General features: G+C 38.7%; 40 protein-coding genes, 1 tRNA gene, 3 pseudogenes, 1 riboswitch and 1 other annotated feature (2 of these 46 cut by a window edge). Of the genes and pseudogenes, 12 read left to right on the forward strand and 32 right to left on the reverse strand.

Going from position 1 to position 57,671, the window contains the following annotated elements; all coding sequences use genetic code 11:
• The 4 genes from AC4MCD_RS09710 to hemE all read right to left on the reverse strand — a co-directional run.
• A protein-coding gene (locus AC4MCD_RS09710; RefSeq protein ID WP_491875987.1) for an Lnb N-terminal periplasmic domain-containing protein crosses the window boundary here: on the reverse strand, positions 1-226 show its 5' end (the start). The gene continues 1,661 nt to the left of window position 1, outside the view; only the first 226 of its 1,887 coding nucleotides appear in the window; the start codon lies at positions 224-226; the stop codon falls past the left edge of the window.
• Between the two features lie 73 nt (positions 227-299).
• Positions 300-770 carry a DUF3015 family protein gene (locus AC4MCD_RS09715; RefSeq protein WP_004782788.1) on the reverse strand — a complete coding sequence of 157 codons (471 nt, stop codon included), beginning with the start codon at positions 768-770 and terminating at the stop codon, positions 300-302.
• A gap of 143 nt (positions 771-913) precedes the next feature.
• Entirely contained in the window at positions 914-1,717 is an 804-nt protein-coding gene (locus AC4MCD_RS09720) for a DUF817 family protein (RefSeq protein WP_491875988.1), read from the reverse strand.
• Positions 1,718-1,727: 10 nt separating this feature from the next.
• Positions 1,728-2,798 (reverse strand): uroporphyrinogen decarboxylase, encoded by a 1,071-nt coding sequence (gene hemE, locus AC4MCD_RS09725; protein WP_419374416.1) that lies wholly within the window; start codon positions 2,796-2,798, stop codon positions 1,728-1,730.
• A gap of 206 nt (positions 2,799-3,004) precedes the next feature.
• On the opposite strand from hemE, the gene AC4MCD_RS09730 reads away from it, so the two are divergent.
• The 4 genes from AC4MCD_RS09730 to AC4MCD_RS09745 all read left to right on the forward strand — a co-directional run bounded on the left by AC4MCD_RS09730 (position 3,005) and on the right by AC4MCD_RS09745 (position 9,458).
• Positions 3,005-4,222: a L,D-transpeptidase family protein gene (locus AC4MCD_RS09730; RefSeq protein ID WP_180104617.1), complete on the forward strand. Its 1,218-nt coding sequence runs from the start codon at positions 3,005-3,007 to the stop codon at positions 4,220-4,222.
• Between the two features lie 163 nt (positions 4,223-4,385).
• Positions 4,386-5,084, forward strand: coding sequence for a pirin family protein (locus AC4MCD_RS09735; RefSeq protein WP_491875989.1), 699 nt, complete (start codon positions 4,386-4,388; stop codon positions 5,082-5,084).
• A gap of 304 nt (positions 5,085-5,388) precedes the next feature.
• Positions 5,389-6,369, forward strand: coding sequence for a methyltransferase (locus tag AC4MCD_RS09740; protein ID WP_491875990.1), 981 nt, complete (start codon positions 5,389-5,391; stop codon positions 6,367-6,369).
• Between the two features lie 251 nt (positions 6,370-6,620).
• The gene (locus AC4MCD_RS09745; protein WP_491875991.1) at positions 6,621-9,458 is read left to right on the forward strand and encodes an ImpA family metalloprotease; all 2,838 of its coding nucleotides are present in this window, start codon (positions 6,621-6,623) and stop codon (positions 9,456-9,458) included.
• A gap of 109 nt (positions 9,459-9,567) precedes the next feature.
• Here AC4MCD_RS09745 and AC4MCD_RS09750 read toward each other — a convergent pair whose 3' ends face one another.
• From AC4MCD_RS09750 to AC4MCD_RS09770, 5 genes are all read right to left on the reverse strand, one after another.
• Positions 9,568-10,053: a CinA family protein gene (locus tag AC4MCD_RS09750; protein ID WP_034706081.1), complete on the reverse strand. Its 486-nt coding sequence runs from the start codon at positions 10,051-10,053 to the stop codon at positions 9,568-9,570.
• A gap of 476 nt (positions 10,054-10,529) precedes the next feature.
• Positions 10,530-10,727 carry a hypothetical protein gene (locus tag AC4MCD_RS09755; protein WP_419363401.1) on the reverse strand — a complete coding sequence of 66 codons (198 nt, stop codon included), beginning with the start codon at positions 10,725-10,727 and terminating at the stop codon, positions 10,530-10,532.
• Positions 10,728-10,797: 70 nt separating this feature from the next.
• Entirely contained in the window at positions 10,798-11,025 is a 228-nt protein-coding gene (locus AC4MCD_RS09760; protein WP_004782813.1) for a hypothetical protein, read from the reverse strand.
• Positions 11,026-11,127: 102 nt separating this feature from the next.
• The gene (locus tag AC4MCD_RS09765) at positions 11,128-11,343 is read right to left on the reverse strand and encodes a cold-shock protein (RefSeq protein WP_004782814.1); all 216 of its coding nucleotides are present in this window, start codon (positions 11,341-11,343) and stop codon (positions 11,128-11,130) included.
• A 420-nt stretch (positions 11,344-11,763) separates the two neighbouring features.
• Positions 11,764-13,464: an NAD-dependent malic enzyme gene (locus AC4MCD_RS09770; RefSeq protein ID WP_419374412.1), complete on the reverse strand. Its 1,701-nt coding sequence runs from the start codon at positions 13,462-13,464 to the stop codon at positions 11,764-11,766.
• Positions 13,465-14,435: 971 nt separating this feature from the next.
• Here AC4MCD_RS09770 and AC4MCD_RS09775 point away from each other — a divergent pair.
• Positions 14,436-14,687, forward strand: coding sequence for a hypothetical protein (locus AC4MCD_RS09775; protein ID WP_144725255.1), 252 nt, complete (start codon positions 14,436-14,438; stop codon positions 14,685-14,687).
• Positions 14,688-14,746: 59 nt separating this feature from the next.
• Here the strand turns inward: AC4MCD_RS09775 and AC4MCD_RS09780 are convergent, their stop codons facing one another.
• The 8 genes from AC4MCD_RS09780 to AC4MCD_RS09815 form a co-directional block, all read right to left on the reverse strand.
• Entirely contained in the window at positions 14,747-17,155 is a 2,409-nt protein-coding gene (locus AC4MCD_RS09780; protein ID WP_491875992.1) for a hypothetical protein, read from the reverse strand.
• Positions 17,152-17,661, reverse strand: coding sequence for a plasmid mobilization relaxosome protein MobC (gene mobC, locus AC4MCD_RS09785; protein ID WP_491875993.1), 510 nt, complete (start codon positions 17,659-17,661; stop codon positions 17,152-17,154). The genes AC4MCD_RS09780 and mobC overlap by 4 nt, the downstream gene beginning before the upstream one ends.
• A gap of 643 nt (positions 17,662-18,304) precedes the next feature.
• Entirely contained in the window at positions 18,305-19,222 is a 918-nt protein-coding gene (locus AC4MCD_RS09790) for a LysR family transcriptional regulator (protein ID WP_491875994.1), read from the reverse strand.
• Between the two features lie 107 nt (positions 19,223-19,329).
• Complete coding sequence (locus AC4MCD_RS09795; protein ID WP_144725263.1) at positions 19,330-20,130, reverse strand: sulfite exporter TauE/SafE family protein; 801 nt, start codon at positions 20,128-20,130, stop codon at positions 19,330-19,332.
• A 41-nt stretch (positions 20,131-20,171) separates the two neighbouring features.
• A complete protein-coding gene (locus AC4MCD_RS09800; RefSeq protein WP_144725265.1) occupies positions 20,172-20,666 on the reverse strand; it encodes a flavin reductase family protein in 495 nt (164 codons plus the stop codon).
• Positions 20,667-20,763: 97 nt separating this feature from the next.
• Positions 20,764-21,792, reverse strand: coding sequence for a methionine synthase (locus AC4MCD_RS09805; protein WP_166137901.1), 1,029 nt, complete (start codon positions 21,790-21,792; stop codon positions 20,764-20,766).
• Positions 21,793-21,835: 43 nt separating this feature from the next.
• Positions 21,836-22,834, reverse strand: coding sequence for a putative oxygenase MesX (locus AC4MCD_RS09810; protein WP_166137904.1), 999 nt, complete (start codon positions 22,832-22,834; stop codon positions 21,836-21,838).
• 353 nt (positions 22,835-23,187) lie between these two features.
• The gene (locus tag AC4MCD_RS09815) at positions 23,188-24,489 is read right to left on the reverse strand and encodes an MFS transporter (protein WP_067728744.1); all 1,302 of its coding nucleotides are present in this window, start codon (positions 24,487-24,489) and stop codon (positions 23,188-23,190) included.
• 443 nt (positions 24,490-24,932) lie between these two features.
• Here AC4MCD_RS09815 and AC4MCD_RS09820 point away from each other — a divergent pair, with 443 nt between their 5' ends.
• A complete protein-coding gene (locus tag AC4MCD_RS09820) occupies positions 24,933-25,601 on the forward strand; it encodes an epoxyqueuosine reductase QueH (RefSeq protein ID WP_075175394.1) in 669 nt (222 codons plus the stop codon).
• Positions 25,602-26,003: 402 nt separating this feature from the next.
• The gene (locus AC4MCD_RS09825; RefSeq protein WP_075175392.1) at positions 26,004-27,545 is read left to right on the forward strand and encodes a PepSY-associated TM helix domain-containing protein; all 1,542 of its coding nucleotides are present in this window, start codon (positions 26,004-26,006) and stop codon (positions 27,543-27,545) included.
• A 276-nt stretch (positions 27,546-27,821) separates the two neighbouring features.
• Here the strand turns inward: AC4MCD_RS09825 and AC4MCD_RS09830 are convergent.
• The 6 genes and pseudogenes from AC4MCD_RS09830 to AC4MCD_RS09855 all read right to left on the reverse strand — a co-directional run bounded on the left by AC4MCD_RS09830 (position 27,822) and on the right by AC4MCD_RS09855 (position 37,848).
• Positions 27,822-29,208: pseudogene (locus AC4MCD_RS09830) on the reverse strand (methylenetetrahydrofolate reductase C-terminal domain-containing protein).
• A 109-nt stretch (positions 29,209-29,317) separates the two neighbouring features.
• Positions 29,318-29,611 carry a hypothetical protein gene (locus AC4MCD_RS09835; protein WP_075175391.1) on the reverse strand — a complete coding sequence of 98 codons (294 nt, stop codon included), beginning with the start codon at positions 29,609-29,611 and terminating at the stop codon, positions 29,318-29,320.
• A gap of 159 nt (positions 29,612-29,770) precedes the next feature.
• The gene (locus tag AC4MCD_RS09840; protein WP_347474186.1) at positions 29,771-30,904 is read right to left on the reverse strand and encodes a 5-methyltetrahydropteroyltriglutamate--homocysteine S-methyltransferase; all 1,134 of its coding nucleotides are present in this window, start codon (positions 30,902-30,904) and stop codon (positions 29,771-29,773) included.
• Between the two features lie 277 nt (positions 30,905-31,181).
• Positions 31,182-32,990 carry a TonB-dependent receptor domain-containing protein gene (locus AC4MCD_RS09845; protein ID WP_491875995.1) on the reverse strand — a complete coding sequence of 603 codons (1,809 nt, stop codon included), beginning with the start codon at positions 32,988-32,990 and terminating at the stop codon, positions 31,182-31,184.
• 127 nt (positions 32,991-33,117) lie between these two features.
• Positions 33,118-33,259: riboswitch (cobalamin riboswitch) on the reverse strand.
• 153 nt (positions 33,260-33,412) lie between these two features.
• Positions 33,413-34,551, reverse strand: a protein-coding gene (locus tag AC4MCD_RS09850; RefSeq protein WP_099337213.1) for an IS3 family transposase whose coding sequence is annotated in 2 segments (ribosomal slippage) — positions 33,413-34,293 and positions 34,293-34,551 — 1,140 coding nt in all. Because the reading frame shifts where the segments join, the coding sequence is not laid out codon by codon here.
• Between the two features lie 363 nt (positions 34,552-34,914).
• Positions 34,915-37,848, reverse strand: a complete 2,934-nt coding sequence (locus tag AC4MCD_RS09855; protein ID WP_491875996.1) for a S8 family serine peptidase — start codon at positions 37,846-37,848, stop codon at positions 34,915-34,917.
• A 478-nt stretch (positions 37,849-38,326) separates the two neighbouring features.
• On the opposite strand from AC4MCD_RS09855, the pseudogene AC4MCD_RS09860 reads away from it, so the two are divergent.
• Together AC4MCD_RS09860 and AC4MCD_RS09865 are read left to right on the forward strand one after the other, a co-directional pair.
• Positions 38,327-39,560 (forward strand): annotated as a pseudogene (locus AC4MCD_RS09860) (IS3 family transposase).
• Positions 38,600-38,717, forward strand: a sequence feature (AL1L pseudoknot). Its footprint overlaps the pseudogene before it by 118 nt.
• A 38-nt stretch (positions 39,561-39,598) precedes the next feature.
• A pseudogene (locus AC4MCD_RS09865) lies at positions 39,599-40,067 on the forward strand (Fic family protein); the annotation flags it as partial.
• A 121-nt stretch (positions 40,068-40,188) separates the two neighbouring features.
• Here the strand turns inward: AC4MCD_RS09865 and codA are convergent.
• The 3 genes from codA to codB are packed head-to-tail and all read right to left on the reverse strand — an operon-like array spanning position 40,189 to position 43,965.
• Positions 40,189-41,454, reverse strand: coding sequence for a cytosine deaminase (gene codA / locus AC4MCD_RS09870; RefSeq protein WP_280561059.1), 1,266 nt, complete (start codon positions 41,452-41,454; stop codon positions 40,189-40,191).
• Between the two features lie 20 nt (positions 41,455-41,474).
• A complete protein-coding gene (locus tag AC4MCD_RS09875; protein WP_491875997.1) occupies positions 41,475-42,686 on the reverse strand; it encodes a PucR family transcriptional regulator in 1,212 nt (403 codons plus the stop codon).
• Between the two features lie 4 nt (positions 42,687-42,690).
• Positions 42,691-43,965, reverse strand: coding sequence for a cytosine permease (codB, locus tag AC4MCD_RS09880; protein WP_491875998.1), 1,275 nt, complete (start codon positions 43,963-43,965; stop codon positions 42,691-42,693).
• Positions 43,966-44,696: 731 nt separating this feature from the next.
• Between codB and AC4MCD_RS09885 the strand changes: the two genes are divergently transcribed.
• Positions 44,697-45,844 (forward strand): IS3 family transposase gene (locus AC4MCD_RS09885; RefSeq protein ID WP_100358110.1). Its coding sequence is split into 2 segments (ribosomal slippage): positions 44,697-44,943 and positions 44,943-45,844, totalling 1,149 coding nucleotides; the frame shifts between segments, so codons are not numbered across the junction.
• A gap of 592 nt (positions 45,845-46,436) precedes the next feature.
• On the opposite strand, the gene hyoA is transcribed toward AC4MCD_RS09885, so the two are convergent.
• Positions 46,437-50,726: an NACHT domain-containing antiphage protein HyoA gene (hyoA, locus tag AC4MCD_RS09890; RefSeq protein WP_491875999.1), complete on the reverse strand. Its 4,290-nt coding sequence runs from the start codon at positions 50,724-50,726 to the stop codon at positions 46,437-46,439.
• A gap of 248 nt (positions 50,727-50,974) precedes the next feature.
• Between hyoA and AC4MCD_RS09895 the strand changes: the two genes are divergently transcribed.
• Positions 50,975-51,241, forward strand: a complete 267-nt coding sequence (locus tag AC4MCD_RS09895) for a helix-turn-helix transcriptional regulator (protein ID WP_004782829.1) — start codon at positions 50,975-50,977, stop codon at positions 51,239-51,241.
• 49 nt (positions 51,242-51,290) lie between these two features.
• Here AC4MCD_RS09895 and AC4MCD_RS09900 read toward each other — a convergent pair whose 3' ends face one another.
• The 4 genes from AC4MCD_RS09900 to AC4MCD_RS09915 form a co-directional block, all read right to left on the reverse strand.
• The gene (locus tag AC4MCD_RS09900; protein ID WP_491876856.1) at positions 51,291-52,523 is read right to left on the reverse strand and encodes a tyrosine-type recombinase/integrase; all 1,233 of its coding nucleotides are present in this window, start codon (positions 52,521-52,523) and stop codon (positions 51,291-51,293) included.
• A 168-nt stretch (positions 52,524-52,691) separates the two neighbouring features.
• Positions 52,692-52,782: transfer RNA gene (locus AC4MCD_RS09905), tRNA-Ser, on the reverse strand.
• A gap of 87 nt (positions 52,783-52,869) precedes the next feature.
• Positions 52,870-54,906 carry an oxidoreductase gene (locus AC4MCD_RS09910; RefSeq protein WP_419363396.1) on the reverse strand — a complete coding sequence of 679 codons (2,037 nt, stop codon included), beginning with the start codon at positions 54,904-54,906 and terminating at the stop codon, positions 52,870-52,872.
• Positions 54,907-55,053: 147 nt separating this feature from the next.
• Positions 55,054-55,407: a hypothetical protein gene (locus AC4MCD_RS09915; RefSeq protein ID WP_491876000.1), complete on the reverse strand. Its 354-nt coding sequence runs from the start codon at positions 55,405-55,407 to the stop codon at positions 55,054-55,056.
• A gap of 245 nt (positions 55,408-55,652) precedes the next feature.
• Between AC4MCD_RS09915 and argG the strand changes: the two genes are divergently transcribed.
• Positions 55,653-56,996 carry an argininosuccinate synthase gene (argG, locus tag AC4MCD_RS09920; RefSeq protein WP_180130400.1) on the forward strand — a complete coding sequence of 448 codons (1,344 nt, stop codon included), beginning with the start codon at positions 55,653-55,655 and terminating at the stop codon, positions 56,994-56,996.
• Between the two features lie 56 nt (positions 56,997-57,052).
• Here the strand turns inward: argG and AC4MCD_RS09925 are convergent, their stop codons facing one another.
• A protein-coding gene (locus AC4MCD_RS09925) for a GGDEF domain-containing protein (RefSeq protein WP_491876001.1) crosses the window boundary here: on the reverse strand, positions 57,053-57,671 show its 3' end. It continues 653 nt past the right edge of the window; only the last 619 of its 1,272 coding nucleotides appear in the window; the start codon falls outside the window, past its right edge — the gene reads right to left on this strand; the stop codon is at positions 57,053-57,055.

Here is a 57,671-nt window from a genome sequence, read left to right on the forward strand (position 1 = left end):
ATTCAAGTTGTAGGTCTGTCTTGCCCTGCTTTGCCAGGAAATAACCAGGATAGCTGACTTCACTTTTTCCTTCAGCATTGGCATACATTAAACGCTTCCAGGTCGAAGTCTGGTGCAATTTTTTTTGTGTGGCTTGTTCTAGATAAGCTTGAATATCTGGAGAAATTTCGGATGCAAAACTTAGGGGACTCCACAGCAAGGCTGAGAGCAAAACAGCATATTTCATTCAGTCAACGGTTCTTTTCAGTTTTTATTTATAAGAAAACCCTGCCAGGTCAGCAGGGTTTTTACAGCGATACTTAGATATAAGCTTTTAATACTTCATCTTTAGCCATGACTGTTTGCAGAGTACTTAACACTTGTAAAGTATTCTGGTTTTCCTCTGAATAGATTTCAGAGAAATTTTGCTTAGATACAGTGAAGAAACGCGCTTTGTCTTCTGCCTTGATATTTAGCAGTTCAGCCAGTACATTCAGGCTTTCACCTTCACCTACGGCCATATCACGTGCCAATGCCTCAGCATTTTCATTGGTAAAAGTCACGACTTGAGCCGTCACTGTACCGCCCTGGCTACATCCTAAAGTACCGAAAGTAATACCTAGCCACTGGTTAGTAAACAGCACGTTTGTTGTACCTGCAAGCAGCTTAGGAATAATGCCTGACTGGCCTGCCCATACCTGGCTACCAATACCACAACCTACATCTCTATCCGCCATCGCCATACCAGAACCCGTTGCCAATACCACAGCGAGCATAATCTTTTTTAACATACTTATTCTCCGGTTATTCTCATGCATCTTTTGTTATTACGCTAATGATGTAATCTTCATTACACATTCAGGAGAGTAGCGGGAAGTCTAATTTGGCGCAATGAAAAAACTGTCTGATTTACATAAAGATAAACTGAATAGTTTTACCGGATTTTTAGGTTCCAGTTACCTTGAGAATTACGCTGTCCTAGAATCTTTAATACCAGCACCAGACTGAGCAATAAAAGTAAATACCAGGAACCGAGCTTGCCCCAACCAACCATGTGCCATTTTTCTACTTGGCTTGGATATAGCCAGATCTGATAAAAGGTACTGATGTTCTCTGCCACCCAGATAATAAAAGCCAGTAATGCTAATACAGGTAACATTGGTAATTGAAAGGTATGCTGATTCAACTGAAAACGGATACGGGTGTTCCAGAAAATTATCACACTCCATATAAAGAGAATGATGCGGTAATCCGGAATAAAAAACTTGCTCATGAAGTTGATGTAGGACAAGACTGCCAAAGCCAGCATATGGCTAAATTGTGGCAATTTTTCAAATGAAACTTGGTATAAGCGTAAGGAACGTGCAAAAAAACTGCCGACAGCTGAATACATAAAACCAGCAAACAACGGCACGGTCAAAATCTTGAAGATCGCTGGTTGCGGATATTGCCAGGATGCAATCGCCGGATGGGTCAGGAAAATTTCCATGACCATCGCCATGATATGGAACAAGGCAATTACTTTGGCTTCGGCCCAGGATTCCAGTTTGGTATAGAGTAATACCACCTGAATCAGTAAAGCAAAAAATAATAGATAATCATAGCGGTAGAAACCGTAAAATAGTTCACTACCCATCGATGCGGTTTGTGCAAAAGCAAGCAGGAGCAGAATCCCAAATAAGGCAGCCGAAGCTGCCTTATAGGTAAATTCAAACCCTGATTTAAAAAAGTCGATCAAGGTTTACATCCTAAAGATATTTAGCGCTGTACTCATGTACGGTATCAATAAATACTTTAGGATTGGCTGGATCCACCCATTGGGTAATGCCATGACCTAAGTTGGCTACATAACCGGTTTTTTCACCGTTGGCATAGGCATCATCCAGCATCAGCTTGGTCGCTTTAGCAATCGCGTCCGGAGTACCATATAAAGTTGCTGGATCAAGATTACCTTGTAGCGCAGCACGACCTGCAACAGTCTGACGCGCAACATTGAGCGGTGTGGTCCAGTCCAAACCAAAAGCATCTGCACCGGTCGCAACCATTGGCTCTAGCCATTGACCGCCACCTTTGGTAAACAGAATCACTGGAATCTTGCGGCCATCTTTTTCACGTTGCAAACCTGCCACGATTTTTTGCATATAATTAAGTGAAAATTCAACATATTCACGATGTGCAAGTGCCCCACCCCAGCTATCAAAGATCTGTACTGCCTGAGCACCGGCATCGATCTGGGCATTCAGATATTCAGTCACAGCATCTGCTAAACGTTCTAATAAAGCATGCAGAACTTCTGGCTGTGCGTACATCATGTTTTTAGTGAAACGGAAGTCTTTGCTCGAACCCCCTTCAACCATATACGTCGCTAAGGTCCACGGGCTGCCAGAGAAGCCGATCAATGGTACTTGCCCACCCAAAGCCGAACGAATGGTCGACACCGCATTCATTACATAATCAAGGTCAGACTTGGCATTAAATTTGGGTAAATTAGCCACATCCTGTTCAGTCCGCACAGTTTTGTGGAATTTCGGACCTTCACCTGCTTCAAAATACAGGCCCAGACCTAAAGCATCCGGAACAGTCAGAATATCCGAAAATAAAATGGCCGCATCCAGCTCATAACGGCGTAAAGGCTGTAAAGTCACTTCACAGGCAAATTCAGTATTTTTGCAAAGAGAAAGGAAATCCCCTGCTTTGGCACGTGTTTCTCGATATTCTGGTAAATAACGGCCTGCCTGACGCATCATCCATACAGGGGTAGTATCTACAGGTTCACGTAACAATGCGCGCAGAAAACGATCATTTTTTAAGGTCGTCATTCACTTTCCTATCTATCTTTGATATTGCCCACATCATAACAAAATGACTGCATTTTGAATAACTTCTCATGACTTTAAAAACCGATCATGTTAAGTGATCAAATGTGAGGAATTACACAAAAGAACTACTGCATCTCCACATTTTTTCTGTAATACTTATAGTGTTTTTTCACATAGTTAACGAAATATTTTTAAGGTTGAGTTACATGTTCGTTCGCACAATGCTCGCTGTGAGTCTAGGTTGCATTTTCGCAGGTACTGTTTTCGCTGCGTCTACTGCTGAACAACCATTAAACCCCCAAGTTGTCACTGATGTTGCGGTTCAGGATCCAATTGATCCTTTAGCGACTGAAGCTTCGGCAGCACAAGCAGAAACTCGAATTAGTGCTCAAGAACAACAAGATCTGAAGAAAGCTTCTGAAGCATTAGATGTATTACAAGATACTGAAGACCAGACTGCCAATATCGGTGCTGCTCCAACCACGACTAAAGCACCGACAAATTCTGCTGCTGCGAAAGCATCTTGGACTTTAGACGGCCTTAATAATGCAAGCTGGTATGAAGATATTGGTAAAGGCCAATTTCCGGTATATGCACGTGCGCATGTCATGTTGAATAATGCCCATGCTTCTCCAGGTGCGATTGACGGTACTAGCGGTAAAAATACCTTGAAAGCGATCGCATCTTTCCAGCAAATGAATGGCATTAAACCAACAGGTACGTTGACTCAGGAAACTTGGGATGCCCTATTGGCTAAACAAGGATCTAAGCCTGCTTTTGTGGAATACACTATCACTGAAGAAGACCTGAAAGGTCCTTATGCCGAGTCTATTCCTTCTGACTATGCCTTACAGGCAAAAATGAAAGGTCTGTATTACACTCGCGTAACTGAAATGTTGGGTGAAAAATTCCATATGGATGAAGACTTTTTGAAAAAGTTAAATCCAAAAGCTACCTTCAAAAAAGCTGGGGAAAAGCTGATTGTTGCTAATATCCGTAATGAAGTTCCTGAAGATATTCATTTAATTGTGGCGCATAAAGGTGCTAAACAGCTTTATCTGTTCAATAGCCGGAACCAGATGATTGCTTCTTTCCCTGCAACGATTGGTAGTTCGAGTACTCCATCGCCAACAGGAACTTATAAAGTGACTGGCGTAGCGAAAAACCCATGGTATAGCTACTCACCATCTAACTTTGTTCAAGGCAATAACAAGAAACCACTTTCTTTACCACCTGGTCCAAACGGTCCTGTAGGTAATATCTGGATCGGTTTAAGCAAAAAATCATTTGGTATTCACGGCACACCAAATCCATCTGCAATCTCTAAAACTGCATCACACGGATGTATCCGTTTGACTAACTGGGATGCGAATGATTTAGGCCGTAAAGTGAAATCAGGTGTAACAGTCCGTTTCCTTGAATAATCTTTATTTAAATACCTAAGCCCGCTTACGAGTGGGCTTTTTTATATCTGCTTTCTTTTATATCGTTGCAAAAATGCAATGATCTGTCGCCTGTTTATGATTTTTTAAGAATTAAAACAACGGTATGATGATCTCAAGTTAAAAATTAAAGTGAGATAAATCCATGAAAGCTTTTCTGCATCCAAGTGAAAATCGTGGTCATGTAAAAATGGGCTGGCTGGAGTCTAAGCACAGCTTCTCATTTGGCAACTGGTACAATCCGAACTATATGGGCGTGAGTGCATTACGCGTTATTAATGATGATCTGATTGATGCACATCAGGGCTTTGGTACCCATCCGCATGACAATATGGAAATCCTGACCTGTGTATTGAAAGGCACGATTACTCATCAGGACAGTATGGGCAATCATGGCGGTATTGCAGCAGGTGAATGGCAACTGATGAGTGCTGGAACCGGTGTACGTCATAGTGAAATGAACCAAGGTGATGAACAGGTGCATCTTCTGCAAATCTGGATCATTCCGAATGAACGTGATGCTCAACCAAATTATCAGCAAATTCGTCTGGACGCAAAAGAACAACCGAATCAATGGCATTTAATCTGTGGACCGAATAACAATGCCCCCATGCACATTCGTCAAAATGCAGAAGTCAAAACCGCAGTGATCCATCAAGGCCAAAGTCTAGATATTAAGGCAACCCAGCATATCAATTATGTACATGTGATTTCTGGCTCAGTACAAATTGTAGAATATACCGTTGAAGCTGGTGGCGCGATTGCCTTTATAGATGACGCAGAGATTAAAGCAATTGAAGATGCACAAGTGATCTGGTTTGATTTACCAGAAACTGCTCATTAAAACTTCTATTTATATTCAGTCTATGCCGACTCATCATTTTGATCAGTCGGCATTTTATAGAAAACATATAAAAATAAAAGTGATTCATTCTTTATAAGGATTTGAACTTCAAAATACCACTATACAAATTAAACCAATTCACATCAGTTTTTTACCGAACAACAGTAAATTTTGGGCGAAGATTGAGCTGATCCATTTTGATTGAATCAATATAGCGAATGGCTGTTCTGGTCATTATCTTGTATAGATTAAACAGGTGTATGCACCTTTTCATTTATTCTGAATAAACCGAAGAGCACATCTAATGAACCAGATTTTAGAAATCCAAAGCAGCCAGCAACAAGCTCTGCACTTTTTATTAGACTTTTTAAAACAGCAGCAATATCAGTTTACGGCCATTACCCCACTTTCCCATCAACGGATTCTGGATCGTAAAAGAAGCGAGAAAAATAAACGGAAAACTCTACAGGATATTTTTGGCTGGAATCTGGAATTTACAATTACCGATCTTGATCCTGTTCTTTTTTCATTATTGTTAGAACATCAGCTTCTAGAAGTTAAGAATAATGCATATAAAAGTCTGATCAGAGTCGCTTCACTCGAAGACGAATTATTTATTCACTCAGCCTTTCCCACCACCCAACAGGACGCTGTTTTTTTTGGTCCTGATACTTACCGCTTTGCCTATCATTTAAAGCAGTATTTATCTTGCCAGGCCAATTCTTTTAAACGGGCGGCTGAAATATGCTGTGGCACTTCTGCTGCTGCAATTCATATGGCTAAACATTTTCCAGATCATGAGGAAATCTTTGTCGCAGATCTGAATCCGAAAGCCCTTCTCTATAGCCAGATTAATATCGACTTTTCAGGTTTTGATACGATTCATCCTGTACAAAGTAATTTATTTTCTGATCTTGAAGGCCAGTTCGATCTGATTTTTGCCAATCCTCCTTATTTAATTGATCCAGATCAACGGCAATACCGTCATGGTGGCAATAAACTGGATGGTAATGAATTGTCTTTTAAGATTATTAAACAGGGTTTACAGCGACTCAGTCCAGATGGACGTCTATTTTTATATACTGGCGTCACTATTTGTCAGGATGGCAATCGCTTCTTGCAGCATCTGGAAGCTTTGATGAAACAGCATCAAAATATTGACTGGTCTTATGAGGAAATTGATCCGGATATTTTTGGTGAAGAATTAGAGCAACCTGCTTATCAACATGTAGAAAGAATTGCGCTGGCCCTACTCAAGTTCGAAGTCAAAACTGATAGAACATGAATTTTCAGCTGGGATTGAGGCAATTTTTAAACTGCGGCCTAATTAAAACAAATAAAAATTAACTCAACCCGCACCACATTAAATATTATTCTTAATAACTATTTATCATTAAAAAACATATACTTAAATTAAATATTAGTTCTATTTTATTACCACTTACTTCTATAATTCTCATCTGATATTTACGACAACTTTAAAAATAATGTCGTCTTTTTGGTTATACCTTGGGGAAAATTGTGGAAAGAAATTATTTGAGGTTGAAAACAGCCTTACTGACCTTATCGTTATCGATGAGTCTGATTGCCTGTGGTGGAGGTGGTAGTGAAGAATCAACCTCAGCGCCTGGAGAAGTACCAGATAATAGTTCACCTGTAACACCTCTCCCACCTGCAACCAATCGGATTGATCAGGCATTGAGTACAGGTGACGCGATACCTTTAACTGAGCAGGATTCAACTGCACTACTAGACTGGGCCTTACAGCTCGCCAAGCAACAACAAACATGGCAAAAGGGTTTAATTACCTCACTTTATACCAGTTCAAATGGCAAAGTTTTGCAACCTCAACTGCAATTTACGCCAACTGCTTCAATTAATCTTTATCCTTATGATTTAAGTGCAGCTTTGCCAATCGCAGTTTCAGATCAAGCCTGCGGCTGGAATTTAAGTCAGCAGGCGAATAAAGGCTGTGGTCTGGGAGTCGCATCACAAATCGGTAAAGGCCGTGCGCTGGCTTTTGGCCAGAATATGCTTGGGGGGATCTCAGCGAATAGTCCTGACGTGGTAGATTTTGCACCCGTGCTCAACAATGGTTTTCGCTGGCTATTGACGGGGAAAACACAAGCACAGCCTAAACAAGAACTTAAACTTACCGTGAATGGCCTGGCACAAACCAACCTGAGCATGATAGAGAATTATTTTGTCCAGCACTTAGGGGTTAAAGTTACTTTTCTACAATGTAATGTACTGGATCAAACCAATACCTGCTGGAAAGATGCTGATCTGATGATTTTAGGCAGTAATATTGGCGCCAATAATTTTGAATCCAGCTTGATTCAGGAATATCTGGAGGCAGGTAAGCCAATATATTTCCAGGCAATGGGTTATAACGTCACTACACCGATGGAAAAAATCTTTTCGGCATTAAAGATTGAAACCAATAATAATTACTGGCGTGGCCAAGATACTTTACTCATGTCTTCAGGACGTTCCATCACAGATCAATGGAATAAAGTGAATGACATTGATAGTACGATCCAAATGCTGGAACATTTCAAGTCACCAAGTGCGGCACGTCTAGGTGATTTAAATGCCAATAATCCGTTGATTCAAACCATCAATAAAGCTTCTACCAATCTACAAAATTTAAATGCACAGGGAATCACTGCATTCAGCACAAAAAATAATAATCAGATTCTAAAAGCTTTGGTGTTATTGGCAGATCTCTGGCGTCCAGGCGTGAACTACAGCGGACTGTCGAAAAATAGTGATGCTCTGACTTTTATGCGTACTTATGCCAGCGACTCCTGGACGGACTATAAACGCAAAACCACATTGGTAAATCCAAATGGTGCCGGCGACTATATGCCAGCCTCTGCACAAAACATGGCTGTCAGTGCGCAAGCCGAAACCATTACCGTGACCATTCCGCAAGGCAGCGGAATTACCGCAATTGGTCGTGCCAGCATTCCGGGCAAACCTGTCAGTATTGAGATTGTTGATGCTCAAGGTGCACAGCTTTCAGTCCAGACCAGCTATTTACGTGCCTGGGGCAATCCCTTTGATGATAGCGGCTATAAACGTCCTCGCCGCCCCAATAGTTTCACCGTGAAATTAGACACCACTCAAAGCAATGACTTTATCAGTCCGTTCGGTGGACCATTGATGTTGAATTACAGCAATGCCAAAGCAGGCTCTGTGGTGACCTTAAAAATCAAAGGCGCAGCAAAATATGCGCATTATGATTTTACTCAAACGATCACTGAAGCGGATATTAGCGAGGCCACCAGCATTCTGCAAAGTAGAAACTTCGGCTGGAACACTTTTAAATTTGTTGGTGGTGAAATTCAGCAGACCAATGATTATGCTTTAAAAGCCATTGGTGATCGATCAGCACGTACCTATGTGGATCAGGTTAAGGGCGTAATCTTTGACAGTAACCACATTGCCAACGGTTATAACAACATGCCGCTGGATAGCAGTACGGCACAGCGTTGTAATGAATTAGGCTGGGATTGTACCGGCACAGTTCATCGTGCCCCGAATGTTCAGCATTTTGTGGGCTGGATTGCGACCTGTGGCTTCCTGTGCTCAGGAAATCCATCAGATGGGTCAACTGGCATTGATACCGGTTGGGGCTGGGTACATGAACTGGGACATAATACTGTTCAGGATGTCTTAACCATGGTATTCCCTTCTACTGAAACCGGAATAACTATTGGTTGCGTAGTGGAATGTAATAACAACATTCTGGCAGGCCTAAGCATGATGCGTAAATATCATCTATATGCTCAGGACAGTAATGGCAGCAACTTCCGCCACCCAACCTTATATGCCAATATCAAGGATACACGGAGTCTTGGTCTATCAGGTGAGGTACAACGTGCCGCCATGGAAAAACGCTTATGGCAAGATGGCTATCATGTATCGATGCAGGCCTTCCATATCCAGATGGCCATGAACTATACCCGTTTACATCAAGGTAAATCGCGACCTGATCTTCAGGGTGTATTTGAGTTCATACGGCTACTGAATACGGCGCAACGTTTATATAATCAGATGGATTTAAGTAAAGCATCTCAAGCAGATAAGAATAAACTGGGACTAGGCGCCTTTAATGCGAAAAACATGAGCCGCCCTGACCTGATTTATGTGCTCAGTTCAAAAATCATGGGCTATGACCTTAAAGATTTCTATGCACTTTATGGCTTACCTGTAACTGCAACCGCACATGCTTCAGTCGCTATGCTTAATCTGCCTACTCCACCTTTGTATTTCTATGCGCAACCGGATGGCGGCTCAAATCGCTTGGCAACAGGGCAATGGTTAACCCTTCCAACACATGGCCCTGTCCCTCACTATCCTTATTAATTGATCAATTAAATACAAAAAAATCCCAGCTTCAGCTGGGATTTTTTATAGCAAATCATTTTTCATGATCAGTGTATGAGCGACCATCAAGAGCTAAATAAATAGCGATTTACTTATTTTTCTTGTCCCGACTGCCCTCAAGGATTTCAATTAAGCTCAGATTGATATTTCTCGCCAGTTTTTTTAATTTCTCTCTCGGTTTTCCTCTGCAAAGAAAGCGGAAACTATAAAGCTCATCCTTATAAGAAATCACATAGAAAAAAGTTCCTACTGGCTTTTCTTTGGTTTCTGTCCCGCCTCTTTTTAATAGTCCTGTACAGGCAATATAAATATCAGAATAAAACATTTTCTTGGCTTTTCTGACCATTTCCTGCGTGACTTCCATAGATTCCGGCGTATATTTTTTAATAAATTCAGGTTTGATTTTTAAAATATTTTCTTTAACACCCATGTCATAACAGACCAGTCCGCCATATAGAATATCACCAGAATATTTATTTTGGGAAAATCGGTAAGCCAGGTAACCTGCTGATGCACTCTCTAGAAAAGTAATACTTAATTTTTTTTTGGCGAGTAATTTTATACATTTATTCATAGAGTAAACTCCTGACTTTATGATCATCTATTGAGTATTAAATATTCAAAAATAAAAGATTAAATACTTAGCTTCTGAATGTCCTAGCAAAACTAAAACTGAACTACCCTTGCTCACCACCTTAAACCCGCTGTATATCCTCAGTCATTTATATGACTTAAGTTCATACCGACGAAACTTATAATAACCTTGACTGGTTTTAACTCTGATTGGCTTTCTGATTTGATGTGTATTAGATTTTTTATAGGTTGATAATAGTTTTATGCCTAAAAGCATAAGTAGTAGAAGATATAAAATATATATCACTGAAATGATGGCTAAGTCGATTTAAGTGTGAACTAAAATATGCTTATTAATTCAGGGTTTATTTATAAGACGATGAATAGGTTTAATTAAGAAGTGAATAATTTCAAAGACAAAATCCTGGCAAGATACCAGGATTTTTTATATGCACTTTTGGTCATGTCATATGACCACTAAATAATTTTGAAAATTTTGCCGCTGATGGTGCTTTGAAAAAACATTTCAAAACTTGGGCGAATATTTTCACCTTCAACTGTAATATGTTTGACGTTAGAATCCGATTGTGTACGAACAAAATCAGGATCAACAGTAGCCTGAATCACGTATTGAACACCGAATTGATCTTTCACACTGATCTTTTGCTTAAGCATAAATAAACCTTTAATAATGATTATAAGAGAGATCGGCTAGAAAATGTTTAGCCAATATATAATTTAAATATTAAATAACTTTATGATTTAATTTAAATAATTGATTTAAAGATGTATAAAATGTACGACCGTCTAGATTCAGGTCAACTTCGATTCCTGATTGAAGCAGCACTCTTTTACCTACTTCAATTTCCTTAAAACCTTGACGTGTATTTTGCATTTTATTCAAGGGAATCAAAGAAACAATAATTTCTGTACCATTTTTAGATTTTGCAATTAATTCATTAATTTTTAACAACTTGTATCCTATTTTTATACTTCTTCCAATCTAGAAAAAGCTTTTTAACTTTTATTTAAAACAATAAAAAAGCACTGAGGCGTGCTTTTTTATTCTAAAGACTTATAGCGCAGTAATATTTACAGCATTTGGGCCTTTTTGACCTTGAACTACGCTGAATTCAACTTGCTGGCCTTCCATTAAGGTTTTAAAACCTGAACTGGCAATTTCACTGAAATGAGCAAAAACATCTGGACCAGATTCTTGTTGAATAAAACCGAAACCTTTAGTTTCGTTGAACCACTTTACAGTACCTTTAACAATATTTGAGTTTGACATAATAAAACCTATTAATTTTTAATAATTTTTAGTCATCTGAATGACCAGTTGTAACTTTGAAAATAATAAAGAATGGAACTTAAAATCTGGATAAAACGAAGGATTATGAATAAAACGACGATACTTAAGGAAGATTTTTTGCAACAAGACTTTTTTCTAGTTAAAGCCAGTATACAGGAAGATTTAAAATAATCAAGTTTTCTTATATATATATTTAATTACTTTATAAATATTATTTACAGAATTTTCATTAAATTTTGTTTAATTTCAACAACTTAATAAAATTAACCCATATTGCTTGAGTGAGTTAAACTTCTACATTTTAGATTACCTTCGCTTTCTCCAAACAAAAAAAGCAGAGAAATAACAATGTCATCGCTCTGCTTTACTTAATCCTAGGCTGCCCTTTCCCTAATAATATTAAAAGGTCACACGCTTATATTCGCGATATTCTGGTATCCAGAAATTCGCATCTATGGCTTTCTGCAGCACATCAGAACCAACTTTTGGAGCGACGCCATCCTCAACCGCAGCTTGCGCAACCCTTAAGGCAATAATCTTGGAAATATGCTGAATCTGATCCAGATCTGGCAACAAATTGGCGGTTGGGTCTTGAAGTTTTGGAGAGCATTCTGCTAAGGCATTACTTGATGCCATCAGCATATTATCCGTGACTCGTGTAGCGCCTGAAGCAATTACGCCTAGTCCAATTCCAGGGAAAATATAAGAGTTATTACATTGAGAAATAGTATAAATCTGTTCCTGATAATTAACGGGTGCAAATGGGCTACCTGTAGCAATCAGAGCTTTCCCATTGGTCCATTGAATAATATCGGCTGGAACAGCTTCTACACGAGAAGTAGGATTCGATAAAGGAAAGATGATCGGATGTTCACAATTTTCAGCCATTGTCGTGATCACTTCTTTACTAAATAATCCCGGCTGTCCAGATACCCCAATCAGTACTGTTGGTTTTGCATACTTGATGACATCCAATAGAGAAATAATCTCTTCGGCATTTCCCCATTCAGCAATATTTTCTGGTTCTTGAGCCAGTTTTCTCTGGAAATTTAATAGATTCGGCTGATTCTGGGTAATAAGACCAAAGCGGTCCACCATAAAGACCCGCTTACGCGCTTCAGCATCAGTCAGGCCTTCTGCCACCATTTTTGCCACAATCTGTTCAGCGATCCCACAACCGGCTGAACCTGCTCCCAGAAAGGCAATGGTCTGATCTTTTAATTGTTTGTTTGACGCATAGGAAGCTGCAATCAGACTTCCTACTGCCACAGCTGCCGTACCCTGAATGTCGTCATTGAAGCAACATACTCGATCTCGATATTTTTCCAGTAAAGGCATGGCATTGTGCTGGGCAAAATCTTCAAATTGAATTAGTGCATCTGGCCATCTTTGCTGAATCGCCTGTATCACCATTTCGACAAATTCATAATACTCATCACCAGTGATACGAGGCTGACGCCATCCCATATAAATCGGATCATTCAACAGCTGCTCGTTGTTCGTGCCTACATCCAAAGTAATTGGCAAGGTATAGGCCGGACTAATGCCTCCGCAGGCCGTATATAAAGCCAGCTTTCCAATCGGAATGCCCATTCCACCAATGCCCTGATCGCCTAAACCGAGGATACGCTCACCATCCGTAATCACGATCACTTTGACATTTCTTCGATTCACGTTATGCAGGATGTGCTCAATATGATCCCGATCCGGATAGGAAATAAAAACCCCGCGATGACGGCGATAAATCTCGGAAAAATGCTGACATGCTTCTCCTACCGTTGGCGTATAGATGATCGGCATCATTTCGCTTAAGTGATTTTCAATCAAATGATAGAAAAGCGTCTCGTTGGTGTCCTGGATGTTACGTAGGTAAATATGCTTATTGATTGCATCATTGAATGAGCAGTATTGCTGATACGAACGCTGACTTTGTTCCTCAATCGATTCGATTACTTGGGGCAAAAGTCCATGTAAATTAAAATGAATACGTTCTTCTACAGAGAAAGCTGAGCCTTTATTCAGCAATGGGAGTTCAAGTAATGCAGTACCTGCGTAGGGAATATAAAGTGGACGTTTAGGGTTCAGAGGTTCAGTTGCCATTTTTAACTCGCACTTTAAAATTCGACATAAATGAAAGCCGAAAAGAACAAAAAATTATCCTACTATCCTAGTCGACTTTCAGCTGTTTCAGTCATTCAGCGAATTAATAATGAAAAATGTTCTATTTAATAAACTGATAACGGCAATGAAATAAGCTTTAAATTTTTATATCCTCTTGTCAGATAAAAATTTGGATCATACTTTTTGAATTTAGGCTTAAGCTAATTGCCTGGAATTAAATTTTAGAAATTAAAGCTATATGCATTCGTTTTTATTCATTTATTTTTTTAATAAGAAAATATTTAGGAAATTAGATCAATTAGCTTGTTATCTATCTGCTTTATCTAAAAAATCAGACAATTTCCCACTCAATAAAACTTAGGCAATAAAAAACCCCGATCAATGATCGGGGTTTTTCGTATCTGGCGGAAGCGGTGTCCGTCAAATTAAACCACTATCTATATGTTTTATATTATATATATTTATTTACGATTTTTTCTTACTACAATTCTTACTACACAAATTTTGTTACATTCAGCCTGAATTTTAGGACATGAATTATACCGTTTATCGGCTTATTAATCTTGTTTAACAGCGAAGATAAGATAATTACAGGTTGTAAGACATTGAATTAATTAAATATTAAAAATAGAGGAAAACTTTTATATTGGCACCCCTTACCTAATCTGATGTAAAAGCTTATTGACTCATTTTTTAACCACTGATAGCGTATTTATTACACAGCAAAATCTGTGTTCAGGCGTGGAAACCTGATACGATCTAGGTGCATGAAATGTCGCACTTGCGGCTATTTTTTTGCTTACTGTTTTATGCAGTCTTTATGGCAGCATGACAGGGCAACTTCGTGTTGGCTGATCCTAGATTCAGTATTTCCACCCCTGTCTGTTGCCACCTCAGCTCTGTGGAAATGAGTTGTGGTGGTGTATATCCCAATCTAGGAGTGCATCATTATGCAAAATCAAATTTCAGCAAAGCGCATCGTCACGCAGTTGATTCAAAACGTTGCCAAGAAAATCCCAACTGAGGATCTGCAACGCCTTACAGATCTTTATGTTCTCATTGAACGCTTAGAAGATCGTATTCCACAGAATGATAGCCGTTCTTCCAACACAATTGGCCATACAAATGTAGCCACACAATATCCTGAAATGTGGGCAAAACGTACTAAGCTACGCCCTAAACGGACGACTTTTAAAAATTAATTTAAATTGATGTATTAGAACTAGGAATGTTTTGACCGAGTGTCAAAACATCCCCTCTTTTAGAACTCTAAATCCCGTAAGTTCTTTCTCTTCGGTTCTGGTGTTTTAGGTACGATTTGCATGTCTTGTTTACGCTCAGTTTGCTCATCAGACTTCTTGTGGTTATAAGGTTCTAGATAAGATCTAAGTTCATTCATACAATCTTTCATATCAAGCCTTGAAGCATCATTCGCATTGATCAAAGGTGAATTTTCTTCTTTCAGGTGTAGTCGAGGATGGTTAAGATCAATCATCTGCATATAATGATCCATGGTGTTTAAAAATCCCAAGATATTTGGATCATCTTTTCTAAATAGATGAATATTTTGAATGAGTTTTTCCGAACACAACCTAAACTCTCGAGCAAATTTTAGTTTTTCCTCTGTTGGATAGCGATTCCCCTTTTTATTTTCATCGATCAAGAAACGGATATGATCTGTGATTTGATCATCCACCCTTTCTGCATAGACCCTCATCATGGTGAAGTCTTGGTCAGGATGTTGTTGCACGATGTTATCGATGAAATGACTCAAGCGGTACTTCGGAAAAATACGTTGTATCGACCAATCTAGCGCTGTTGATATAAATTGATGAGCTTGCTTAAATCGTTGCTCATATTCATGACTTCGCTCAGCACATTGTCTAACTCTTTTTCGATGCTTTTCTCGGGATATTGCAAACTTGACCAGTTGATCGTATGTAGCATCTCTAAACTGCTCGAATAACTGCTGAGCCTTGCCTCGATATACCTCTGCCACTGCATTTGAAACTGTTCTGATTGGAGATAAGTATTCAGTGACTCTTTCAATAACGGCACCAAGATATTGGATAAGTTTGTTTGATCTGGCACGTCGATGTTGCTGGATAAATAATTCTGATACTGTTGGATATGCTGATCCTTGTGCTGTAGCTCGCTGTTCAATTGTTCGATCAATTGTTGCAATTTGTCTTGATAAGCTTGCTGCAATGCGATGGTATTGTTGGCTTCTTTGATCTCGTCCATCATCGTTTGCAAATAACTTTTCAAAGCTTGATTTTCTTGTTGTAACAACTGAAGTTGTTGCTGAGTCAGGTGTTGTAACTCGGTATGGAATTCGGGCATTTAGATACCTCTTATGCTGTTGTAAATTAAAATGAGACTGTTGCTGAAAGTCAGTATCAGCAATAGCACTAAAATGAAGGTAGGTGTTTTGGCGATGCCCTGCTGAATCTCCTCTATGGTATTGAGATCGGGCTTCATCTTGAGTTGTTGGCTGATCTCTTTGAATCGTGATTCGCTTGAGATCGAAGAATTGAAAAGCGTTTTCTGGACTTTTTCTAACGTCTGCAATATCTCCAAATGGGTTTGTTGGTGGCTTTTCATCTGTAAGAGTATTTCCCCCATCTGATTGTTCCGCTGTTCGTTCTCCTCCTCGAGATGGATCTTGTAGCGTTGTAACTTCTTCAACTGCTGACTCAACTGCGTATGTGCTTCGTTGATCATGACCAATTGCTGCTGATAGTGGTTCAGGGTCTCGATATGTTCGTTCATTGTACTGCTGGCGTTTTGTTCGTACGTCTTGAATGCGTTGCTCAGCTTCTCGCAATGCTCGAGTCCGTTCTGCAAGCTTTGTTGAATCCTTAATTGATGGAGATCCAAGAGTGTCTCTTCTTCTTTGATCTTCAAGGTAATCTGAGAGGTAAAACTGTTCGTCATAATATGCAGCCTTTAATCTGTCTGTACCTGCTTCGGTACGAAGTGAAATATAGTTTTGTCCGACCCGTGTGATCGTACCGATTTCAGAGAGTGCTTGTAGAACGGTAGGACGGTCATAGACCACGCCTTGCAACATTCGGTGCTCGATAAATTGATTAATCAACTCAATGCGTGTTGCCTTAGGCTGTTCAATCAAATTGGCTCTAAGTGCAGTCGCATTTTGCTTCAATGCATGATCTTGGAGTTGTAAGCTTCTTGCTCGAGCAGGATCGTCAGGTCTTGCCCAATCGTATTTATGATTGAAGTAATCACGGAGTGGATCGAAATAATGCCTGTGTCCAGGTGGTGCGATATTGAGAGATTTTTCAGTACTCAGTTCAAGGCGTGGAATCAGGACATGAATATGCCTCGATCGATTTTCTTCTTCGTGCATCACAGCCGTCATGTGATACTGATGTGGCTTTAAACCAGCAAAGGCATGCTGTTCAAATGCATCAAGAACTTCGTTAATTTCATCAAGACCCACTTCATCTTCTGCGGCCCATGCAATCACCACTGAGGTATAGCGATATTTATGCGGTGAGCTTTGTGCAATCGAAGCAAAGGTCATTGGGTCACCACGAAGTACTTCTACGCCTGTACGTGGCAGATTAAGATGATCCTTATCATCCATCACATAAGCAGCGGCACGAAATGGATCGCCTTTACCATGAGGGAGAAACTTGATAATCATGCCTCTTCCCTTTGTGTGGTCACATAACGTAAAGCCTGTTCTTTACGACGTTCAATCTGATATTCAGAACGTGTGATGATGGGTAAAGGATCTAAATGCTGATGGAGTTGCTGTTGAATATTTTCCAAGACAGCCAAGCATTGAATATATGAAAAATCCATCTTCTGTTTTTGTTGGCTGAGACAAAGGATATTCAGAGATTTGGCAATCTGATTGATGTTATTTCCAATCCGCCCTAACTCTCTAAGAAACTCAGGATCAAGCTTGCAATAGGATGTGGCTACACGACTGACTTTTGTGGCTACATTCTTCACACGTACGATGCTGTTTTGAGATTCGATCTCTCGCGGGACATAGGGCTGACTGGTTGCATATTCATGTGCAATGAGTGCATGGACTAGGTCGGTAAAGCTTATTCCTTTCCACTCGAGCAACTGTTCAAGCTGCTCCGCCTGTAGATCTAGAAATCTTAGTCTTTTGACAATATTTCGATTGCCTTGTTTCATTCTTTCACCTGTTATTATTTTTATTGTGGTGTCAGTAATGTGTTCGTTTAGGTTGTAGCTACAAGGATCTCTTTACAGATAATGCTGTAGCTACAAGCCGTTGAATCATTCTTTGTATGTGGCTACAGACCTCATCGCTTTTCTAAGCATGGCTACAAAACAACATTACTGAGTGCTGAAAGAAACTTTAGCAAATTATTTTTTTTGGGAATCGTAAATGTGGAATTTGAGAGAGAAATAAAAAAATAGGATGATTATTCAGCGACAATATCTATTAAAGCGCTATCTAATAATATTAAATCAATCAACTTTTTTTATCCCCTTGTTTTTAAAATTATCTTTATATCTCAGAAAAACAAAAAGCTCACCGGATAGTGAGCTTTAAAAAAATGGTGGCGGACCAGGGAGTTGAACCCGCTAAAGCTTAACTTTATCAAAATCTATCAAATATAATTGTTTGTATTTTCAATAATTTATATAATTTCATTTGATAGTTTTTGATAGGATTTAAAAAAAGTGTGGCAAAAAATGTGGCAATTATTTTTTACCCAATGTGAACCCAAATTTGATTTAGTGCATTGAATCATAAAACTATTATTGTCTAAATCCCCCTAGGATAATGCAATGATAAAGACTCAGAGAACTAACTGTAGTAAGAGATTCTTTTCTTTGAGAATCGCTCAAGCTGCTTTAAGAAACCATCAAAGTAATCTTTGTCTTTTTCATCCGTTCTAAAACCAGCATATAAGGTACGACGTAAACCTTCAGGTGCAACACAATTAAGACGTCGTGAAGTGACCCAACCTTTTTGCTCATATTCATTCACCACCCAATCAGGCAATGCGGCAATACCACGACCGCTAGCAACAAGTTGAATCAACATTTGGGTTAAATCTGTAGTTCGAATATTTTTCGGCTGAATATTTGCAGGAATAAATAGCTTCGACATGATATCTAAACGATGTTTATCCACTGGATATGTAATAAGCGTTTCTTCAGCTAACTCTTGAACAGTAATGTGTTCTGCACGCACCAATGGATGTGTTGTCGATAAGACAAGTCGAGACTCATACTCAAACACTGGAAAGTATTCAACACCTTTCAAAGCAATCGGATCTGCAGTAATCAATAAATCAAATTCGCCATTTTGCAATAACTCATGTGGATTTTCTTCAAATCCTGATGCAAAATCCAAATCGACATCGGGATATTGAATACGGTATTGATTGAGTAAGGGCATGAGCCAATCGAAACAACTATGGCATTCAGAAGAAAAAGTAATCCGACCAGTTTGCCCATGAATAATACGGGTAATGTCGCTTTGTGCGATTTGTACTTGTGGCAAAATCTCATCTGCTAGTTTTAGTAGACGTTGACCAACATTAGAAAAAGTAATAGGCCGGGTCTTGCGGTTGACAACTTCAACACCCATCCACTGATCAAGCTCACGTAGCTGATGAGATACCGCTGAAGGTGTAATGCAAAGATCGTTCGCTGCTGCGACTAAAGAACCATGTTCTCTTAAAGCTGAAAGCATTTTTAAGTGTTTTAATTCAATCATCTTGGGAGAAGCTCAAAGAATTATCCTTGTCAGGATATATTAAAATCTAGATTAAAAAGCCCACATAAAGCAGGCTATTTAACATTATGAATAATCAGTGCGTGATATCAAATGAATCCTTTCACAAGGAAGAAGCATCCTACAATGACCAGTAAAATCGCAAAGCATTTCTTGAGCATCGCTGGCGATAAAGCATGTGCAGCCTTAGCACCAAATTTTGCAGTGATGAAACTCATGATACTGATTCCAATGAAGGCATAAATATGAACATAACCAATGGTATTCGGCACATTGATTTCAGCATTCATGCCAAAAAGTATGAATCCTAATGCACCAGCAACAGCAATGGGTAGTCCACAGGCAGCAGATGTACCAACTGCTTTCTGCATGACCACCCCATAGCTATTGAGATATGGAACCGTCAGACTTCCACCACCAATTCCAAAGATCGCTGATGCAACTCCAATGACACTACCAGCAGCAATTTGTTGACCTGATGATGGCAACATTTTTGTTGGGTCAATTACCTTTTTGGCACCTGTAAACATGGTATATGCAACCCAAATCAGGAATAAGCCGACAATGATTTGTAGATGTAATCCTGATATCAAACCTGCAATACCCGCCCCAAAAAAACAACCAAGCGCCATAGATGGTGCTAGATTTTTAAAAATAGACCAAATCACAGCCCCATTTTTATGATGTGCCATCAATGAACTAATTGAAGTGACAACGATGGTCGCTAAAGATGTGCCTAATGCGAGGTGCATAATAACATCGGGGTCATAACCCATTTGGGTAAAGACAATAAAAAGCAGTGGCACAATAATCGTACCACCACCGACACCAAACAACCCTGCTGCAAAACCAGCAAAAGCACCGATGACTAAAAAGGTTATAAGTTCCACAATAGACTAACTTTAAAAAATGAAGGAATTAAGGCGTTGAGTTAAGCATGTTCCAACTGCCCCACTTGATGATAAGCACGGTTAAAATACACCAGGCTTTCTTCTTGATCGCTTTGTTGAACTTGAAGCACACGACACAAGAAAATACTGTGTGTACCCACTTGCTGAATATTCTCAATCTGACAGTCAAAACTGACCAAAGCATCTTCCAAAATCGGCGAGCCTGTCTCTAAATTGCCCCACTCACCCAGTTGAAAACGCTCTTCAGAACTGAATTTACTTGAAGCAAAAGCATTTGAAAGCTGTTCATGCTGAGTACTTAGTACGTTTACAGCCAAGACTTTATTTTCAACAAAATGGGCATGTGAACGGGAGGATTGATTCATACAGACTAATAACATTGGCGGTGTATCCGTCACGCTACATACGGCAGATGCAGTAAATCCATGCATACCTGTTTCACCCGAAGTCGTAATAACATTCACTGCTGTGGTGAGTAAAGACATTGCATTTCTAAAGTCTGTTGCTTCAATCATCTCTTTCATCTCAAATGTATAATCACGTGCTTTTGCTTAGAACAGGACAAATGATTCAGTCACCATTTACCCTGCTCAGCATCAAACTACGTTTGATTTAAGCCTCTAATTCTTTACGAACAATGGCAGCACCTGCACTTAACGCCTCAAGCTTGCCACGTGCAACATTACGAGATAAAGGTGTCATACCACAGTTGGTTGAAGGATACAGCTTGTCTGCATCAACAAATTGCAATGCTTTACGTAAGGTATTTGCGACTTCTTCTGCAGTTTCAACTTGATTGGTTGCTACATCAATTGCACCAACCATGACTTTTTTGCCACGAATCAGTTCAATTAAATCCATCGGTACACGTGAGTTTTGGCACTCTAACGAAATGATATCTAGCTTTGACTTTTGTAATTTAGGGAAGGACTCTTCATACTGACGCCATTCATTACCCAATGTTTGTTTCCAATCCGTATTTGCCTTGATGCCGTAGCCATAGCAAATATGGACAGCTGTTTCACATTTGAGTCCTTCAAGCGCACGCTCTAATGTCGCAATACCCCAATCATTTACTTCATCAAAGAACACATTAAATGCAGGCTCATCAAACTGAATAATGTCGACACCTGCCGCTTCGAGCTCTAAAGCTTCTTGATTCAGAATTTTGGCAAATTCCCAAGCCAATTTTTCACGGCTCTTGTAGTGACCGTCAAAAAGTGTATCAATCATGGTCATCGGACCAGGCAACGCCCATTTAATCGGTTGATTGGTTTGGCTACGTAAGAATTTAGCATCGTCTACAAATACAGCTTTTTTACGTGATACTTCACCGACCACTGAAGGTACGCTTGCTTCATAACGGTTACGAATACGCATGGTTTCACGCTTTTCGAAATCCACACCTTCAAGATGTTCAATGAACGTGGTTACGAAGTGCTGACGGGTCTGCTCGCCATCACTGACAATATCAATACCCGCAGTCACTTGCTCATGAAGTGATAATTTTAAAGCATCACGTTTTGCTTCCAATAATTCTTCACCTTCAAGTTTCCAAGCAGACCATAATTTTTCCGGTTCTGCCAGCCAAGTGGGTTTCGGTAAGCTGCCTGCTGTTGATGTTGGGAGTAAAATAGCCATAGTCTTCTTTCTCTAAATTTGTATATCGTTAAATTGTGTCAGCTTAAGCAGCAGTATCTTGTTGTGCTGTTTCAACTTTAAAATTGGCTGCCCATTCATCAAGAATGTCTTTATAAGGCTTAATAAAGTTTTCTTCGGTCCATTTCCCTTGTTTCACTGCCAATTCGCCACGTTCTACACGGTCATAGACAACACGAGTCAAAGAATAATCGCCATAGCTGAGACTTGGTTGATATTCCACACCTGCAGGTGAATTGGTGTTGTAAATTTCAGGACGATAGATTTTTTGGAAACTTTCCATGGTCGCAATCGCACTGATCAATTCAAAATCAGTGTAATCACGTAATAAATCACCTGCGCAGTAGAATGCGAGCGGTGCATTGGCACCTTGAGGCTTAAAGTAACGAACACTTAAACCCATTTTGGCAAAATAGGCATCGGTACGTGAGTAATCGTCATTGGTATATTCAACCCCGAGTACTGGATGCACATTGGCTGTTTGGTAATAGGTTTTCGTGGTTGAGATACTTAAACAAATCACTGGGTTTTGCTTAAATTCTGCTTTAAATACGTCTGAATTCACCAAGTGTAAGTACAATTTACCGTGTAGATCACCAAAGCCTTCAGGTTGCTCATTGAACTTACAACCATGTGCTGGCAGTACCACGCTGAAGTCATAATCACGCACAAAAGAAGAAAAGCTGTTACCAATCATACCCTCAAGACGTTCACCGGTTTTATGGTCGATCACGGTGCTTTTTAAAGTTTCAATGAATGGGAAAGTTTGACCATTACCTTCAATATCAATCGCCGCTGAAATAATATCAATTTCAAGTGAATAGCGATCGCCTTTAGGATTATCTACAGTTGCAAGGCTATTGAAACGGTTATTGATCATCGCCAATGTACGGCGCAGATTTTCTTGGCGGCTTTCACCACGGGCCAAGTTAGCAAAATTCGTGGTTAAACGTGTATTGTTTGCTGGTTCATAGTTTTCATCGAAACGAATGCGTTTGATTGAACATGCAAATTTCTGACTCATGGAGATTGCCACCTAAAAAATTTTACAAAATCTAAATTTCTGAATGGCTTTATTTAAACGTGAATCATAAAATGAGTAAAACGATATAAATTCAGGATGAGATGAGTAAATCTCATGTTGGTGTTTTTTTAACATGCAATGGATGAGATCGCCTCATCAAATATCCATATTGAAAGATCAAGTGTTGGACACGTATTAAATAGAAATCGAATGCATCTGTATATCGATACAATGATGAACATTTAATGATGAGAAAACGAGTTGGGATAAGGTGTATCTGAGTTGTGGGCTTATTCATTTTAAAATATACGATTGAATAAGCCCGAAATTGAGCATCATGTGCAATAAAACAATCAGCTCATAATGTTTTCATTTTTTGTTTCACGAATACACATGAAAGCACATAGAGAAACACCTGCCGCGATAGATAAATAATATCCCACAGCATGCAAACCATAATTTTGAGCCAATTGAGTTGCAATCAAAGGGGCAAATGATGCGCCTAAAATACTACCAAAATTATAAGACAAGGCTGTTCCTGTATATCGAACTGAAACAGGGAAAATTTCAGACAAAATGGTCCCAAGTGGTCCATAAGTTAAGCCCATAATACTTAAACCAAGGCACAGGAACACCAATACTGATAATACGTTATCAGCAACAAAAAATGTTGAGAAGAACAATCCAAAGATCATGGTCAGAATACAAATGGCAATGGATGTTATTTTTCTACCAAACTTCTCAGCGGATAATGCAGAGATAGGAATACACAGACCAAAACACACTGTTGCAATCAGTTGGATTTTTAAAAAAGTATCTCGACTATACCCTAATGCGGTTGTCCCCCAATTCAATGCAAATATCGTCATCAAATAAAATACAACCAAGGTACATACTGTCGCCAACATACCCAATACCACTTTTCCAATATGTTTGGTGAGCACATCCTTCAAAGGTACTTTAACTGCTGATTGCTTGTTTAAAACATTTTGAAAAGCTGGAGATTCGTGTAGTTTTAATCGAATATATAAGCCAACGAATACTAGCAATGCACTTGCAATAAACGGAATTCGCCAGCCCCATTGCATAAAGGCTTCATCTGATAAAAATGCACCTAATAATAAAAATGAGCTTGCCGCAAGAATAAAACCAATTGGAGAACCGAGCTGTGGGAACATGCCATACCATGCACGTTTACCCTTTGGTGCATTTTCTGTGGCGAATAATACCGCACCACTCCACTCGCCACTCAAACCAAGCCCTTGCCCTAAACGACACAATGCTAACAAGATGGGTGCAGCCACACCAATTTGTGCATGGGTCGGTAATAGTCCGATGCAAACTGTAGAAATCCCCATTAATAGCAATGCAGAAACGAGTGTGGCTTTACGGCCAATTCGATCACCAAGATGTCCAAAAATAATAGCGCCAATTGGACGTGCGATAAATGCAATTGAAAAAGTGGCTAAAGATTGCAGTAATGCGGCACTACCACTACTTTCAGGGAAAAATAAATGCGGGAAAACCAGTACAGCAGCCGTGGCATAAATATAAAAGTCGAAAAATTCAATTGTTGTACCTACCAGACTCGCAAATAAAACACGTGTTTTAGAATTTGGATTGACCGTGGAGGTGTTGTGTTCTACATATTCCATGAAAGACCATCATCATTCGATAAAAAATCAAAAGATATAAATAAGTCGGCTCTCATTTATATTTGTACAAAAAAAATGATGACGGCTTAGATATACACTGAACAAAATATGTTTAGAACCCGATTCAATTTTTTTATGACTTTTAGCGAAATTTAAGTATTCAAATTAATGAGCTATTTTTAGCTTTTCCAAAGAAAAAATAGCTCAGCCTTCAATTTTAAAATTTGGCTTCATTCAATTGATTTGTTTAAGCTCTAATCATATTTCACCAGTGCAATTTATACCCACACCAATACATGAGTAAAACGATATTTCCTCACCAAAAGATGAATTTAATTCACAACTTACATCCTGAAGATCACTCATTTAAACATGAGCAAAAATCACCTTAACCATGAGATTAGATTGTTAAGATGTAGGGTTTAGATTTAAGCCCTATTTCCATGTCAAATAAACTTGAACGTCAAAAACTGACTCTCCCAGAAGGTCATGACAAACTCCTGCTTCACTCCTGCTGTGCGCCGTGCTCAGGTGAAGTGATGGAAACCTTGATTGAATCAGGTATCGACTTTTCAATCTTTTTCTATAACCCTAACATTCACCCGATAAAAGAATATGAAATTCGCAAGGAAGAAAATATTCGCTTTGCCGAAAAACATAATATCCCTTTTATCGACTGTGATTACGATACTGACAATTGGTTTGCACGTGCCAAAGGTATGGAAAATGAACCTGAGAAAGGCATCCGTTGTACCATGTGCTTTGATATGCGTTTTGAGCGTACAGCTTTATATGCAGCCGAAAATGGCTTCAGTCTAATAAGTAGCTCGCTTGGTATTTCCCGTTGGAAGAACATGCAGCAGATTAATGACTGTGGTCATCGTTCTGCTTCACATTACCCAGGCATTACCTATTGGGATTACAACTGGCGTAAAAATGGTGGTGCTGTTCGTATGCTCGAAATCAGCAAGAAGGAAGAGTTCTACCAACAAGAATATTGTGGCTGTGTCTATTCCTTGCGCGACACCAACCGTTGGCGTATGAGCCAAGGTCGTGAACGGATTAAATTAGGTGTGAAATTCTATTCGAATGCCATGGATGACGAGACTTAATACGCTAAAATAGCCAATCTATTTGGGTATCTCATCTTTGTAATTCAAAAGAGTTATACAGATCAAAACTCTCTAAGATTGGCTATTTAGCTTTCAATTTCATCATCAAATATACTGCGATCAAACGCCTTGAAACTTCATTTAATTACACTTTATCGCTTTATGATTGGCTTTGGTATTGGCTATCTATGCACTTATTTTTTTGCCCTCAATTTGATTCATTTATGCCAATCTTTTTTACCTAAAGCCGAATCTGTTTTGCTTGGCTCATTGGTCGCACTTATCTTTTATATCGCATTTGTCATTTTGATTTTTTGTATCAAGAACCTGAAATGGTTGTCTCTATTAAGCCTGATTGTACTCAGCATTTTATTTCTTACACACAAGTTTTTAGGATAATTCATGCTGAAATCGATTAGACAATCTACGGCAACTTTGCATTCTTGGCTAGGCTTAATTTTTGGTTGGTTGCTCTTTCTCATTTTTGTGATGGGATCATTGAGTTTGTATAAAACTGAAATCAATTACTGGATGCAACCTCAATTTGCAACTATGCAAACTAGCTCTAATGAGGCAGCTCAATCCGCTTTTGCCTATTTACAAACACATGCTCCCGATGCAAAAAGTTGGTTTATCCATGTTGCTCATGATAATGCACCTGTAAATCGTGTCTTTTGGCAAACGGCTGAAGGTGCTTTCGAAAATAGAATATTAAATGCTTCAACTGGCAGTGAATTACAGTTATTAAATACCCAAGGTGGTGATTTCTTTTATCGACTGCACTTTCAACTCTATGGCATGTCTTATATGACAGGACAGATCATCGTCACTTTTACTGCCTTTATTTTATTAATTTTATTGATTTCTGGTGTGATTACTCATAAAAAATTACTGATCGAATTTTTTACTTTACGTACTAATAAGGGACAACTCTCTTATCTTGACTATCATACTGTATCCGCTGTCACAGCGATGCCGTTTTTCTTTGTGACGGCATTTACAGGCTTGGCGATGTTCTTTTATGTACTCTTCCCTGCAAATTTAAAACTCAGCTATCCTGACAATCCTTTTCAGTATTTTGAAGAGATCCGTACAATACCTCAGCAGGATTTACTTTCAACTCCTGAAAAAGCAGAAATGCGCCCTATACAATACTTTTTAAAGCACACGACTCGACAATGGGGAGTTGCACCCTTAGATACAATTACAGTAAAAAGTCCAAATACATCATCGGCCCATATAACAATTAATAAAAAAGAAGATCGTACGATCACACGTAACCAAGATCAGTTTATTTTTAATGCACATACAGGTGAATTGCTTAAAAACAATCGAAATACAAGTGCATTAGCAACTTTGAATAATGGAATATATGGCTTACACATGGCACGTTATGCACAGCCGAGTTTACGATTCATCTTGTTTTTATCGGGCATACTCGGAGCAACAATGATTGCTTCAGGCTTATTTTTATGGAGCTTAAAAAGACAGATAAAAAATAAAAAACAAAGCTTTCATCTTGGTGCATATCTGGTCAACAGACTTAATATGACTGCAACTATAGGTCTTGGTATTGCCGTACTGAGTTATTTCTATATAAACCGCTTAGTGACAGCACCTTACAATTTACCCAATTATGAAATTACTACATTTTTCTCAGTGTGGTTCATTTGCTTTTTAATCGCTTGTTTAATGCCACAGCATCAACTTTGGAAAAGCTTACTCAAGGGCTTCATCATTCTCGCTCTTATACTACCTATCATAAACCTATGCTACTTATTCAATCATCATCTTATTTCTTCATTCTCATCGTATTGGATGTTCTTGAGAGTTGATCTACTCATTCTTCTGTTTGCTTTGTTGGCTATATTTTTACATCAAAAAATAGCACCAATTGCATCAAACCAAGTGACTCAAAATCAGTTTATAAACGGTATACGCTAAATGAAACTTATCATTGGTCTAGGCTTGATCATTTTAGCTATGCTGTTATTTTTTGCAGTGAGCTCAAAGCAGCGTATAAAAACACAACAAAGTCGCTTTGCTGTACTTAGTCAGTATCCCCAGATCTCTAGATTTCTAGGAATACTGCTTTTAGGATTATCCTTGTTTCCACTTTGCTCACATTATGGAAACAGTATTGGTTTTATTTCACTATATCTTTTGATCACGCCTATTCTTTTGATTTTGATATTCATTAAACGTAATTAATGTAATGAATTAAGCTTCTGTATACCAATTTTTCCAAGAACTAGTGCCACGTACTTCAAGTGGTACAGTTGGAATCAATTTTTCTTTTAGAACGTCAGTCTGTCCCACGGCTTTGGCAAGCCGGGCTTTCACAGAATGAATGCATTCTCGATCTCCAAATTCACAGCGGTCTAAGGTAGTCCCCCCACAAGGACCATTCGCCAATCCTTTTGGACAGGTTTCAGGACAGATATATAAAGTATCTCCTAGCCTGCATTGACCACAGCTTTCACAGCCCACAACGCCATGCTTAGAGATAAATTCAGTTTTCAGTAATGCTTTTGCAGCAGGTGTATGCTCCCAAAATGAGGCTTTAAAAATAAAGCGTCCGATACCCTTGGCAATTTTGGACTCAAACAATGCCTCATGCATGAAATGTAGTTGCTGATATTTAATCAACTGACTGGATGTCGGCTGACGGGAGTAATAAGGCAATTCTGGCATGAACTCTTTTCCAGTCTTCACTTGCCATAATGAATTCCAGAGAGCTTCAAGTGCATTCAAATCCAGATGCCGATATTGTTCTATATAGCTTTCCAAAAGCATCTGCTCTTCAGGCTTGTAACAGGCTGAAAGGTGAACTCCGGCAAACCCAAGATGTTTACACATCAGGATCTGTAAAGCACAGCGTAAATGAACCCGATCACTCAACCCATCCTGTTTTTCCTGAGCCAACACCCCTAACATATAGGGTGTAATCACAATACCAGCGACTTTATTTTTCACCATAAAATTGGCACGAGCAAAACTCAGCGGCATAACACAAGCAAGTATTTTTTGTTGGTAATGATGACGATTTAAAAAAGCCTTTACTTGTTTTAAAGCATCCATGTCATACCCTAATTGGGTAATAATAAAATCTGCGCCTGCCTTCATCTTTTTGTGTAGTTTTAGATATTGTGCGTCACGCTCAGCTTCAGCATATTTGAACGGGTTAAAGGCCACACCTAGATGAAATCCACCACGGCGCTTGGCTACCATCACGGCATTCACCGATTCTAGATATCGGGTACGTCCAGATTCATCCCCCCCCATAACTGTGCTCTTTGAGCTTATCGCCTGTCAGCAATAAAAGATTCTTAATATTGGCTGATTTGGCTTGATCTAAAAATAATTCAAAATCCTGAATATCTCGATCTTTCCCAGAAAAATGCAGAACTTTATCGCTCGATTTTGAATAATGCTGACTAGCCTCAAGCGGTGCCATATCATGGTCTGAATGGACACGGTCAGCAATTGCAATAAAAGCTGAGAAACCCGCAATATCTTGTGCTACATGTTGAGTTTTAGATGAAGTCAAATATTCAACTAAAATACAAAATTTATAATGTTCTAAGTGTTGAAAAAAATTAAGCATGTCCCTTGATTAACCAAATATCCTAAAGCTAAAACATTATTTAAAATTCAGGAAAGAACATGTCATTGTAGATAAATACAATTTGAATGTTCTCTCCTGTTCACATTCTTTATTTTCTTTTAGCTGAGCTGATTTTAATTTGACGCCTAAGCGTATTAATTTTTTGCTCAAGTAGCTGAATGATCAGATCAGAACCGCTTATCCAATTGTCATGATCCTGAAATTTCACATCATCTTTTAGAGCCGTTTCTGATTGAGCACCATTTGTATTTTTTCTAGATATCTCGAAACCTAGAATACTACTTTCCGTAGAACGTATTACCTTTAACACACTAAAATCAATTGGGTTATTGGTATTTGTCATTCGACATACTCGACCAATAAACTCTTTATCCTTTAACATCTTTACTCTCAAACCACTGGATAACTTACTTAAAACTTTTAAACATACTGATTAATTTGAATATCTTGCAAAAGGATTAATTAAAGCATTTACAGTTATTACCAAGGCAATAATACGCATACTTTGAATGATCACTTTTACAAGACGTAAATGATGAAATTAAGGCCAGAACTTTTTTGCGACCTTGTTCATTAACTTGATTTTTTCCCATTGGGTATCATAAGAAATTTTGTTGCCCTCCTCAGTTGAAGCAAAACCGCTCTGTAAACACAGCCCTAATTGCTCAATGGGTAAAAATTGAGTTGCGTCATGGATACGCTGTGAAATGTCATCTTCACTTTCCACATACTCTTTTTTCGAAGAGACTAAGCCCAAAAATACTTCTGTTTGTGTGCCTTTGAGTAGCGCAATAGGTTCAAATCCACCTGCCCGATCTGTATCAAATTCCAATAAGTAACGATCGATATTGGTCAACTGTTTGAAAATATATGTAGAGATAAAGTGATAATCTCCTTGATACAACCAGCTCGAACTAAAGTTGCCACGGTCAATATGCAACGATATAAATAAATCTTCTGGTTTATCTTTGAGTGCAAGATTGAGTATTTCTACACCTAGCATTGCTAAGTCATGATCTGACATACCAGAAGTGATTTCAGTTGCTTTATATTCTTCATCACTTAAATAGGCCCAAAACTCATCATTCAGTTGTAAATATCGACAACCTTCTTGATACAGCGCTTGAATTGCATCTTGGTAAGCTTTTCCAATATCTGCAATATAGTCATTGATACGATCTGCATAGAACCGATTGTTTCTTAAGTGTGGAAAAAGCAACATCGTTGGACTGGGTATGCAATATTTAGCAGTTGCAAAACCTTCAATTGCTTTATGTAGATAACGATAATGAATCAGACTTGTGTGTTCTTCTGACCAAGCAATTTTCCCTGTGATACGGATGTCAATCGGTTTACTGATCGCATCTTTATATTTCAATCCATCACGTGTTTTGTAGCGTTCTATGCCTTGTAATTGCTCAAGAAAATCGAAATGCCACCAAGTACGGCGAAAATCACCATCTGTCATGACAGTACAGTCTAGATCAAGCTGAATATCAATGAGATTGTCAATTTCTGCATCTTCAACTTGTCTTAATGTCTCTTCATAAATGACCTGATCGGCAAAATCGTAACGTGCTTTTTTGAGTTTTAATGCTCTCAAAAAACTGCCGATATGTTCTACCTTATTGTTTGCATATTGAGTTTTCGCTTGAGGAGATGTATTACTTTGCATAAATAAACCAAATAAAAAATGACTTCTAAAAAGCACATTTTGTAAAAATAGAATGTCGTTGATGGATATCGCCTCAACGAAAAAAGAGGTCTTTCAAATATTTTGTGACTATGTATGAAAAACCAGACGACGAATCATCTAGCTTCTGGGCGTAGTAGATTCAAAATGGGGAACTATCAGATTAAGTTTGAATGAGTACAGATAACTGTTATGACATATGCGCTTACTCAAGGATCTTCAGGTATAAATGAAGATCCTTGAGATCATCTAGGAAATATTATTTCATTGCATAACGAAGTGTTAGCCAAGCTGTGCGACCCTCTTGACGATAAACATCACCGGTCCAAGAGTTGTTGGTGTAATACTCTTTATCAAACATATTTGCTAATTTAGCTTGTACGCTAAATTCAGGTGTGACTTGGTACGCTACACGCACATCCGCGATTGTAAAACCTGCTAATTTTGCTGTGTTTTGTGGATCTGTATAACGCTTATCTTCCGCATGTACCGAGCCACCGATTGTCCAATCTTCAACTTTATAATCGAGACTCGCATTCAATAATTGTGCAGGTTTAAATGTGAGCTGTTTACCTTTATCAGTTTGATTTTGATTCTCCGGATCTTGGTAGGTATAGTTTACATTCCATGATAAAGCATCAAAATTTTGCCCCAAGCTGAGTTCAATACCTTTAATTTTTGCTTGACCGTTATTTTGGTTGGCAATCAAATTATCAATTTTGTTTACAAAACCAATCAGCTCCCAATCTAATAACTGGGATCCTTTGAATCCAATTTCAATATTTTCAGATTCTTCAGGTTCTAAGTTTGGATTCGCCCAACCAGGATAGTAAAGATCATTAAATGTTGGTGAGCGGAAAGCCGTTCCATAAGACATATAAGCATTATAGTAATCATTAAATTGATAACCTAAAGCAATATTTCCTGTCGTATGCTGTCCAAATTGCTCATTATCATCCGAACGTAAAGCAGCTTGTAAATTTACTGCATTAAATTGACCGATATATTGTGTAAACAAACCAATGTTATTACGTTCTTTTTCATCATAGTCGGTTGAACTGGTTACTTTATCATTTAGATAATCAACACCTGCCACCAAGCTATGATTTTTATTAAATTCAATCGTGTTTAACCATGAAACAGTTTGTTTTTCTGTATCAAACTTACCGGTTGTTTTCTTTGAATCGAAAGTCTCGTACTTATCTTGGCTAATGCCAACATTGAATTTACTTGTCCAAATATCATTTGGAGTAAACGTTAAGCCAGCACCATATACATTCTGTTGAATCTCATTTTCAGGATTCACTCCACCATCATACTCAGCTTCCCCTTGAACATGTAAAGCATTGACTTCGATAGCGAAGAGTTCATTGAATTGATGACCCGCTTTTAAAGATGCAGAAACATTCTTATAGCCATCTTTATCTTCTTCGGTTTTTGACGTAAGAACATCTAGACCTTGCGTTTTTAGGCCAGCTAAACTCGCACTCATCCAGGTATTCTCTTTACGGATATCAACACCCACATTCGCATCATAAGTTTCGTGTGATCCATATTTTAATGATGCGTAAGGTTTAATACCGTCTGCAGTACCTTTACGTGTATAAATTTGAATAACGCCGCCTACAGCTTCAGAACCATACAAACTAGAACGTGGGCCACGAACAACTTCGATACGCTCAATTTGATCAATTGGTAGATGTTCAATTGCTGTTTGACCAGTTGTTGCTGATGCTAGTTTTTGCCCATCAACCATAACCAATACAGCATTGGAGTTTGTACCGCGAATTGAAAGACCCGTTGTCTGACCTAATCCACCTGTATTGACATAACTAATACTAGGAATCGTACGTAATAAATCTTGTAAAGAGCTAAACTGTTTACGTTCAATTTCTTCACGTTCAATCACTGTTACAGCAGCTAACGTATCAGTATTTGCTTGCTCAACCAAGTTAGCAACGACATTAATTTTAGGAAGTTGGAAAACAGTTTTTTCTGCTGCCATTGCCATAGACAATGGAGATAAGACTAACAAACCACCTAAAGCGGTTGTATATATTTGATTCATGGTATACCCCAAAATTTCGCACCGCCCGTGCGAATATAAATGTGAAGCACGCGGACGGATTTTGGGTAAGCAATACCAACTCAATATAATTGAAGTATGCAATCCCTTCTTTAACGCCCGCCGCATTAGTTAGGTTATGCAACAGGCCGGTCTCCGGACTTAAGGGTTAAACCTATTCACCGTTGCGGGGGCAGTGTTAGCTTACACATACGTGTACTAACTTCCCAGTTTCACTTCTCTATGGAAGCACCTGAAGCAGATGCAAAGCCTAAGACTATGTCCTTGCTAAGTCAAACGCTTTCTGATTATTCGTATTACTCTCATAAAGCTAAATTTTCTAAGGAATATAGGAAGTAATAATATTTAAGGTCAACTTAACCTCCATATTGGACTGCTCCCAGTATCCTAGACACGAGACGGCCTCATTTTGAAGCTGCCTCAAAGGCTTCCGGACTCATCCCATCGAGATGCGAATGACGCCTGATTCGATTGTAAAACATCTCGATGTAATCAAATACATCTGCACGAGCCATTTCTCGTGTTTTATAGATCCTCTTTTTAATTCTTTCCTTCTTCAAGCTGCTAAAAAAGGATTCAGCAACAGCATTGTCCCAACAGTTTCCACGACGACTCATACTCGGAACTAAATTATGCTTCTGACAGAATTTCTGCCAGTCTCCGCTACTGTATTGTGAGCCTTGGTCTGAGTGTATGATCACAGGTTCATTGGGTCTGCGTCGCCATACCGCCATTAAAAGTGCATCCAAAACGATATCCTTGGCAAGCGTAGGTTTCATTGACCAACCGATGACTTTTCTCGAATATAAATCGAGAACCACAGCCAGATATAACCAGCCTTGCCAGGTGCGGATGTAGGTAATATCAGTCACCCAAGAGGTATCCGGTGTGTTTACAACAAATTCTCGATTTAAATGGTTAGGTGGCACAATCTGAGGACGACCACGACCATAGCTTTTATGCTTCTTATATCCTCGAACAGCGGCAATACCATTGTGCTTCATGATCTTCAGCACACGATTAGGTCCACAGCTTTCACCTAGCTCTTTAAGATCCAGCGTAATGCGACGATAACCGTAGATGCCATAACTGGCATCATAAGAAGAACGGATGAGCTGTAATAACCGCTTATCTTCAATAGTCCTGCCTGATTCGGGTTCATGCAACCAAGCATAGTAGCCAGCACGAGCAATCTTAAGAACCCGACACATCGTTTTAATCTTAAATTGATGGCTGTATTCCAGGATAAACTGATACTTTACTCGGGCAGGCTTGCAAAGTACCTTGCGGCCTTTTTTAGAATATCCCGTTCCTCTTCAGTTTGTTTGAGCTGACTTTTAAGGCGAAGGATTTCTTTCTTTGCTTCGAGTAGTTCATGTTCATCAGGGTTGTTGCGTAAAGGCTGTACGGCCTTTAGCCATTTATAAATGCTGTGCTGTGATACACCTAAACGTTCTGCCACATCGGTGACAGAATATCCACGTTCAGTAATCAATTTAACAGCTTCATCTTTAAATTCTGGGGTGTATCGTTGTCCACTCATAATGTTCTCTCCTATGCAAAAAGAATAGACGAAATTTGTCTAGGAGAGTGGTGGCAGTCCATATCTAATTAAAAGATGTCTACAAAATTGGTGGCTATTCACTTTCTTAGAAAAGTAGCTAATCCAATTTCTCCCAAAATTTTGACATGTCTTCTCATTCAATTTGAAGAGAAAAGGCTATTTTCCTAGAAAATAGCCTTTTTTATATGCTAATTTAGCTAAGTTAACATTTGATGTTAGTCAATAAAGCATACATAATTGAAATTTCAATACTTATTTATTTAAAATTTATAAGATATTTCAATAGCCTTAAACTCACCTAACAATCTGATTAATGATTAAATTTTACAAAACAATTTCACATTAAAACATATACTTAAGCCCTAATTGAGCTTGTATATCATCAGAATTTTTCGCATTTCCTGCTACATCACCAAACATATTCCATTTAGAGTTGTTTGTTAGATAGTTGAATGTAATGCCATACAAGAAGTAATCCTTGTCGTAAGCAGGTGCTTGGTAGCTCACACCAACAGCATTATCTACGTTTGATACCAAGTTAACATTTGGTAAAGAGCGATCTACCGCATTAGCATATTCACCATAACCACCTAGCGCCAAGTTTTTAGTAACTTGATAGTCGAATCGAACACCTACGTGCAGTTTATTTTCTTTAGCTGTTACATCATCAACAGTAACACCCATTTCACTAGATTCATTAACCTTGTCCAAAGTAACACTGTTAAAGCTTAGTGCAGCATATGGGGATACAGACCATTGATTGTTAATGAAGCTATAACCTACTTCACCGTATACACCATACTTATCTAAATCAGATTTAGCATTGCTTTGCTCTGAATCCACACCGTTTGTTACGCTACGTTTAAATTCAACATCACCAAAACCATATTGAGCATTAGCTGCGAAATACAAGTCTGATGCGGTATTCCATTTACCATAAACACCAAAGGTAGTCAGGTCAGTTTCACTTGTACCATTTGATTCTGAAAACTTAGAGTCATCTTTGTAAGTTGAAACATAAGCACCTAAAATCGCATTATCAGCCACTTGGAAATCTGAACCAGCGGTCAAAGTTGAGATTTCTGAATCAACCTTATCCCATCCTTTAGCTTTTGTAGAAGTCTCCTGATAAGCGCCATTTACCCACGCACCTGTTACACCTTGTTTAGATACTTGGAATGCACGTTGAGCGACTTGTGCATTGGTCATTGCATCGTTGTGCAATAATACAGATGGTGTTTCCGCAAATAACGCCCCCGCATTAGTATTCAAGACAGCTTGTGCTTGCTCAGCAGTCACCGCTTGCTGTACTTTCGCTACATAGCTGGTTAATTCAGTTGATTCACCATTCACAGCTTGCGCATTCGCTTTAGCCATAAGTTGGTTAACTAAATCACCAGAAGCATTAGACAGACCACCGTTCAAAGTACCTGCTACTTTAGCATCTTTTAACTGAACATCTACTGAATAAGTATTAGCATCCTTAGTGGTTTCACCGATTTGAAGGAATGCACTATTAGCAGCAACCGTATTAAAATCACCTGTAATAGAACCTGCTTTAATTACATCATGTTTACCAGCAGTAACCATTTTTTGATCTTGAGCAGTAACTTCTAACGCACCATCTAGATTAGCAGCACCAGTAACAGTTAAATAGTGTTCCAATCCATACACTAATTTTGCTTGTTCATACTGATTGTAGTCACCAGCAATAGTTAAGCGACCCTTTTCCGTTGAAACAGTACCACCATTATCAACAGCACCCACCTCACCAGCACCTGTTAATAAACCTGTGCTGTATACAGACGTTAATGGAGATTTAATACTACCATTCACACGTAATTCACCATCACTTACAACAGTATTACCAGAGAAAGTATTATTGCCACTTAGTACCAATGTACCCTTACCACCTTTTACTAACCCTGCATCACCAGTGATGTTGTTAGAGAAAATAGCTAGACCTGAATCAACTTCTGCATTAAAGGTTTCACCAAAAATTCGGCTGAACATTTCAGGGCCTTTCAAAGCTGAAGCTTGATTAAAATAACCCCAACCAAAAGTTTCATTAAATAATTTCTGGTCTGAACCATCATCAACATAATCAGCAGTAGTCAAAATAGTTTGACGCACTTGGTCGGCTGTCATCCAAGGATATTTAGACCAAATTTGAGCAGCCAATGCAGTAATTTGCGGTGCAGATGCAGATGTACCGACAAAAACAGCATTACCGTTTAAACTTTCGCTATAAACAGGAACTTCAAAGTCAGCAGCCACACACCAACGAGCAGCACCAGCACAAGCATTTGCACCCGTACCATCTTTTGCACGGTAAAGAGCTTTTTTAGTAGAATCCACACCAGTTACAGCTAAAAGCCCCTTCTCAATACCTTCACCCCCAACAAAAGTTGGAAGCAAAGCTTCAATATTAGGCGTAAAAGAACCATCGTTACCTGTTGAGAAAACAATCAATGAACCACCATCTACCAAATTCATTGCATATTTAGTAAGTGTCTTCTGGTATTCAGGTTCAGCAGAACGAGTCCCAAATGAACCATTAAATAATTTCACACCATGCTTATCATGCAGGTCTTGCATAGCAAGGAAAGCGCCTGATGTATAACCTAGACCACCATTTTCATCCGAAGTTCGTGCGCCATAGATTTCGGCAATATCTTTAGCAGCACCTTCAGGAATATATTTGTATTCTGGATCGCCATTTTTCTTAGCAGCAATAACACTTGCAACCAAAGTACCATGATTATTAATACTTAAATCCTGAATATCAATTCCTGCGTTTGTGAGATCGGTAACAGTGATCTCACCTGCTTCATAATCTTCAATATATTGATAAACTTTTTTAACTGCATGCTCTAAGACTTCATTTTTACGAACACCAGAGTCAATAACACCAACTTTTACTTTATTTGCAGATGTATTAGGTTCTGCAACATTAAAGTTTTCTTTTTTATACACGTAACTCTGTTCAGGAGTTGGCTCTTTACCACCTGAACCAGTGCCTGTATCTGAACCAGTACCTGTATCTGAACCAATACCTGTATCTGAACCAGTACCTGTATCTGAACCAGTACCTGTATCTGAACCAGTACCTGTATCTGAACCAGTACCTGTATCTGGATTCTCAACCCCACCCACTGGTGGTGTGGTTACATTTGGACCATTTGATGCAGAATTACCTCCGCCACCACCACAACCAATTAAAATGGAGGTTATTGCTACTGATAAAACCGTTTTTGTAAAGAAATTATTGAACACTCAACACCCCTATTTTTCAATTAAAATAAATATATAATTCTTTAAAACAAATATATAATTCTTTAAAACAAATATATAATTTTAATTATAATTAAAAAAAATCTTAGAACAATTATTCAAAAGTAGAATAAACCTCTTGTGTTAGTCAAAATTTAATCAGTGATAAGCGTTGATTTTTAAATAAATATCAAAGTCTAAAATAGTCAAAAATGATACTTTCGCGAGAGGTCTAATATTCATATAATTTATTTATAAGAAATCATTAAACTATTTTTAAAATTTATAAATATTTTGAATGCATGGCAGAGTAAAACTTGAAGTGCGACATAAACCACCTAATTAATTTAAAGGGTTTATGGAGTATAGGACTTACGCATTGACGGATTCAAAAAAGTAAACCGTACCGGGTTTGTCGAAGACCAAACTTTCTGAGATGAGAAGCATTGCCTCGCAAGACGTAGCGAAGCGTAGTGTTCCGATGAAAAAACCTAAATATACCCCTGAAATCAGAGAAAGAGCGGTTCAATTATTGATTGAATCTGAAAAAGATTATCTTTCTACTTGGCTGCAATCATAGATATTGCATTAAGATTGGTTGTACGCCTGAAACATTACATATTTGGCATCAAAAATATCTGGATAAACAAAATCCAGTTAAAGTACAGCAGCTTTCAGATCAAGAACGTAGTAAACAACTCGAACGTAAAAATAAAGAACTGCAACGTGCTAACGAAATTCTACGTAAAGCAGCCGCTTTTTTCGCCCAGGCGGAGCTCGACCGCCCACATAAATAATGGTGGATTTCATCCATAACAATAAAGACCTATCTGGCGTTGAGGCGATTTGTAAGATTTTACCGATCGTAGCCTCTACCTATTATCGAACCCTAGATCTCGTTGATGAAAAGCATCGCTTTGCAAGGGAACATCGAGCGAAACGAGATCTACATGATGAGCAAATCAAACGAATTTGGAAAGAAAGTTCAGTTCGTTATGGTGTACGTAAAGTTTGGCAAAAACTGAAACGTGAAGGCTATATTATTGCGCGCTGTACAATGGTTCGCTTAATGCAGAAGCTAGGTCCACAAGGTGTTTAGCGTGGTAAGAATAAACAAACCACCCGTAGCCTAGATGTTCAAAAAAGAGCAGATGATTTAGTGAAACGGAATTTTAATGCTGATCATCCTGACCCTTGCGAAGCAGTGCTCAGGTCAATGACTTCACGTATATTCAAACCAATTCAGGTTGGGTCTATATCGCCTTTATTATTGATGTGTTCTCACGAGCAATTGTTGGATGAAAAGTATCAACACGTATGAATACAGACATGGTCCTGGATGCATTGGAGCAAGCATTGCATGATCGAGGTATGCCAAAGAACGTGATTCACCATTCCGACAGAGGTATGCAATATCTTTCCATTCGTTATACCAATCGTTTAGAAGCAGCAAATTTACGAGCATCACTCGGTACGACTGGTGATTCATATGATAATGCTTTGGCTGAACCAGTGAACGGCTTATACAAAACAGAGGTGATTAAATATTTAAAAACAGATTGGCAAGGTTTAGCGGATGTGCAACTTGCGACATTAAATTGGATGGATTGGTTTAATAAAAAGCGTGTACACAGTGCACTGGGTTATATATCACCTTTTGAGTTTGAAATAATGTATATGACAAGATTAACCCGTTAGGTCGTCAGGTGGCCTAACTTAAATAAAAAAGTCTCCGACAAACTCGGTACGGTTCAAGCCTTTTTCTGAATGGCAGATTCGAAATATCCGCCAGCTCATTCTAAAGAATATCGATGATGACAATGCAGGACGTTATCGCCAGCAAAACGTGTTGATTTCAGGTGCTACGACTACCCCACCCGACTATATACATTACTAAATGACAAAATGGCTCAGCTAGTCGATTGGTACAGTTCGGAAGCACATAAACTTCATCCTATTGAACATGCTGCTAAAGTACATGCTGATTTTGTTGGCATTCATCTATTTATTATGGCAATGGACGTACATCGCGTCTCTTGATGAACCTTGAGTTGCTTAAAGCTGGATACCCTCCTTGCGTTATTACGGTCGAAAATCGCTTAGCCTACTATGAAGCGTTAGATCAGTGGATGGCTTATGGAAAAACTAAGCCTTTTATTCAATTAGTTTCAGAGGCTGTACTAGAAGGATTTAAACCATATCAGGTTGTTTTAGGAATTTAGGGGAACTTTGTCTTTCAAAGCTTTGTGCAACAAAGCCCTTAGCTTTTAAAACTTTAGTAAATTAGCTCTATAAAATTAAAAAACCGATGTATAAACATCGGTTTTTTAATTTTTTACTTAGTTATGCAGGCGTAGCTAGATTTCCGACTTTAAGTAAGCTCACTTGCTCTTGTTGTCTTTGCATAATAATTTTACCATTACGCACACTTAAAATAGCTTTTACTTGATTAGCAACAACTTCATAATCATTTTTAGCCGGCATAATTATAAAACTGGCAGGACGTCCGACCTCAATCCCGTATTGATCCCCTAAACATAAAGTCTTGGCTGAATTATCTGAAACAAAATCCAAGCAACGTTGTAAGTCTTCGTAACCCAGCATATGACAGATATGTAAGCCAGCATCCAGAATACGAATAATATTACCGTTTCCTACTGGATACCAAGGATCACGAATTGAATCCTGAGCAAAACAAATATTCATGCCTGCACGGTCAATTTCTGGTACACGGGTCAAACCTCGGCGCTTTGGATAGCTATCAAATCTTCCTTGCAAATGAATACTTTCTGTAGGGCACGAAATAAAGTTAATTTTAGAACGTTTTAGTAAGCGGAATAACTTGTAACAATAGGCATTGTCATAAGATCCCATGGCTGTAGTATGGCTAGCTGTTACACGTTCCCCCATACCTCGTACATGTGCTTCATCTGCCAAAACTTCCAAAAAGCGAGATGCTGGATCATCAATCTCATCACAGTGTACATCCACCAGACAGTTATATTTTTCAGCTAAATCCATCAAGAAATGAACTGAACTTACACCTTTTTCACGGGTATATTCAAAATGTGGAATGCCACCAACTACATCAGCACCAAGCTTTACGGCTTCCTCCATTAAAGCACGACCATTTTTAAATGACTCAATACCTTCTTGTGGAAATGCTACAATCTGCAAATTCACTTTATCTTTGATTTCTTCTTTAACTTCAAGCATAGCTCGCATTGCAGTTAAGCTTGGATCAGTGACATCGACATGTGTACGCACATGTTGAATACCATGCTCAATGAGCATATCTAGCGTTTTTAAAGCACGTAGTTTAGTATCTTCAAAAGTGATCGTGGCTTTACGTTGCCCCCAACGTTCAATCCCTTCAAAGAGTGTACCTGACATATTCCACTCAGGCTCACCCGCAGTGAGTACAGCATCTAAATGAATGTGTGGATCAACTAAAGGAGCCATGACTAATTGTTGTTGTGCATCGATAGTATCTACATCAACTGTTTGAATGAGACTAGCCTGTTTTTCAATGGCTTCAAAGATGCCATTGTTGTAAGTAATACTAAATAGCCCTTCTTGTTGACGTAAAACTGCATTGATAATTTTCATGTTGGTTCCTTTTAAAATAATTAATGACTCATGTGCCAGATCAGTAATGCCATTGAAGCATTTAGACGGAAATTTGCCTCAGTTAAGACCTGATTTGTCAGTGATTCAATTTTTTGAATCCGTTGGTTTAAGGTGTTTCTATGGATACCAAGTCGTTTGGCTGTATCATTTAAGTTGCCATTTTCTTTAAGCCAGGCATCTAACGTTTCGAGTAGTACAAATGGATGCTTTTTATCGCTAATGAGAATACCCAAGGTTTCATGCATGAATTGCTGCAATACGCTTTTGTTCGGAATCGCTTTTAAAAGTTTTAGCACCCCCAAATCACGATATTGGCAAATACTATTTTTCATCTGCATTTCAAAAGCAATTTCCTGAGCTTGGGATGCTTCCCAAAATCCTCGTTGAAATGCCACTGCAGAATTCACTTCATTTGATAACCCTGCAAAGACCTTAAGGTTATTATCAAGTTGACTCATTTGATCGATCACTTCTATGAGTGATTTTTTCCACGCATCGATATCATGATCATCAAGGTTGAGTACCAAACTAAACTGATCCCCCTGACGGATGACTGGAATTTTCTGCTTCCACTGTTTGGACCATTTTTCCAAGGCTTCATAACACTGTTGTTTAATTCTGAAAAAATGATTTTCATGCACAGCATCAGTATCGGTATGAAACAAGGCATGAATATTGTGTAAGCGCAGTACTGTAATCACATGACGTCCAAGTAAGTTAATTTTTAACTGTTTGGCACGAAGTTGAATTGTCTCTACCGATGGAAAATCCCCTGTCAGTAATTGAGAGATTACATCTTCACTCGATTTTTTGACTTGAGAAAACTGAACTAGCTGTGTACCAATCGCATGCGTAACTTCAACCATCTTCAAACTGTAAGGTTGCTCAATTAACGGTAAACCAAGCTCATTTGCGCGTGAAATAAGTTTAGGTGGAATTTCATGGATATATTCCTGACCTGTCATAATGACAAGCGCAGCTACATTTCGTTCATATGCCTGTTCAAGTAAACCTAAGAGATTATTTTCATCACGGGTATAGTTGATTCCCGTAACAAATACAATCTCTCCACCCTCAATCCATTCAGCGATTCCTTCATTTTCTGCTACATAGAACCAGCGGACAGGCCGATGAATATTTTCTGTTCCACCACATAATTTTAGTGGGTAAAGTGAAGGTAGATTCAGGATATCTTGAATGGTCATATTCATCGCATTACTCCACTGCATCTACTATATTTAAGACAGATGATTCCTGATGTAATGGGATTAAATAATTCAACACACTATAAGTGGTACATGCCACCACAATACCCACAATAGGTGCAATCCATGGTGATACATAGGCAACAATTGCGCCTGTGAAATAAGCAATCAAACCAATCCAGTTAAAATTAGGAATATTTGCTTCAGCTAATAATGGATATTTTCCTTTATGACGAATCCAGTAATCCGCCATGATCACACCACCAAGTGGAGGAATAATTGCGCCAAGGAGTAATAAGAACGGAATCAATAGCTCATACATACCAGCAGCAGCTAAAATGATCCCCGCAACAGCAGCTACAAGCACCATAGTTTTACGGCGTTCACTTCTTACCATATGGCAAGCAGCAGTTGAAACACTATAGATTGCTGGGCCTTGGATCGTCCATAAGTTCAGGCAAAGCATCACTACTGCAGCAATAGATAACCCTTGTAAGACTAAGACCTCTACAATATCGGGTTGTTGATAAACGATTGCCATCCAAGCGCCTGCTAGGACCATTAGACCATTACCAATTACAAAGCTCACTAGACATGCCCAAATCGCGATTTTTCCGCTCTTAGACATGCGCGTCCAATTGGTAATTTGTGTTGCACCACTAGCAAAGGTACCAAATACCATGGTAATGGCTGTTGCCAATGTGAGTGTTTCTGTCGGTTGAACACTAGTTAAACCAGTCCATCCACCAATTTCTTTGGTCGCCAAGACAATAGAAGTAACGAGCAAAATAAACATTAAAGGAATCGATACACGGGATAGATATTCAAGTCCTTTAAAGCCAACAATTGCTGTAATGGAAAAACCGAGTCCAAATAGCACCATCAAAGGAATGAGTAAACTGTCAGAAAATCCTAATATTTTTCCAAGTGAAATCGCCAGAGTTGCTGTTCCCCAAGCAAACCAGCCTAATTCAGCAAAACCTAAAATAAAGTCTGATAATTTACTGCCCCAGTTGCCAAAGCAGAAACGTCCCATTAGAACTGTATTTAAGCCACTACGTGCAGAAATAAATCCCAAGGTCGCGGCATAAGCTCCTAATAGCAAGTTGCCTATGGCTACAATCCACAAAATATCAGTGAACTCAAAAGCCACCCCAATTTTTCCACCAGCGAACATAGTTCCTGTGAAAAAAGTAAAACTAAATAACACTAAGGCTATTGGGAAAAAGCCTTTACGTTGTGAAAGTGGTGTTTCTGTTAAAGGCGACTCTGCATGCGCGCTCATATTCAACACTCCTACTATTCAATTAAAATTCTTGAGCGCTGTATTGCAAGAGCTATGCCAATTTTTTAACGTTTAAATTTATTTAGGTTAAATTGTTAAATGTGGGCAATTTGCACATATTTTTACTTTTCATGCAGAGTAAATGGGTAAACTACTGTGCTTTAATAACATTCAGTGATTTTATTTTGTGCATTTTAGAAACTGTAAATATTACAGAACATGCTGATATTAACGGACAGATAAGGAGACTATTACAAATGTAAAATTTCGGGTTGTTTTTCTATTTTTGTTTGATCTTACTCATTTCGACGCTCTTGTATGTCAGATGTCATTTTTCTCTTTCTTGAACGCTTTTTTCTTGGCAGTAAATGGATTTTTTGCACAAAGATGTGAAAACTTGTCCCCCCATTTTCATAGCAAAAATTTCACTTATTTATTAATACATAGTTTTTAAATAGTTTGAAGAAGAGGTGATGGCAGCTCAACTCAATAAAAAATCTGTTTGTAAAAAAAGAATAAGTTCTAGATCTTTACCCAAATTTACTCCATTATTTTATAAACAAGAGCTACTTCATTTTTATAAAAATGTTCAAGTCCGAAAACTATTATCATACTGATTACTTAGGGGAAGCTGGAGTCACAGAAACCTGCCTATATAGCCTTTTTATGAATAGCCACCGATTTTGTAGACACCTTTTAGTTAGATAAAATGGCTAATTAACGAGGTGCTTATGAGCAGTAAACGATACCCTGAAGAATTCAAAATTGAAGCAGTAAAACAAGTCACTGAGAAAGGTCATAGTGTGGCTGAAGTTGCTACACGTTTAGGAACCACTACACATAGTCTGTATGCTTGGATCAAACGTTATGATCCACAGCAGCCCAAGACAACAGAATCTAGTGATCCAACTACAGAATTAGCGAAATTAAAAAAAGAGCTGCAAAGGGTCACTGAAGAAAGGGACATATTAAAAAAGGCCGCGGTGTACTTCGCAAGCCAGTCCAAATGAGGTACGCCTTTATTCGGGACAACCAACATATATGGTCTGTTCGTCGTTTATGTTCAACGTTAGATGTTCATCACAGTGGTTATTACGCCTGGTTAAAGAAACCTACCAGTATAACTGCGAGGAAGCGGCAACAGCTTTCAGGATTAATTAAACAGTTCTGGTTGGAATCTGGCGGAGTCTACGGTTATCGCAAGATTCATTGTGATTTGAAAGACGTTGGCGAAAGTTGCGGTATCAATCGAGTACATCGACTCATGAAGGCGAATGGTCTCAAGTCACAGCGTGGCTATCGCAAACCTAGAGCTAATGTTAGTACTCCATCGATTGTGGCTCGAAATACTTTAGACAGACAGTTTAACCCCACCCAGCCCAACCAGTTGTGGGTGACTGACATCACTTATATTCGCACTCATGAAGGATGGCTGTATCTTGCAGTAGTAATCGACCTATTCTCACGGCTAGTCGTTGGCTGGTCTATGAAGTCGAGAATCACAACAGATCTGGTTTTAGATGCTCTACTGATGGCTTTGTGGCGAAGAAGCCCAAAGAACAAAGTCCTGATTCATTCTGATCAAGGTAGCCAATACACCAGTCATGAATGGCAGACATTTCTCAAGCATCACAACCTTGAAAGCAGTATGAGCCGGCGTGGAAACTGCCATGATAATGCTGTTGCTGAGAGCTTCTTTCAGCTGTTAAAGCGAGAGAGGATCAAGAAGAAAATCTATGTGACAAGAACTGAAGCAAGGTCGGATATCTTTGAATATATAGAGATGTTCTATAACTCAAAACGCAGACATGGTTCCAATGGTCAGCGTTCTCCATTAGATTATGAAAAGGCCCATCAAAAGATGGTTATGTGTGTCTAGAATTTTGGTGGCTATTCACCAATCCGCCATTAACCCTTGACCGAACCAAACGTATACATTATTTCTAATCATCATTTTTCCTCTTGTAAGCATTAATTTTGTTAAATCGTTGAGTGTTAACATCAGTGATGCGAATTGGATTCCAAACGCGAGTATCGATACAGGATTGTAAAAGTCTATCTTGCTCACCAGGCCTAAACCCAAAGCGAGCGATGCGAACCTCGAAAAAACTATTGTGGTCTGAATGACCAATATAAAAATACTATACATATGTTTTCGAAATAGAGAAAGCTTATGTAACCACTTTTTAAATATCTTTCTAGCCTTTTTGATTATTGAATCAATCAAAAGGAATATCTGTTTTGAGTAATGCTTGCACCTCTTGACTATAACTCAAAAATCATAGGTTCCTGCCCTAAATTTAATCAGTTATGTTTGGGGTTCAGGGGGTCGCCCCTGACAAGCCCTGTTGCGTACCAAAAAGTAATCCGTAGGATTGATTTTTGTAGCTACAGGTAGGCTTGCTCATAGGACCAAACTTAGTCATTAAACAGTATAGTTTTGAAAACCAACTCATCTTGAGCTACATAATCTATGTTGATGAAATTTTTGATCTTCTATTTAGGTCTATAACTATAACTTTTATCGTATCAATACTAGGCCAATCCTTTGCAATTCCCTGCCAATATCTATCCAAAGCATCTTCAAGATCTTCTAAGTTGGTTAACTCTCCATTAATCTCCCATTTCTTATTCTTATTGCAATTTTGAGCAACCAACAAAAAAACTCCACAGCCTGCACTAATTTCACGTAAATAATCACCAACTAGCTGATTTCTTAGACGTTCACATAAATCGGGACCGCTCCATCCTTTATCAAGAAGTTTTAATTCTATTGGTACAGGGGAAACCACATTATTATTTTCAAATCGAATATCTGTACGCTGAGCATTAGCTAGTTCGTTTTCTTGACTAATGACATACTTATGATTTGATTCCTGTCGTAACCACCCTGCGATTAAATTTCTAACAACCGTTTCACCCTGAGCTAATTTCCATACCTGATACGGGCTATCATCACCATTTTCTAGCCAATCCTTTAACTTCAAAATTTTTAAAAGTGCTAAGTCGAATAACATTTTATGAGACGTTGGATTAATATTTCGTGAGTTTTCTAACTCCAATACATTATCCAATTTAAATGGTTCTATATCTCCACAAGTCACAGCAATATGCGTAGCTAATTGGTTGAGCCATGACTTACGATTTAGGTCAACTTCAAGACTTTCTAGCTCTTTCAGAGCATAATAACTTTCAGAAGTTGGAGTATTTTGTAAAAGCTTAAAAAGCTGGTCTCTAGCATCTTGAGCATGATCTCTTAAGCCCGGACTATAAACACCAGTACCAGCTCTATGTATATCTTCTTCGTATTTTATATATCTATTAATCAATGAATACAGTGCTTTCAGATTCTTTATTTTTTTATACTCATCTTTACCGGCTCTACCATTAATCGAATCTCTTTCGCCTAATAAATGACATATAAATATTTGAGCAGCATGCTTCCTATCTTCTAGGTCTAAACTGTTCAACCAAACTGCTAAATCATTGATACCAACTTCAGGGTTACTATCTACCAATAAAGCAAACCACCATGCCTTATCTCTGACACTTTTTGCTTCATTAATTTGCCTGTTAGCTAATTCAAAATAACTCTCTCTCTCCAACTCAGAATTTAATAGAATTTGTAATAAATACTTAACTGTATCATGATGGATATTTTTAGTATTACTGACTAACCATTGGTAAATTTTTGGTGCAATAGCATCATGAATCCATGGGGCATAAAAGAGAAGATCATGAACAATATGATTATAATTCTCCTTATTATCTGTGCTTGATTGCTGAAGCTCCCAATTTACCTCCTTCATGACTGCATCAATTACGTCATTAGGGAAAGCTTGATACATTTTCTCAAGCCATGTTGGAAAACCATTGAGTTCCCAATTTAGATAACGTAATGCATGTGACACTTCATCTCTAGTCAGATTGTGAGGAAAATTTTGTTCTTCGCTTGCTTCTATTTCTAGTCCAGCAAGACCAAAAATGACAGCATAAGGAGTAGAATTTTTTTCGATCTCCTCTTCAGAATATAAAGAAGGCTTATAAATTCTCCAAAATTTTATAGCTGATTCACGATATGCAGATGAAACCTCTTCTCCAAATTCTGGTGTCAGTTGCTTCCAATCTGCATAACCATCTCGTTTCGATGAAATCTCAGGATTTTTAAATTCTTGCATTAGCCAACAGATATCGTTAGTTAAATGTCCTTCAAGATAGTTAGAAGATGTGAAAAGGCGCTGTGGATCATGTTGTAAAGATTGTATCCATTGCTTTCTAGCAGTTGTTCGTTCAATTAATTCATTATCTATTTCAGTTTTTCTGTCTTGTTCCTCACGTTCATACTTTAAAACATCCTCATTTATAAATGGACTCACTAATTCCTTGAGTCGATTAGTAAGCACACTATTTCCCTCGATGGCTTGTTGTAGATTTCCAAACATCCAGCTAGGCTTATTCTCTCTTGTATAAATGTAATAAGCTCTGTTCAAAACAATAAGTTTCTCTGCATCTGTCTGCTTTAGAGGAATAAATTGGAGTAACCTTTCAAAATTTGCACTATCAAATTGCCAAAATTGACCATAATAACAATATTGCCAATCATCAGTTAATTCCTCATTTTTGCTCTGCTTATGATCTTTGCGCGCTATTTCTATTGTTTTGTAATAGAGTGCCTCATTTAACTCTTTCCACTGTGGAATTAATTTACTTAAATTATTTTTCTCTTCATTTTCATCATAATCGTTATAGTGAATTAATCGCTGTCCTTGTACTAATAGTTCAAGTACTGAAGTTTCCAACATGAATTGGCTACGCAATAGAATCAATTGCTCAATAATCTTGTAAGCTAACTTTAAACACCAACCATATTTCTCAGAAATTTTACAATTTTTCTTATCAATATAAGGCTGTATATGCAGAAGTCCAATTAACCCTAATAAAAAATCAAATTTTAACTGCTCATTACACTTTTCTATTAATTTTTGTAAAGCTCTACTCAGCCCACTATATTCATATTTCTGATATGTTTCTGAATTTTTCAATGAATCAATTACTAGACTTATAAATTCTACATCCGGTTGATCAATTTCACTAACTAGCTCTACTATGAGTCTACGCTCTAATATTTCTCCACTAGCATTCAAAGCCTTCCAAAGCTGCTTTCTTTGTTGTTCTGATCCACATGACATGACAGCTCTAGTTGCTATACGTCTAGCATACATACCATTAACTTGATCTAAAGCTATATCTATTAATGCAGGAACACATTTATCAAGTTGACCTTGCCAAACCATACGACCTAAAAAGAATATAGCATCCTCATTAGCTGAATATTTTTGTATAAGTTCCAGAACATTTTCTTCTAAATCTTTGTTTGATATTTTAGCTATTGAGTCATTATCCCTTACAGTTCTGTTATCTAAGTTATTTGTTATTCTTTCTACAAAATTTACAAATATTTTTTTTCTAGTATCAAGCGTTAATTGCGAAGGGTCTCCACCTTCAAAAGCGATTTCAGGTTGGTTCTTCAAAACATGATCACATGTTTGTTGATCTTCTAAAATTATCCAAGGTAGAACACATCTTAACGTGGGTGTTACTATTCTTTCCCCAAATTGTTCTCTAAAGAATAGAGATTCTATTTCCAATCGATTATCGCCTCTCAGCAATTTTATAAACCATTGAGCTGCTAAAAACTCCCTAATATCCCTATGTCTAAAACGAACTGCGTCATAGACAATATCATTAAAAATGCCACAGCCTAATAAAGCGAGAATTTCTTCACGAGTCCAGTCTGGGAGAATTTCAATTGGATCTATATTGTCAATATTCAGATGCGAGTTAGGTACATTAATGTTAGCTTTACGAGTCAATATTACTGCAGCAGCTAAACGTTGAGCTCCTTCTTGAAGTTTTTCTAGAGGTATATTTAAAGCTCTTCTACTTGTAGCATGTCTATCAGTTAGTCTTTGTTGAATATTATGCTTAATTATCTCAGTTCTAGAGCCTAAGACACTGTCTTTTCGCCATTTATCAATAATATTATCCAAATCAAAAGGTCTTTCTGCCAATCCAAGAAGATCATACCTTTCAATCTGATTAAGAAGACTTGGAATGTTCTCAACTGATCTAATTTCACAAAAAAATTTAATATCATCAAGATTCAAAGGAGAAAGAGAAAAAACTTTTAGCGCACTTTTTACTTTTTCTTCCTTATTAGATTCATCCTGATTATCTGTAATCCCGTAATATAACTCTTTATCTAAAAAGTTTTCATCACTTTCAAATCCCCAACTATAAGGACGACTCGAAATATAAATATGACATCTACGTGCAGCGGGCTTAACTTTCTTTGCAAATTTTCTAATTGCTTTCTCAAATTGTTTTGGATCCTTTAAACGTGCTTCATCTACCGAATCTAAAAAAAACCATGCTGGATCAGCAGAGTCGAGCCATTCATCAAGCAGAGATTCGTCTCCTACTTCAAATGCATCTACAAATTCACTATCAATATCTTCAATTCTGATAAAAAAAGAGAATTTACCTTGTGCTTGAATCCTTTTTGCACATTCTTCAAATTCTTTTGTTTTTCCTGCGCCTGCTTCGGCCAAAATTACACATCTATACTCAGCTAACAAGTCATCCCATGTTTTTTCTTCACCATATACTGTAGTCAACGAATAATCCAAGTTAGCTACATCTAGATTTTGTTTAGGTGTTATTGGGGAAAATTTACGGTTTAGTTGAATATATTGATTCATAATTTATTCAGAAATTATTCTTAAATTATCAGTAGTATACCTATTACTGTGAAAATTTTGATAAAGCCTGCTAGTTTTTGATTTAATTTCTCGACACTATTAAAAGAATTCTTATTCAAAATTCAGCTATAAAATTTTAAGCAATTTTTTCCTCAATTTTATACTTTTGGAATTGTCATTTTTTTTCTTTTGCTAAGCTCCTCTTCAAGCAATCTTGCTTAACTATAAAAAGAAGGAGTAGACAGACAATGTCTATTGCAAAACTTTATCGAGTGAAAGATCTCGTAAACTATCCAGCACGTGCTGGTAAGGTCTATGTAGACCGTTCTGGTCGCACACGAACTCTCTCCCATCGTAATGCAACCACTGGCTTACTCAACATTTCTGAGTCTATGCTTTGGAAGCTCATAAAACGTGGAGACTTTCCTGCTCCGACCTATATTACTGCAAGCATGCCAACATGGTCGGAAGATCAAATTAATCAATGGATAGCAAGCAAAAATAGAGCTGTGTAGCGACTATTTTATTTCCTTAAAGCCTGTCTCATGACAGGCTTAAATCTTTTTAGAATAGCGTTGTTTCAATCTTTCTATCATTTAAAAGGTCATACAAATAATCCGCCCATTTCTGCATCATTTCTCTGCGATCATCTAAGAACCGTGTCCTATTGTAAGCTGTACCGTTAGGATCTTTGACTCTATGGGCTAACTGATGCTCAATATGCTCTGCTGGTTGCTTAAAAATCTCAGCCAATAGTGTTCTTGCTGTAGCACGTGAACCATGTGCCGTATGCTTTCCTGCAAAGCCGATTCGCTCTAGTGCTTTATTCATTGTATTTTCTGAAATAAACCCTTTTCCCTCTCGTCCAACAAAAATATATTCGTTTTCTGGATAGAGATTAATAATGGAATCAAGTAGCTCAATTGCTTGACTTGAGAGTGGAACAATATGGTCTTGTTTAGTTTTACTCGCAATAAACTTTAGACAATGATTTTCTCGATCATAATGGGATTTTTTAAGTTGGCGAATCTCACCAGGTCGTTGGAAAATGAGCAGAGAGAGTTTTATTGCAATTTGGGTAGTAATTAAACTTCTAGGATGTAATTCACCGTAGCCCCATACAGCCTTAACAAGTAAAGCTAACTCACGTGGTTCAACAATTGCAGCATGATTTTTCTTTGGTGGTGATGGGAGTTCAATATCCTCAATCGGATTATAAGTAATGAGTTTTCTTTTTCGAGCAAATTTAAAGATTTGATTTAAGTCTGACTTTAACCTTTTTGCAACAGCGTATGCTTTCCTCTCGAGAATAGGCTGAAATACTCGATCTTCTAGCACCTCCAAAGTTAATTGATCAAAGGTTAAGTTTGCTATGTATGGTAGGACATCATGATTTAAACGACGAATCGTTTCACTATCTTCTTTCTTTTCTATCGCTCTTTTCTCAAGCCACTTTCCTGCGATCACTTGGAAAGTATGATCTAACTCATGCTTACGTTGATGTTTATGTTGTAAACGTTGTGCAGCAGGATCGATCCCCCTTTGAATAAGCACTTTGTATTCATCTCGAACTTTACGAGCTTCTTCCAAAGACATCTCAGGGTACGTACCAAGTGACATTTCATTACGCTTGCTCGTATATGGGCGAGTGTAATTAAATATCCAATACCGACTCCCATTCGAATCAACACGAAAGTATAGATTTCCGCCATCCCCTATTTTTATACTCTTTTGCGGATCAGCCTTAAGTTTTTTAATTTGTAATGCTGTGAGCTTATTTTGAGTACGTGCCATTATAAAAACCACGCAAAAAAAATGTAGTAAGCTTTAACTTACTACATTTCTTACTACTTTATAACTGTCGATTTACGTCAAGTGTCAACGTGCGTCGTATCGTTATATTCCAACTTTAACCAATATAATCAATCGCTTATATTGCGTTAAGCAATGTTGGACAGTATTGTTTGGCGGAAGCGGTGAGATTCGAACTCACGGAGGGGTATAAGCCCTCGTCGGTTTTCAAGACCGGTGCATTAAACCGCTCTGCCACGCTTCCATGTGCGCAATAATACGGAGCTTTTAGGCGACTGACAAGTGAAAATTACAGTGAATCTCATCAACTGCATATAGTTTCATCAAATCCTTACAATTTTGCTGCCAATTCTGCCCCTTCACGAATTGCACGCTTGGCATCTAGTTCAGCAGCCAGCTTTGCTCCACCAATAATATGGTAATTCGCTAAAGTCTTTTGATCCTCTGAAGGCATGACATCTTTGACTGACTCCTGACCAGCACAAACGACGACCGTATCTACACGCAGCAACTGATCATGTCCATCCACTTCAATCCACAAACCTTCATCCGTAATCGATTTGTAGTGCACACCGCGTAACATGCGCACGCCATGTTTTTTTAATTGGGCACGATGAACCCAGCCCGTGGTTTTACCTAAGCCTGCTCCTAAAGCAGTAGTTTTACGCTGTAATAGATAAATTTCACGTACAGGTGGCTCGACTTCTGCTGGCTGCAGTCCGCCTTCACTTACATAATTTGCATGCAGATCTACACCCCATTCCCGTTTCCATTCATCTACAGGTTGCGGTTGTGGCTGATGCGGTGGCTTTAATAAAAATTCTGATACATCAAAACCAATTCCTCCGGCACCAATGACAGCGACACGATCTCCCACTGGTGCGCCGCGCAATACTTCAGCATAAGACAGGACTTGAGGTGCATCACTACCGGTAATTTTCAATTCACGCGGAACAACGCCCGTAGCCACAATGACTTCATCAAAACCTTCGCGTTCCAGTTGCTCCCGATTCACTCGAGTATTTAAACGGACATCTACCCCGGTTTTTTCCAGCTGCACTTTGAAATAGCGAATGGTTTCATGGAATTCTTCTTTACCTGGAATTACTTTGGCCAGATTAAATTGCCCACCCACTTCATTAGTGGCTTCAAACAAAGTCACATCATGACCGCGGCTAGCTGCGACTGTAGCTGCGGATAAACCTGCCACTCCACCACCTACCACGGCAATGCCTTTGGGCTTTTTAGTTTTGACATAAACCAGTTCGGTTTCATAACCAGCACGTGGATTTACCAGACAGGTAGCACGTTTATTTTTAAAGGTATGATCCAGGCAGGCCTGATTACAGGCTATACAGGTATTAATTTCATCAACTCGATTGGTTGCTGTCTTATTTACCCAGAATGCATCTGCCAACAACGGGCGTGCCATTTGCACCATATCTGCCTGACCCGATGCCAAAATCGCTTCAGCCGTTTCTGGCATATTGATCCGGTTCGATGCAATGACTGGAACAGCGACATGTTTTTTGACTTCTGCGGTGTAATCTACGAATGCGGCACGAGGAACAGAAGTGACAATCGTCGGAATACGTGCTTCATGCCAGCCAATACCGGTATTGAGTAAAGTTATTCCAGCCTTCTCTAATGCTTTAGCGACGGTAATAACTTCCTGCATCGTATTGCCATCATGTACCAGATCTAGCAAGGACAAGCGGAAACAGATAATAAATTTTTCACCAATTTCAGCACGAATCGCTTTAACAATCTCCACCGCAAAACGCATGCGGTTTTCAATTTCTCCGCCCCAGCGATCAGTACGCTGATTGACGTGACGGCTTAAGAACTGGTTAATCAAATACCCTTCCGAGCCCATGATTTCCACGCCGTCATAGCCCGCTTTTTTAGCCAGTTTTGCAGTTTTAACATAGTCCTGAATCGTATCCAGAATCTGGTTTTCAGACATCTGACGTGGTTTAAAAGGTGAAATTGGCGATTTAATCGGACTAGCAGATACCACAAAAGGTTGATAGCCATAACGTCCGGCATGCAAAATCTGCAACAGAATCTTGGCCCCATGCTTATGCACGGCATGCGTAACCAGTCGGTGCGGTGCAACATCGCCCAAGGTATTCATGGTTCCGCCAGCAGGCAATAACCAGCCTTGACGATTGGGTGAAATCCCGCCAGTAATCAGGAGACCCACACCACCTTTGGCACGTTCACCAAAATAAGCGGCCAGTTTAGGATAATTATAAAAACGATCTTCCAAGCCCGTATGCATTGATCCCATCACCACACGGTTTTTAATCGTGGTGAAACCCAGATGTAATGGTTTTAAAATATTTGCATAGCGCGTCGTTGTCATAAAATATCCCTGATTCTTATTTGGCTAAAAGCTTAAATCTTATCAATGTACTTTAACTGATTTTCAGGGGCTTTTTATGACTATCAGGTCCGCTTTCTCAGGCACAAATACCAATTGTGGTATTCATGCTGTGCCTGAGTGATGGATTTATTGCTGCCATTGATTTTTGCTGGATTTCCATAAGGCAATTACTCCGAGTACTGTACCAATAGGAAAACTGAGCAGCATCAGGATCGCCATAATTCTGGACAAGGTGCGTCCTGAACCATTGCCCTGTTTGACCTTGAGACAGGCCTGAATATTCAAAACAATCAGCACAGCTAAAAGTAGTAACACAATACCCAGACTCAGCATGGAAATCGTCGACTGCTGATATTCCAGATATAAAAATGCAACCGTACTAAAAACCAGCAAACCAGCATAAATTCCATGCACAATTGACAGAGTTTCATTCTTGGCAGCAGGTTGCAGATTAGGCAAAGGAGGAATATTCGGCCTCATGTGGGGTATCCTAAAGATGTTTCTTCTTAATGATGTTATTGAATCTTCCCAGATTTTCCTATTTTTTAAGCTTTTGTCAAAAATACGGTAATTTTATGATTATCTAAGCCTATTGAATCAAGATTTTGAAACGAGTTTTTCTTTTCTAAAGCAAACCTAAATAAAATAATGATACAATTGATGCAATATGTGTTTTTTCAGGCCACCACTTCTGGCGTGCCTATTTCATATCATTAGGATGAACAATGTCTGATAATGCAACTATCTTGCAGAATGTCCCAGTAGGCAAAAAAGTTGGTATTGCCTTTTCTGGCGGTCTAGATACTTCTGCAGCTCTTTTGTGGATGAAACAAAAAGGTGCTGAACCTTATGCTTATACAGCAAACTTGGGTCAGCCAGACGAAGACGATTACGATGCAATTCCAAAAAAAGCTGAAGCTTATGGCGCAGTAAAAGCACGTTTGATCGACTGCCGTTTACAGCTTGCATTAGAAGGTATTGCTGCAATTCAATGTGGCGCGTTCCACATTTCTACAGGTGGCGTTCCATACTTCAACACGACTCCTCTTGGCCGTGCAGTGACAGGTACCATGCTGGTAACTGCAATGAAAGAAGATGACGTGAACATCTGGGGTGACGGTTCTACTTATAAAGGTAACGACATCGAGCGTTTCTACCGCTACGGTCTATTGACCAACCCTAACCTGAAAATCTACAAACCTTGGTTAGACCAGACCTTCATTGACGAGCTAGGTGGCCGTGCAGAAATGTCACAGTTCCTGATCGACAATGGCTTTGACTACAAAATGTCAAAAGAGAAAGCTTACTCAACTGACTCAAACATGTTGGGTGCAACTCACGAAGCCAAAGATCTTGAATACCTGAATGCCGGTATCAAAATCGTTGATCCAATCATGGGCGTTGCATTCTGGAAAGAAGACGTTGAAATCAAACCTGAAGAAGTATCGATTACTTTTGAAGAAGGTTTCCCTGTTGCAATCAACGGTCAACGTATCGAAGATCCAGTTGAGTTCATTCTTGAAGCGAACCGTATTGGTGGCCGTCATGGTCTAGGTATGTCGGATCAGATCGAAAACCGTATCATCGAAGCGAAATCTCGTGGTATCTACGAAGCTCCGGGTATGGCCCTTCTTCACATCGCTTATGAACGTCTGGTCACTGGTATTCATAACGAAGATACGATCGAACAATACCGTATCAACGGTCTTCGTTTGGGTCGTCTTCTGTACCAAGGTCGCTGGTTCGATTCTCAAGCATTGATGCTTCGTGAAACTGCACAGCGTTGGGTAGCTAAAGCTATCACTGGTACTGTGACTTTAGAACTGCGTCGTGGTAATGACTACACCATCATGAACACTGAATCTCCTAACCTCACTTATGAAGCTGAGCGTTTAACTATGGAGAAAGGTGATTCTATGTTCTCTCCAGCGGATCGTATCGGTCAGTTGACTATGCGTAACCTGGATATCACAGATACACGTGCGAAACTGGGTATCTATACAGATTCTGGCCTGCTTGCAGTAGGTACAGGTTCTGCAGTACCTCAATTAAAAGACAAAAACAAATAAGTTTGTTTTAAAGTCAAAAAAACCGCTCGAATGAGCGGTTTTTTTATGGATTCAATTTAGGTATTCACACTGTTGGGATTTGCAGTGCGTATGGATTGGTAATAAATCTGGTTTCGACCCAACTGTTTGGCCCGATACAACGCCTGATCGGCAATTCCCAATAAGGCATCCTTATCAATAAAGTCCTCACCACGATAAACGGTGATGCCCAAACTAATGGTGATATGGTCAGCTACACCAGATTTCTCATGTGGAATTTCCAGACGCTCAATTGCATTAAAGATATTAGAAGCCACTGCATAGGCGCCATGCGCATCGGTTTCTGGAAGCAATACGACAAACTCTTCACCACCATAACGGGCCACGAAATCCATATGCCGGATCGCATTTTTAATAGTGAAGGCAATACTGGAAATGACATCGTCCCCTTTTTGATGTCCATAAAAATCGTTATAGTTTTTAAAGTGATCAACATCGATAAACAAAATCGCCAAAGCATGCTGATTACGGCGGGAACGTTCAAAGAAGATATCCAGTGTTTCATCGAAGGTTCGTCGGTTGGAGATTTTGGTCAGCTCATCATGCTGGCTTAAATGCAGTAATTCTGTGGTATGAATCCGCTGAATTTTCTCACTGATTCTGGCCCGCATGGTATAGAGAAAGATCATGCGTTCC

It is taken from the genome of Acinetobacter sp. CAU_H_78 (assembly GCF_058599365.1).

Bases quoted from the DNA above. Each gene is read 5' to 3' on its own strand.
- AC4MCD_RS09825 (WP_075175392.1), top strand. From the start codon at position 26,004: ATGCTGAAATCGATTAGACAATCTACGGCAACTTTGCATTCTTGGCTA.
- AC4MCD_RS09775 (WP_144725255.1), top strand. From the start codon at position 14,436: ATGCAAAATCAAATTTCAGCAAAGCGCATCGTCACGCAGTTGATTCAA.
- AC4MCD_RS09810 (WP_166137904.1), bottom strand. From the start codon at position 22,834: ATGAGTCAGAAATTTGCATGTTCAATCAAACGCATTCGTTTCGATGAA.
- AC4MCD_RS09915 (WP_491876000.1), bottom strand. From the start codon at position 55,407: ATGAGGCCGAATATTCCTCCTTTGCCTAATCTGCAACCTGCTGCCAAG.
- AC4MCD_RS09750 (WP_034706081.1), bottom strand. From the start codon at position 10,053: ATGAATAAATGTATAAAATTACTCGCCAAAAAAAAATTAAGTATTACT.
- AC4MCD_RS09805 (WP_166137901.1), bottom strand. From the start codon at position 21,792: ATGGCTATTTTACTCCCAACATCAACAGCAGGCAGCTTACCGAAACCC.
- AC4MCD_RS09730 (WP_180104617.1), top strand. From the start codon at position 3,005: ATGTTCGTTCGCACAATGCTCGCTGTGAGTCTAGGTTGCATTTTCGCA.
- AC4MCD_RS09835 (WP_075175391.1), bottom strand. From the start codon at position 29,611: ATGTTAAAGGATAAAGAGTTTATTGGTCGAGTATGTCGAATGACAAAT.
- AC4MCD_RS09845 (WP_491875995.1), bottom strand. From the start codon at position 32,990: ATGAATCAAATATATACAACCGCTTTAGGTGGTTTGTTAGTCTTATCT.
- AC4MCD_RS09740 (WP_491875990.1), top strand. From the start codon at position 5,389: ATGAACCAGATTTTAGAAATCCAAAGCAGCCAGCAACAAGCTCTGCAC.
- AC4MCD_RS09755 (WP_419363401.1), bottom strand. From the start codon at position 10,727: ATGCTTAAGCAAAAGATCAGTGTGAAAGATCAATTCGGTGTTCAATAC.
- codA (WP_280561059.1), bottom strand. From the start codon at position 41,454: ATGAAAATTATCAATGCAGTTTTACGTCAACAAGAAGGGCTATTTAGT.
- AC4MCD_RS09840 (WP_347474186.1), bottom strand. From the start codon at position 30,904: ATGCAAAGTAATACATCTCCTCAAGCGAAAACTCAATATGCAAACAAT.
- AC4MCD_RS09765 (WP_004782814.1), bottom strand. From the start codon at position 11,343: ATGTCAAACTCAAATATTGTTAAAGGTACTGTAAAGTGGTTCAACGAA.
- AC4MCD_RS09790 (WP_491875994.1), bottom strand. From the start codon at position 19,222: ATGATTGAATTAAAACACTTAAAAATGCTTTCAGCTTTAAGAGAACAT.
- argG (WP_180130400.1), top strand. From the start codon at position 55,653: ATGTCTGATAATGCAACTATCTTGCAGAATGTCCCAGTAGGCAAAAAA.
- hemE (WP_419374416.1), bottom strand. From the start codon at position 2,798: ATGACGACCTTAAAAAATGATCGTTTTCTGCGCGCATTGTTACGTGAA.
- AC4MCD_RS09875 (WP_491875997.1), bottom strand. From the start codon at position 42,686: ATGAATATGACCATTCAAGATATCCTGAATCTACCTTCACTTTACCCA.
- AC4MCD_RS09820 (WP_075175394.1), top strand. From the start codon at position 24,933: ATGTCAAATAAACTTGAACGTCAAAAACTGACTCTCCCAGAAGGTCAT.
- codB (WP_491875998.1), bottom strand. From the start codon at position 43,965: ATGAGCGCGCATGCAGAGTCGCCTTTAACAGAAACACCACTTTCACAA.
- AC4MCD_RS09735 (WP_491875989.1), top strand. From the start codon at position 4,386: ATGAAAGCTTTTCTGCATCCAAGTGAAAATCGTGGTCATGTAAAAATG.
- mobC (WP_491875993.1), bottom strand. From the start codon at position 17,661: ATGAAACAAGGCAATCGAAATATTGTCAAAAGACTAAGATTTCTAGAT.
- AC4MCD_RS09780 (WP_491875992.1), bottom strand. From the start codon at position 17,155: ATGATTATCAAGTTTCTCCCTCATGGTAAAGGCGATCCATTTCGTGCC.
- AC4MCD_RS09800 (WP_144725265.1), bottom strand. From the start codon at position 20,666: ATGATTGAAGCAACAGACTTTAGAAATGCAATGTCTTTACTCACCACA.
- hyoA (WP_491875999.1), bottom strand. From the start codon at position 50,726: ATGAATCAATATATTCAACTAAACCGTAAATTTTCCCCAATAACACCT.
- AC4MCD_RS09815 (WP_067728744.1), bottom strand. From the start codon at position 24,489: ATGGAATATGTAGAACACAACACCTCCACGGTCAATCCAAATTCTAAA.
- AC4MCD_RS09715 (WP_004782788.1), bottom strand. From the start codon at position 770: ATGTTAAAAAAGATTATGCTCGCTGTGGTATTGGCAACGGGTTCTGGT.
- AC4MCD_RS09910 (WP_419363396.1), bottom strand. From the start codon at position 54,906: ATGACAACGACGCGCTATGCAAATATTTTAAAACCATTACATCTGGGT.
- AC4MCD_RS09895 (WP_004782829.1), top strand. From the start codon at position 50,975: ATGTCTATTGCAAAACTTTATCGAGTGAAAGATCTCGTAAACTATCCA.
- AC4MCD_RS09770 (WP_419374412.1), bottom strand. From the start codon at position 13,464: ATGGCAACTGAACCTCTGAACCCTAAACGTCCACTTTATATTCCCTAC.